At 46.6% G+C, this 49,317-nt stretch carries 37 protein-coding genes (1 of these 37 running past the window's edge); 17 read left to right on the top strand and 20 right to left on the bottom strand.

The genetic code is table 11. The annotated features are described in order from the left end of the window. On the top strand, positions 1-1,272 hold a 1,272-nt coding region (locus BP71_RS21830), incomplete at its 5' end, for a T9SS type A sorting domain-containing protein (protein WP_496383124.1). Between the two features lie 331 nt (positions 1,273-1,603). On the opposite strand, the gene BP71_RS21825 is transcribed toward BP71_RS21830, so the two are convergent. From BP71_RS21825 to BP71_RS21740, 18 genes are all read right to left on the bottom strand, one after another. Next, complete coding sequence (locus BP71_RS21825) at positions 1,604-2,386, bottom strand: WecB/TagA/CpsF family glycosyltransferase (protein WP_496383122.1); 783 nt, start codon at positions 2,384-2,386, stop codon at positions 1,604-1,606. A 114-nt stretch (positions 2,387-2,500) separates the two neighbouring features. Continuing rightward, positions 2,501-3,604 (bottom strand): acyltransferase family protein, encoded by a 1,104-nt coding sequence (locus BP71_RS21820; protein WP_496383120.1) that lies wholly within the window; start codon positions 3,602-3,604, stop codon positions 2,501-2,503. Positions 3,605-3,660: 56 nt separating this feature from the next. After that, positions 3,661-5,502 (bottom strand): right-handed parallel beta-helix repeat-containing protein, encoded by a 1,842-nt coding sequence (locus BP71_RS21815; protein ID WP_496383118.1) that lies wholly within the window; start codon positions 5,500-5,502, stop codon positions 3,661-3,663. A gap of 23 nt (positions 5,503-5,525) precedes the next feature. Next, the gene (locus BP71_RS21810; RefSeq protein ID WP_496383116.1) at positions 5,526-6,692 is read right to left on the bottom strand and encodes a glycosyltransferase family 4 protein; all 1,167 of its coding nucleotides are present in this window, start codon (positions 6,690-6,692) and stop codon (positions 5,526-5,528) included. 91 nt (positions 6,693-6,783) lie between these two features. Next, complete coding sequence (locus BP71_RS21805) at positions 6,784-7,794, bottom strand: EpsG family protein (RefSeq protein ID WP_496383114.1); 1,011 nt, start codon at positions 7,792-7,794, stop codon at positions 6,784-6,786. Between the two features lie 48 nt (positions 7,795-7,842). Next, a complete protein-coding gene (locus BP71_RS21800; protein WP_496383112.1) occupies positions 7,843-8,208 on the bottom strand; it encodes a serine O-acetyltransferase in 366 nt (121 codons plus the stop codon). A 178-nt stretch (positions 8,209-8,386) separates the two neighbouring features. Then, on the bottom strand, positions 8,387-9,292 hold the full coding sequence (locus BP71_RS21795) for a glycosyltransferase (protein WP_496383146.1): 906 nt from the start codon (positions 9,290-9,292) through the stop codon (positions 8,387-8,389). 64 nt (positions 9,293-9,356) lie between these two features. Continuing rightward, on the bottom strand, positions 9,357-9,806 hold the full coding sequence (locus BP71_RS21790) for a serine O-acetyltransferase (RefSeq protein WP_496383110.1): 450 nt from the start codon (positions 9,804-9,806) through the stop codon (positions 9,357-9,359). A gap of 1 nt (position 9,807) precedes the next feature. Next, a complete protein-coding gene (locus BP71_RS21785; RefSeq protein WP_496383108.1) occupies positions 9,808-11,076 on the bottom strand; it encodes an oligosaccharide flippase family protein in 1,269 nt (422 codons plus the stop codon). Positions 11,077-11,100: 24 nt separating this feature from the next. After that, a complete protein-coding gene (locus tag BP71_RS21780) occupies positions 11,101-12,111 on the bottom strand; it encodes an NAD-dependent epimerase/dehydratase family protein (protein WP_496383106.1) in 1,011 nt (336 codons plus the stop codon). Position 12,112: 1 nt separating this feature from the next. Then, on the bottom strand, positions 12,113-13,255 hold the full coding sequence (gmd, locus tag BP71_RS21775; RefSeq protein WP_496383104.1) for a GDP-mannose 4,6-dehydratase: 1,143 nt from the start codon (positions 13,253-13,255) through the stop codon (positions 12,113-12,115). Positions 13,256-13,303: 48 nt separating this feature from the next. Beyond that, positions 13,304-14,245, bottom strand: a complete 942-nt coding sequence (locus BP71_RS21770; RefSeq protein ID WP_496383102.1) for a GDP-L-fucose synthase family protein — start codon at positions 14,243-14,245, stop codon at positions 13,304-13,306. A gap of 169 nt (positions 14,246-14,414) precedes the next feature. Then, positions 14,415-15,740: a UDP-glucose dehydrogenase family protein gene (locus BP71_RS21765; RefSeq protein WP_496383100.1), complete on the bottom strand. Its 1,326-nt coding sequence runs from the start codon at positions 15,738-15,740 to the stop codon at positions 14,415-14,417. Between the two features lie 372 nt (positions 15,741-16,112). Next, complete coding sequence (locus tag BP71_RS21760; RefSeq protein ID WP_496383098.1) at positions 16,113-18,494, bottom strand: GumC family protein; 2,382 nt, start codon at positions 18,492-18,494, stop codon at positions 16,113-16,115. A 37-nt stretch (positions 18,495-18,531) separates the two neighbouring features. Further along, a complete protein-coding gene (locus BP71_RS21755) occupies positions 18,532-19,194 on the bottom strand; it encodes a polysaccharide biosynthesis/export family protein (RefSeq protein ID WP_496383096.1) in 663 nt (220 codons plus the stop codon). A gap of 387 nt (positions 19,195-19,581) precedes the next feature. Beyond that, positions 19,582-20,319 carry a tyrosine-protein phosphatase gene (locus BP71_RS21750; RefSeq protein WP_496383094.1) on the bottom strand — a complete coding sequence of 246 codons (738 nt, stop codon included), beginning with the start codon at positions 20,317-20,319 and terminating at the stop codon, positions 19,582-19,584. A gap of 358 nt (positions 20,320-20,677) precedes the next feature. Next, positions 20,678-22,267 (bottom strand): capsule assembly Wzi family protein, encoded by a 1,590-nt coding sequence (locus BP71_RS21745; RefSeq protein WP_496383092.1) that lies wholly within the window; start codon positions 22,265-22,267, stop codon positions 20,678-20,680. 759 nt (positions 22,268-23,026) lie between these two features. After that, positions 23,027-24,820: an ABC transporter ATP-binding protein gene (locus tag BP71_RS21740; protein ID WP_496383090.1), complete on the bottom strand. Its 1,794-nt coding sequence runs from the start codon at positions 24,818-24,820 to the stop codon at positions 23,027-23,029. Positions 24,821-25,010: 190 nt separating this feature from the next. Between BP71_RS21740 and BP71_RS21735 the strand changes: the two genes are divergently transcribed. Together BP71_RS21735 and BP71_RS21730 are read left to right on the top strand one after the other, a co-directional pair. Further along, a complete protein-coding gene (locus BP71_RS21735) occupies positions 25,011-25,652 on the top strand; it encodes a 3-keto-disaccharide hydrolase (protein ID WP_496383088.1) in 642 nt (213 codons plus the stop codon). Between the two features lie 16 nt (positions 25,653-25,668). Then, entirely contained in the window at positions 25,669-26,145 is a 477-nt protein-coding gene (locus BP71_RS21730; protein ID WP_496383086.1) for a YdeI/OmpD-associated family protein, read from the top strand. 1 nt (position 26,146) lies between these two features. Here the strand turns inward: BP71_RS21730 and BP71_RS21725 are convergent, their stop codons facing one another. Beyond that, on the bottom strand, positions 26,147-27,073 hold the full coding sequence (locus BP71_RS21725; RefSeq protein ID WP_496383084.1) for an AraC family transcriptional regulator: 927 nt from the start codon (positions 27,071-27,073) through the stop codon (positions 26,147-26,149). A 208-nt stretch (positions 27,074-27,281) separates the two neighbouring features. Here BP71_RS21725 and BP71_RS21720 point away from each other — a divergent pair, with 208 nt between their 5' ends. From BP71_RS21720 to BP71_RS21695, 6 genes are all read left to right on the top strand, one after another. After that, entirely contained in the window at positions 27,282-28,835 is a 1,554-nt protein-coding gene (locus tag BP71_RS21720) for an aldehyde dehydrogenase family protein (RefSeq protein WP_496383082.1), read from the top strand. A 7-nt stretch (positions 28,836-28,842) separates the two neighbouring features. Beyond that, a complete protein-coding gene (locus tag BP71_RS21715; protein ID WP_496383080.1) occupies positions 28,843-29,208 on the top strand; it encodes a DUF779 domain-containing protein in 366 nt (121 codons plus the stop codon). Positions 29,209-29,462: 254 nt separating this feature from the next. Beyond that, positions 29,463-30,773 (top strand): DEAD/DEAH box helicase, encoded by a 1,311-nt coding sequence (locus tag BP71_RS21710; protein ID WP_496383145.1) that lies wholly within the window; start codon positions 29,463-29,465, stop codon positions 30,771-30,773. 81 nt (positions 30,774-30,854) lie between these two features. Further along, a complete protein-coding gene (locus BP71_RS21705; RefSeq protein ID WP_496383078.1) occupies positions 30,855-31,577 on the top strand; it encodes a DUF1361 domain-containing protein in 723 nt (240 codons plus the stop codon). A gap of 54 nt (positions 31,578-31,631) precedes the next feature. Next, complete coding sequence (locus tag BP71_RS21700) at positions 31,632-32,363, top strand: class I SAM-dependent methyltransferase (protein WP_496383076.1); 732 nt, start codon at positions 31,632-31,634, stop codon at positions 32,361-32,363. After that, on the top strand, positions 32,364-33,107 hold the full coding sequence (locus BP71_RS21695; RefSeq protein WP_496383074.1) for a pseudouridine synthase: 744 nt from the start codon (positions 32,364-32,366) through the stop codon (positions 33,105-33,107). A gap of 709 nt (positions 33,108-33,816) precedes the next feature. Here the strand turns inward: BP71_RS21695 and BP71_RS21690 are convergent. After that, the gene (locus tag BP71_RS21690; protein ID WP_496383072.1) at positions 33,817-34,536 is read right to left on the bottom strand and encodes a hypothetical protein; all 720 of its coding nucleotides are present in this window, start codon (positions 34,534-34,536) and stop codon (positions 33,817-33,819) included. 1,552 nt (positions 34,537-36,088) lie between these two features. Here BP71_RS21690 and BP71_RS21685 point away from each other — a divergent pair. The 8 genes from BP71_RS21685 to BP71_RS21650 all read left to right on the top strand — a co-directional run. Further along, complete coding sequence (locus BP71_RS21685) at positions 36,089-39,118, top strand: PVC-type heme-binding CxxCH protein (RefSeq protein ID WP_496383070.1); 3,030 nt, start codon at positions 36,089-36,091, stop codon at positions 39,116-39,118. A gap of 45 nt (positions 39,119-39,163) precedes the next feature. Next, a complete protein-coding gene (locus tag BP71_RS21680; protein WP_496383068.1) occupies positions 39,164-40,495 on the top strand; it encodes a neutral/alkaline non-lysosomal ceramidase N-terminal domain-containing protein in 1,332 nt (443 codons plus the stop codon). Between the two features lie 38 nt (positions 40,496-40,533). After that, a complete protein-coding gene (locus BP71_RS21675) occupies positions 40,534-41,784 on the top strand; it encodes a polysaccharide deacetylase family protein (RefSeq protein WP_496383066.1) in 1,251 nt (416 codons plus the stop codon). Positions 41,785-41,955: 171 nt separating this feature from the next. Further along, positions 41,956-42,603 carry an RNA polymerase sigma factor gene (locus BP71_RS21670; RefSeq protein WP_496383064.1) on the top strand — a complete coding sequence of 216 codons (648 nt, stop codon included), beginning with the start codon at positions 41,956-41,958 and terminating at the stop codon, positions 42,601-42,603. A 131-nt stretch (positions 42,604-42,734) separates the two neighbouring features. Beyond that, positions 42,735-43,841: a FecR family protein gene (locus BP71_RS21665; protein ID WP_496383062.1), complete on the top strand. Its 1,107-nt coding sequence runs from the start codon at positions 42,735-42,737 to the stop codon at positions 43,839-43,841. A gap of 206 nt (positions 43,842-44,047) precedes the next feature. Then, on the top strand, positions 44,048-47,434 hold the full coding sequence (locus tag BP71_RS21660; RefSeq protein ID WP_496383060.1) for a TonB-dependent receptor: 3,387 nt from the start codon (positions 44,048-44,050) through the stop codon (positions 47,432-47,434). 19 nt (positions 47,435-47,453) lie between these two features. Next, the gene (locus tag BP71_RS21655) at positions 47,454-49,061 is read left to right on the top strand and encodes a RagB/SusD family nutrient uptake outer membrane protein (RefSeq protein ID WP_496383058.1); all 1,608 of its coding nucleotides are present in this window, start codon (positions 47,454-47,456) and stop codon (positions 49,059-49,061) included. A gap of 35 nt (positions 49,062-49,096) precedes the next feature. Then, a protein-coding gene (locus tag BP71_RS21650) for a PVC-type heme-binding CxxCH protein (protein WP_496383056.1) crosses the window boundary here: on the top strand, positions 49,097-49,317 show its beginning. 3,688 nt of this gene lie beyond the right edge of the window; only the first 221 of its 3,909 coding nucleotides appear in the window; its start codon is at positions 49,097-49,099; its stop codon lies off the right edge, out of view.

Below are 49,317 nucleotides of genomic sequence, written 5' to 3'. Positions count from 1 at the left end.
ACATTTATCCTCCCGGGCTCGCCGCGGACAGTTACCTGTGCCGCACCGGCGATTTATAATGGCAATTTCGAGATAGCAGATTGTAATAAAATTGCGGGCTGGGTAAGTGCAAGCAACTACCCGGATTCGACACTGGTGGTTGAGCTGCTGGAAGGAAGTACTGTTTTAGCGACAGGAACGGCAGGGATTTACCGGGGCGACCTGAGCCAGGGAACCAAGAACTATGGTTTCAATATCCCGCTGCCATTGTCATTGAAGAACGGGCGGGTCCGGCAGTTAAGCGTGCGGGTGAAAGGAAGTACCTATGTGCTCCCGGGATCGCCCCGGAGTATAACTTGTGCAGCTTCTGCGACTTACAATGGCAATTTCGAAGTAGCGGATTGTAACAAAGTTGCCGGTTGGGTAAGTGCCACGAATTATCCTGATTCCACGCTGGTCGTCGAGCTGATGGAGGGGAATACGGTCTTAGCGACAGGAACTGCCGGAAATTATCGCGGCGACCTGACCCAGGGTACTAAAAACTATGGTTTTAATATCCCGTTGCCATCTTCATTGAAGAATGGCCAGGCACACCAACTCAGCGTGCGGGTGAAAGGAAGCACGTATGTGCTTCCGGGCTCTCCCCGGAGTTTGACCTGCGCCGCACCTGCGATCTACAATGGTAATTTCGAGGTAGCGGATTGCAATAAAGTGGCTGGTTGGGTATGGGCAAGCAATTATCCCAATACTTCTTTAACGGTCGAGATCATGGAGGGCACTACTGTGGTGGGTACTACTGTTGCAAATATTTATCGTGGAGATATGAGCATTGGGACGCGGAATTACGGTTTCAGGCTGGTTCTTCCGGAGGTGCTTAAAAATGGCCAGCAGAGACAATTGACTGTGCGAGTCCAGAATAGTACCTATACATTGCCGGGCTCCCCCAAAAGCGTTACCTGCCCATCCTCAGCCAGGACATCGGCTGAGGAGCAAACAAGTCCGGCAAATGTGCGTTCCGTTCCAGATGGTGAACAACTTGACTGGGGTCTTGTCGCTTCGCCTAATCCGACAAACGGACGTATTGCTATCCACTTTGCAATCCCAATGGAACAACAGGCCCTGCTATCAGTTGTCAACTCTGTAGGCCAGATCGTCGCTACACAGAAAATAACTGGCATAGGAAAGAAAGACCACCAAATGATCGATTTGAGGCAGCAAGCGGATGGTGTATATATTATCAAGATGCAGGTAGGGGAGAGGTCAGAGTCCAGGAAAATCGTATTGGTTAAATAGTTGTGTGGGATAAATGGACTTGGTTTGAATCCCATCAGTTTCTGACTAGATTTATTCACTCTTCACGAGAGCCGGGCGCATTTGTCACTCGTTAACTGAGGCCATCCCGGGAAACCGGGTATTCAATGTGATTAGAAGCGCTGAGGCCTACCGAAAGAAAGAGAAGGAATGAGAGTGACTTTTGCCAACCATCGGGTTCATATGCAGACGAATATGGCGGAACTTGATAGTTGGCAAAAGCGACGCATTTTGATAAGCGTCAGACAGCGACTGCCGAGGGGAGGGCTCTCTGTTGTTTGAAAAAGTCTTCCGGAGAAATCCCAATGGAAGATCACGGTACCTTATTGAGTACCTTCACACTGACATATTCTTTTAAGTACAAGCCCATAAATAGCGTATTTGTTACAAAATAGCGCTTCCACAGTCGCCCGGGTTCCTGACACAGTCTGTAAAGCCATTCAAGGCTACTTTTTTGCATCCACATCGGTGCACGCGATTGAATACCCGCGAATACCGGAAATGCCCCACCGAGGCCGATCATTGCCGCATTCACTCTCCCCTTCATTGCAGCCATCCATTTTTCCTGTTTTGGACAACCGAGCGCAACAAATACCAAATTTGCGTTGGAAAGGTTTATTCTGTCAATGATCGCCTGCTCTTCGGCCTCGGTTAATGCCCTGAATGGCGGAGAGTAGCTTCCGGCAATCCTCAAATCCGGATAATCTTTTTCACTTCGATCCACTATGGATTGCAGGACCTCGTCGGTTGAGCCATAGAAGTAGACGCTCTGATTTCTATTTTGGGCGCCTTCCAGTAATGAATGCATAAGATCCATTCCGGCAACGCGTTGCTGCTTGCTATTGTACAACTTATTAATGCCGACAACCAATGGCATCCCGTCGGGAGTAACTACATCCGCGTTGTCAACGATGTTGGCAAAGGCCGGATCGGATTGGGCTTCCACGAGCATGTGCACATTCATTACACAGACGTACGAAGACTGTTTGGCAGCAGCAAGTTTCAATATTTGATCAACAAAAGACAGATATGTTCCTGAGCTGATTCTGCAATTAATGAACTTAACCTTTTCCAGTTTTAAATCTACCACAGTCATATTATTTTGTGTTTTAACCCAGTCGTATAGCAACTTGTAGGTTTATTAATTTTCAATATTCATTTCCGGGTGGGAAACAAATGGAATATGAAAACTCAATTGTTATCAGAGAATTTAGTTCCCCACTTCTGCTGAGTCGACGGCTAGTTTAGTTTTAGGTTCAAATGCCATTTTTAGCCACCGCCTTAACCGGACTTCAATGTACTCATAGGTGAACATGGAAATGAGGTATACAGTGATCACATATATACCCAGTGTTAAAGTAAGAAAGGCGGGAGAGTCTTTCTTTATAACTTTTACTACAATTTCAAATACCACAGCAACGGCAGCGTGGGTCATGTAAATTGAGTAGGACAACGTCCCGATAGACAAAAATAATTTATTGGTTAACCATGAAGACATTGCTCCTTTTTCAAAAGCAAAACAAAGGATTGTAAGTGCATAGAAAACAGGAAGAATGAAGTTGAAATCTTCCGGTAAATACATGGTCGCCAGAAGGCTTACGGACAGTGTCAAAAATTCCCAGATCGTGAACTGTACACTGCCGGGTGAATAGGTGGAAATTTGACAATATAATTCATATGTGAAACAGCCAATAAAGAACCCGAACATGCATCTGAACATACTGTAATTGTTTGTCAATTCGATGTTGAAGCTATCAAATATTAACCTGATAGCAGTAAGCGACAACAGAGATATTCCCAAAAACATGATGGAGCGGAATCGCGAGTTGAGCTTTCTGATGTGCACAATAGAAACGCAAAACGCAATATATGCTACAATCTCCGCGCTAATGCTCCAACTGGGATAATTCCACGACAAAGGCGTAATATTGAATGATTGCAGAAAGAAAATATTGACAACAAATGATGTGACATTGTTCTTCTCAAAAACAGGACTCTTAAATATCCCATAATTATATAATACAAATTTGGCACATTCCATCAGAAGAAAGACGATAAGCATCACAAAATGCAATGGATAAAGTCTCAGAAGTCGATTCTTGATGAAATTTTGTTGTGCGGAGCCCTTCGAAAGATCGAAGTAATTATGATAGATAATGAAGCCGCTGAGCACAAAAAAGAAGTCGACAAAATGAGGTCCTTTCTGAATGAGGGCCAAGTTACCAATAGGGCCAGCTGATTTGTAGTGATATATAGCTACAATAAAGGCGAATAGCCCTCTGAACGAATCGAGAGTTGTAAATCGGTGCTTCATAGTCTTTTCCAGATCGGATATTTTGTTGAGTAACGTGCCTTAATGCTGCAAATGAGCTACTTTATTTTTAGGACTTTTTCGACGGCCTTTTTTGTACTCTCGTTTGACTCCATTTTTTGAAAATGATTGTCCATGAACGATATTTTGGATCGATCAGATTTATTAAATCGATAGTCTTCATTCTGGATATTCTCTACGACATTCTTGATGACTTTGAAACCTGATGAACCTTGGTCAAAGAAGAATCCGTTATTTCCACCAACGGTGTTTTTTTGTCTGTTGATGTTTTTAATGTAGTTATACTGATATATTGATCCACTTTGATTACCTAGAGTGTATATGCCTCCACCATCTGCGAGTGTAGTCAGCACGTTTTCAATGTAGTTATATTCGATGAGGTTATTTTTAGTATAAGTGTCTTCCGAGTTGAAGGACCAACCCACACTTATCCCTGAATAAGGGAGATTTTTGATTTTATTTCCCTTGATTACATTGTTGCTGGCTTGCATAATTCCGATACCCAGGCCCGACGGAAAGAACTTACCACAATCATCTATCGTGCAGTTAATGACGTTGTTTCCTGATGGCGGCCTCGATGCCGGCCAGCTTTTGCGTATTCCGCCAATTGCGTCAATGCCAATAATTATTCCTCCGCCTCCATTGTCAACTATTTTGGAGTTACTGACCGTGTTTTTTGCTGAATAATCTCCGATCCAAATGGCATAATTCCCTAAATGACTGAAAGTGCAGTTTTCAAAAGAACAGCCTCTTGCGGACTCAAGGAGGATCGCAGCCCCACAATCCAAAGCGCCTTGATTTGAAGAGAAGCCAGACTTAAGATCAAGCCAGGGGTACTTAGCTGCGTCTGCCGCTTTGTTCCGGGAGGATATCTTATTTACGCCCCATTTTGGTTCAGAATAGCTAAAGTCGATGTTTGAGAATTTAATATTGTTCACGAATTTTCCATTTTGACCGTCTCCGTTAATGCTTAGAAGCGTATTTATTCTCGATGCAACGAAATTCAGGGAATTTGGATTCTCATTTGGATTTGCGTAGTAAAGAAGCTCACCGCTATCGTAGTCGAGGAGCCATTCACCGGGAGTGTCCAGATAGTCTTTCGAGTTCTCAACCCTGAACCTCACTTTTGAACCAAAAAAACCGACAGGATAGGTGGCAGGATTATGGAAATTAACGATATGTTTGTCCTTGTCGATGCTTCGAATTGTGTGCCAGGATGCCTCCCAGCTATTATAAACAATAACTTCTCCGGAGAGATCTTTGAGCGAATCAAGTGAGTTATTGCTGTATTCAAAACCACAAAATACCTCTATGGAATCGGCGGAAATCCTGGGAAGGGAAGGGAAATCCCAGGGTTTGTATCTGGATTTGTATAGCGAATTAGCGGAGCTGAACAGCGTATCCGATGTCGCCCGCTGAAGTCTTTTGCCATTGACGAACAGCGCACGAAACACGTCAGTGGCCCTGTTAAAGGATGCTATTTTCAACTTCCAGATATTATTTTTTTCAGTTTTTGCCCAATTGCCCTTAAGTATCTTTCCTCCGCTTATGGTTACTTTTTCTCCTTTATATGCGGAATATTCGATAGACAGCAGTGAATCAGGTTGATCCGCTGTGAACAAGAGCGGTTTGGAAAGCTCATATGTCCCCTGCCGGATGATTACTTTGACATTTCGACCTGCACGCCTTTTTTCACCAACAACCTGCTGAAGTTTATCAAAGTCGTTGAAAGGACGTTCGAAAGAACCATCGCCTGAACCGGAAGAAGTCTTAGCCAAATAATATACATCAGTTTGCTGTCCGAATACAGTCAGGCCCTGCGCAGTCAGACAAGCGACAAAGCCAAGAATCAGTATTATCGATTTACGTATATGGCTCATAAATATGTAGTTAGTGGTGTGTACTAATCAAGCACAGCATTATTCGTCAGCGACTCATAGATTGTTACAAGCTGGGCCTCATTTCTGGATCTGGAATATTTTTGGCAAAAGGTTTGATAGGCATTTTCTCCAAACTTTTCCTTATCTCTTTCATCCATTTTTGCCCAATACCTCACAGCTTGTGAAAGGGCATTCGAATCACCTACATTAAAGTGGAGGCCATTAAACCCATTTTCAATGATCGTTTGCATTGCGCCGATGTTTGACGCGATAACCGGCGTACCCAGGGAGAATGCTTCCAATATTGTCATTGGCATCCCCTCGAACCAGGTCGACGGAAAAATCAGTGCTGTGCATTTGCTCATGGCGTCGATGACTGCCGGTTTATCCAACTCACCCAGATATTCGATATTTGGATTCGCATCACAGATCAGTTTGAGCTCCTCTACAAGGTTTCCGCCCCCCGCGATTTTCAATTGTTGGTCGCTTCCAACAAAGGCATCCAATAAAACCTGTACTCCTTTCTCTTCGACAAGCCGTCCGACGAAGAGGAAGTGGCTTTCACGCATTTGTGGTTTCGAAGAGATTTCCTCTACGAAATTTGGTTTTACAATGAGTTGTGAGGGTTCTAATCTTAGATTCGATTTCAGGAATAGGTCTTTTGCGAAGTCGGTCAGCAAGATGTATCGATCGGCCGACCTCCAGGTGCCGGCTTTTTTGTGGATCCAGGTAACGAATGCCAGCCAGAATGTTTGAAAAAACGAATTTCGATATACTTTTAGTTTAATCGCAGTCCATGGAAATGATTCCGACAAACTCTCCGTAAATATTTTTCCCCTGTATTGCAATATCGCCGATGGACATAACAAACGATAATTGTGGAGCGTTACGACCGTTGGAATACCTCTTTTTTTGCAAATCCGTATGACCAACGGGCCGAGCGCATAATGGAAATTGTGTACATGCACAACATCCGGCTTAAATTGATCTATTGCCTCTTTTAGCCTCCGTGCTGCACGAACGTTCCAAACGGAAAGTAAGAACTGTAAAGCCCCCTTTATACCCATTTCGTTAGCAAACGTGAGTGGTAGAACATCGTGATTATCTGCCAGCATTGCCTGTTCAGTAGCAAAGACGGCATCTTCGCCACCTTTTAAACGATACGAAGTATGTACAAATAGGATTTTCAACGGATATTAGTGATTTCTGGGTGCATACAAATGGTTTTACTCAAACCCTATCATAAGTGCAGAGTGGTGCAGCTAAAAATAGTTGCATAACTCAATGAAAGATGCCCGAGATGCCGTTAACTACAAACCGGATATAGAACAACACGAAAAATACAACAACAAATACGATGCGATACTGCAACTTGTATAGCAGATTTGCCGACAGGAAGACATTTGCAAAGATCAGGAGCAGCGAAAGCCGCTGAATGACGCTAATAAAAAAGAATATATTTTGAAAAATTATTCCAACGAAAAATATATTGAAGAAGATAATGACTCTCTGATTCACGACAACCTTTCGGGAGTGAAAAATCAGATAATACATAACTATGAATACTACCTGATCTAAAAGAACTCCGTTTAAAGATACTTCGCTATTAGCAAGCTTATCTATTTCGGAAAAGTAATTTGGTAGATTTGATATGATTACTTTTAAAAACACATCTACTTTTTTCAGATAGGTGAATAAATTACTTATCTGATTCAGTAGAAGAAAAGCGAGCGAGAAAAGCCATATCGCGAGGTATATCATTTTAGATGAGAGCCTCCGACTGAAAAAATACAACGGAAATAAAATTAAAGAAAGCTCGTGAATCGTGAAAAGCAGAGCAATCAGAATAGTGTATGGAATAAGCTTTCTATTTTGAATAAGTGTAATTCCGAAATAGTAAAAGAGTGAAGTTACAATGAACTGCCTTAATATATTCAAACTCAGGCAGTAGAATATTAAACCATATAGTATTATTCCAAATAAGGGATATTTGGTGAATTTAATAATAGCAAGAAAAATAAACACCTGTGTGATCAGAGATACACTGATCAGGAAAAACCGGGGCTCCGTACTAAAATACCGCAGGAAATCAATCATGTAGTTGTATCCAATGTTTCTGTTTTGGATACTGATTCTGGGGTTTATATACCCTTGCACGTAGGTGATCGTATCTGTTCCTACATCGAATGTTCTGAAAGCAGATATCAAGAACAGTACGATAAATACCAGGAACGTATATGCAATATATCTGCGTTGTACAGGGTAATTATCGATGATTGCTTTGGTTTTCATTTAGTATTTTTGTCTTTATATGACATTCATAGTAAAATGTCCCGTGATCTAGGCCTTCTTTGGTATAATCCGAGCCGGATTTCCCACAACTGTGGAATTATCCGGAATATCTTTGACCACAACACTTCCAGCGCCAATTCTGACGTTGTTGCCAATCTTAATATTTCCGATGATGCATACATTGGAGCCAATGTCGACATTGTCTCCGATGATTGGACACGTGGAATAGGTCCCATCTGAAAATTGCTTCGTTCCGATTGTGGTGGAATGTCTGAGTTTACAATTAGAGCCGATCACAGTCCCATCATTCACAACGAGTGCCTGGCCGTGGTATAATGTAAGTGCTCCCTTGATAATTGTCTTATAAGGCAGCTCTACACCAAGGATCCATTCCACAACAACTCTGTATATCACCAGCTGAGGTATTAGAATCACAAACAAAAAGCGGTTTCTGGAAGCAAGATGGGAAAGACGAAATCCGATCATGATTAGGCGCCCCTTAATATTCTGGGGGTTATTTTTCCAGTCTTTAAATAGGTACATATTCTTTTGTAATTAGAAAATTATGCCACCGGGGTTGTCAATAGCTCCGCTAAATCTCATGCGACCTGAAATACGATCTTTTGATACATGATAAATATAAGTCCTTTAATTTGAACAAGTCCCCATTCAGAATCGGAACCAGTATGCTGTTTTTCAGGCGAATATTGGAATAGTAGGAAGAGATCAGATACTTTTTTTCCAGCTCGTTGACCCCAAGTTTTTTGATTTTGGATAACAGTCTCTCCTCGTTAACGGATAATTCGTGTGATTTAAGCACCGTCTTGAAATATCGGTAAGCGATACCGTATCCAAGTGCCCGTTGCTCCTTGCTCTTGCTTGTCGATATCTGCTGACCTGACTGGCGATATTTGAGTAGAGGCTCGGAGATATTGGCTAAATTCCCGAACATCGCAAGCCTGCTGAAAAGATCGTAATCCTGCGAATATCTCACCCCCTCGTTATAGGTAATGGAATTCGCAATGAGTACTTCTTTTCTCATGAAGACTGTCGGATGTGCGATACAATTCCGCATAAGAAGCAAGCTTCTTATTTCATCATTGCTGGTAGGTTCCTTTACTAATTGCTGCAGACCGGAATCGTTAAACTTTATCATCCAGCTTCCACATACAACACAATCAGGGTTACTCTCCATGAATTCATATTGCGTTTGGAACCGGTGAGGTTCAGAGATGTCGTCTGCGTCCATCCTGGCAATGTATTTTCCCTTTGCATGACGAAGCCCAATATTGAGGGACTTGGTGAGTCCTATATTGACCTGGTTCTTTAGAATTGATACCCTTGGATCTTTGGCGCTATATTTATCAAGTACGGTGGCAATGCCTTTATTCTCCGGGTTATCATTAATGATAATAAATTCGAAATCTGTGAATGTTTGATCTAGTACGGAGTCAATAGCTTTGCATAACCATTCCAAGGGCTCATTATAAACACTCATTATAACGGACACATTTGTTGTTTTTTCCATTATGATATTTAATTTGTCGATTGGTTATGCAGCGTTAAACGTTGAACTGTTTAATAACTTTGGCAGGGTTACCTGCTACGACACTGTTGCGGGGGATGTCTGTAAATACGACTGAGCCGGCGCCAATTATTGAGTTTGCACCAATTGTAACATCCCCGAAAATCACTGAGTTTGCAAATATCGTTACGTTGTCTTCAATGGTAGGGTAGGGAGCAACCATGAAATTCTTCGTTTCCTTCGTTCCAACGGTAACATTCTGATAAATTACGCAGTTTTTACCGAGCCGGACTTTCATCCCCAGTACTATACCTACCGGGTGAGGGAATGAAGTGTTCTGATGCTTCAGGTATTTGATGCCAATCGTTAAATGATTGCACAAATAAACTTTTATCGTCCGGTAGTAGATCAGGCTGTGATAAACATCGATGAATGCGTTAAACACTAATTTTATAGCCTTGATAGCTGCCATGTCTTTAAACTTCATGCTATAATAGTTTTCTTTTCAAACAGGCCTGATATCTGAGAACCGATTCAAACAGGAACGAGAGCAGATATATATAAGCAAAAATGACGAGATCGTGTGTCTTGTATACACTGGCGTATATGACTATCAACAGGAGATACACCAGTGCAGAATAAGCCATGCTGCTGAGTATCGGCCTGTCATAACCATACACCAGGAGACAGTTCCTGCCAAGCAGAGCGCCGACGATGTACACGGGGAGGTTGGCAGCCATGATTCTGGTTAACTGAACCGCAGCGATCATATCATTGCCTCCCAGCGTTTTGACGATAAAGGGGGCAAAGGCCTGGACGGCAACCATAAGAATGATGGAGATTGCCAGCGATATGCCAATGATCTTTTTCAGGAAAACGGTATCCTTCAGACGGCTCATTCTGGGGAACACGGCCTGACTGATCAGATCCAGAAAGGTAATTCCAAGGTTGATGATCTTCATGGCCAGGTCGAAGTAGACCACTTCATTCAAAGTGAAAAAGTGCTTTACGACAATGACGCTAAAATTGGTTTTGAAGATATTAGCACCGTACGACAGGGCCATAATGTAGGCTTTCCTGATGTATTCCATGAGGGTCGAAAAGGGTTGGAATCTGAACCCAACCCCGGATCTCCTCAGAATAAGCAGAGCGATAACACAAGAGATCATGGAGCCAACCCCATTGATGATCGGTATCAGCAAATAATCATTATCTGAGCGGACCAGCAGAAAGATAAACACCAGGAAGAACATTCTGCTGGCCAGGGTGAGCAGCGTAATGTACTTCATTTTTTCGGTGCCCTGGAAATACCAAAGCGGAAACAAGAACTCGTTGAGACACATCCACAGCGTCAGGTAAAAAAGATTTGCATACGCCTGCAAATCTCCGGACAATTTCAGGACACAAAACATGATGATCCATGAGAAAAGAAAAAGGAGTCCTTTTACCGTAAAAACACTGCTTGCGATCTCCGTTATTTTCTCCGGACTGTCTCTGTGGACACTGATATCTTTGGTAGCTGTGATGTTAAAGCCGAAGTTAACGAAGACAACAAGATAGCTTACGATGGCTTGTGAATAGATCACCATACCATATGCTTCCTTTCCCAATACGCGTATCAGGTAGGGATAGGTTAGTAAGGGAAGTGCCAGGTTGAAAATCTGCAACAAAGAAAGATACCCGAAATTAGCAATGAGAACGTAATAGGGTTGAATTCTTGGTTTGACGGCCTGGATTCCTGTTTTCAGAAAATTCATAAGCTAATTCCGCTACAAGTTCATTTAAGAATGGAAGTAATTCTTAAACCATTCGGCGAATTGTTGTAAACCTAATTTTAGAGTTACATTAGGCTTGTAATGCGTAATTTGTTCAAGCTTTTCCTGATCCGCCCAGGTTTTCGGAACATCTCCCGGCTGCATTGGCATGAAGTTCTTCAGGGCGGGCTTGCCCAGGCCTTTTTCCAGCTCGGTGATGAATTCCATCAGGTCAACAGGGGATCCGTTTCCGATGTTTAAGACCCTATACTGGGGTTGTTCGGTAAAAGGCGTAAGCGAGGTTTTTACGATCCCATTGACGATATCATCGACATAGGTGAAGTCCCGCTGCATCTCGCCGTTGTTGAACACTTTAATCGGCTTACTGTCAGATATTGCCTTCGCAAATAGCATGGGAGCCATATCCGGGCGCCCCCAGGGGCCATACACAGTAAAGAACCGCAGACAGGTTATCGGAATGTTGTACAGATGACTATATGAATGTGCCATCAGTTCATTGCTTTTCTTGGTGGCAGCATACAAACTGACCGGTGAGTCCACCTTGTCTTCCTCTGAAAAAGGGATCTTGGCATTAGCACCATATACCGAGGAAGAGGACGCATGTACCAGATGCTTGACAGGGAAATATCTGCATGCCTCAAGTATGTAATGGAATCCTACAATATTGGACTGAACATAAACATCCGGGTTTTCGATGGAGTATCGGACCCCCGCCTGTGCCGCCAGGTTGATTACAATGTCGAACAACTCTGATTGAAACAGGCTGAAAAGCTGCTGTTTATCCTCGAGGTTCATTCTGACGAAGCGATAGGCAGGATAAGTGGCACTCTGCGTAAGTTGATACCACTTGATTTCGTCCTGATGAATACCTGCTTCTTTTAGCCTCGCGTATTTGAGCTGGGGGGAATAGTAGTCATTGATGTTGTCGAGACCGACAACATCAAATCCATTTTGCAATAGTTGCTGGACCGTGTGGAATCCAATAAACCCGGCACTGCCTGTGACTAAAACTTTCATATTATTCAAAGTAGTTCAAAACGCCAAAGCCTTCTTTTAAAAGTAACTGATCTTTTTGAAAGAGCCTCAGATCCGAGCTCGCCATATCTTCGATAAGCGTTTCCAACGTGTGCTTTGGCTTCCAGCCCAGTTTTTCCTGTGATTTTGTAGGATCACCGATCAGAAGTTCCACTTCCGTCGGACGGTAGTAGCGTGGGTCAATTTTTAACACTACAGTCCCTGTCTTCAAATGCTCTCCTTCTGCGATTCCCAACTCAGCAAGCCTTTTTGAGTCGATTGACGCAATGGTGCCAACTTCATTTTCCTCGGATCCTGTAAAAGCAAGTTCCACACCAAGAAAAGCAAAAGTCATCCGGATGAATTCGCGAACCCTGGTAGTAACGCCGGTGGCGATAACGAAATCTTCCGACACTTCCTGTTGGAGGATTAGATACATCGCTTCGACATAGTCTTTTGCATGTCCCCAGTCACGTTGCGCATCTATGTTCCCCATGTACAGGCAGTCCTGCAAGCCAAGTACAATCTTAGCGGCGGCACGGGTTATTTTCCTGGTAACGAAAGTTTCGCCGCGCAATGGCGATTCGTGGTTGAATAGTATGCCATTGGATGCGAACATGCCATACGCCTCACGATAGTTGACAGTAATCCAGTAGGCGTACAACTTGGCAACAGCATAAGGAGACCTCGGATAGAAGGGAGTGGTTTCCGATTGAGGCACAGCTTGCACCAAACCATACAGTTCTGAGGTAGATGCCTGATATATTTTGGTCTTTTTTGTCAAACCTAGAAGCCGCACGGCCTCAAGAATACGCAGCGTTCCGATTCCGTCGGCATTAGCAGTGTATTCCGGCATCTCAAAGCTAACCTGAACATGACTCATTGCAGCAAGATTGTAAATTTCATCGGGCTGCACTTCCTGGATAATCCTGGTTAGGTTCATAGAATCCGTCAGGTCTCCGTAGTGAAGAATGAATCTGGGATTAGTAACGTGCGGATCTTCATACAAATGGTCAATACGATCTGTATTGAACAGCGAGCTCCTGCGTTTTACACCATGGACTGTGTAGTTTTTACTAAGCAACAGTTCGGTTAGATATGCGCCGTCTTGTCCGGTTACACCTGTAATTAATGCTACTTTTGACATATTAAGTTAGTTGTTTTGTTAAAAGCCATGAAAACCTGTGATCAGGTCTCAGGCGGCATAAATTTCTTGGTTTTTCAGAAAGTCCTGGTATGCTGACAAAATACCTTCCGGGAGCTCCACTGTATGCTTCCATCCAAGGTTATGTAGCTTTGATACATCCATGAGTTTTCTCGGAGTGCCGTCAGGTTTGGAATTATCCCAGCGAATGTCGCCCCGATACCCGATCGTCTTTGCGATCAGTTCGGTTAAATCCTTGATAGACAAATCTTCGCCGGTTCCGATATTGACGAGCTCACGTTCGTTATAATGTTTCATCAAATAGATACAGGCATCCGCCAGATCATCCGCAAATAGAAATTCCCGTTTTGGAGAGCCAGTGCCCCAAGCCTCAACAAATGGCTTTTCGTTTACTTTTGCCTCATGAAATTTCCGTATCAATGCGGGTAGTACATGCGAGTTTTGTAAGTCGTAATTGTCACCATAGCCGTAAAGGTTGGTGGGCATTACGCTTATGAAATTGCTTCCGTACTGATCGCGGTATGCTTCACACAGTTTTATCCCGGCGATCTTAGCGATCGCGTAGGGCTCATTGGTTTCTTCCAGCAGTCCTGTTAACAGATATTCTTCTTTGAGCGGCTGAGGCGCAAATTTCGGATAAATGCAGGAAGAACCAAGGAACATTAATTTTGTAACACCGTGCAAATGGGATTGATGAATGATATTCGCCTCAATCATCAGGTTTTCGTAGAGAAACTCTGCCCTGAAGGTATTATTGGCTACAATACCACCGACCTTCGCGGCGGCAAGAAACACGTAGTCAGGTTTTTCTTCGCGGTAAAAAGCTGCAACCCCGACGGGGTCGCGCAAATCGAGCTCTGAGGAGGTTCGGGTGACTAGGTTCCGGTATCCCTGGGCCGTTAGGGCTCTTAAAATTGCTGAACCTACCATTCCCCGGTGTCCGGCTATATATATTTTTGTATCCTTATTCATACTTCGAGGTTTGTGGTGAGATCATCGCTGTACTCAGACTCATCATACCCGGGGCCTGTCAAATGGCCCTTGTATTCTCTGCACTATTGAATTCGTCCGCCACTTTATCAGCATACGGGATGAATCGATTTGGCGATGTGGTATTGCTTTGAGATTTGATGGTCAGAAATTATTCAGCTAATACCTGTACATTTTGCGCTTCCCTGCCAATGCTGTAATAGGTGAAACCCAAATCACGCATTTGATCAAGCTCGTACAGGTTCCGGCCGTCAAAGATCACTTTGTTTTTTAGCAGTTTACTCATTTTCGCAAAATCCGGGGTACGGAATTGCGGCCATTCTGTAAAAATCATCAAAGCGTCGGCATCATCCAATGCAGCATATGCGGTGTGGCAGTAGGTAGGTTCCGGAATTAGTCGTTTCACGTTTTCCATCGCTTCCGGGTCATACGCGGTCACGTTCGCTCCTTCTGCCAGTAGCGCTTTAATATTTTCAAGAGCCGGCGCTTCCCGGATGTCGTCTGTATAAGGTTTGAAAGCCAGCCCCCAGACCGCGATTGTCTTGCCTCTCAGGTCTCCCTCGAAGTAGTCTTTCACAATCGGTAACAATCTCTTTTTCTGGGCGTCATTTACGTCCATGACAGATTTCAAAGTCCGGAAGTCATAACCATAGTCGGAGGAGGTTTTGGCCAGGGCCTGTACATCTTTTGGGAAACAGCTGCCTCCGTAGCCGATGCCTGCGAAGAGAAAGCGTTTGCCGATTCGGCTGTCGGTGCCTATGCCGCGACGAATGTCGTCAACGTTGGCACCAACTCTTTCACATAAATTGGCAATTTCGTTCATGAAGGTGATCTTCATTGCCAGGAACGAGTTTGCCGCGTATTTAGTCATCTCGGCAGAGCGTTCGTCCATAAAAATGACGGGGTTTCCCTGCCGAACCAGCGGCGCGTAAAGAGATTCCATTACTTTTTTGGCCTGTTCCGAGGTGGTACCGATTACAACCCGGTCGGGCTTCATGAAATCTTCAACAGCCACACCCTCTCTCAGGAATTCAGGATTGGATACGACGTCGAAGTCTACGGTGGCATTTTTCGCTATGGCAGCCCTTACGCGTTCTGCAGTTCCTACGGGAACCGTACTCTTATCGACGATAACGGCGTAGTTTTTTAGAAGTGGGCCCAAATCCTTTGCCACACCCAGAATGTATTTAAGATCAGCCGATCCATCTTCGCCGGGAGGAGTCGGAAGCGCCAGAAATATTACCTGGGCGCCTTCTATACCCTCGGTCAGATCGGTTGTGAATTTTAACCGGTCCTCAGCGATATTACGATCAAACAGAACATCGAGGCCGGGCTCGTATATAGGAATTTCGCCGTTTTTAAGACGGGCTACTTTATTTTCGTCAATATCTACACAAGTGACCTGATTGCCCGTTTCAGCGAAACAGGTACCCGTAACAAGGCCTACATAGCCCGTACCAACTACTGCAATTTTCATAAATTGAAAAAAGAAAATGATTGAAGAAATACCCGGAAGAGAACGCTATGGCCTGGAAGCGATTTGGCTATTTTCAGGCGTTGCACGGAAGGCAGAACGAAGTAATTCGTTGCCCGATAGAATCATCGGACTTTGGTGATTTGACATCATATTTTATTTAACGTTGAGTTTGACCTGGATAAATATGTATTATATACTCATCTCAGTATAAATATAGTGCAATTTTTGCATTTTAAAAATTTTCAGTCAAAAACATTAAATTAATGCAAATATCGCTTAATAGTATCATATTCAAGATGCCGGACTTTCTTAAAAACAGAAGAATAATTATAAAGGCTACATGTATTTTCATGTAGCCTTTATAATTATTGATTATCCCCGGCCCACCAGCTTCTTAAGCTTGCTGGCTACATTTTGTCCTGAGGTTTCAGACTCTTCGGCATAATAGCCATATCCGTAACCACCGTATCCATATCCGTATCCGTAACCGGCACCATAATTGACACCATTGAAAATAATGGAGAAGTTGGCAAACCGTTTTGCCTTTTGCAACTCGCCGATACGTTTCAGGTGATCGAGAATCGTATAGTTGAAACGAACGATATACAATGTAGCATCAACGTGTTCTGCGATTAAGGCTGAATCCGTAACAAGCCCGTATGGCGGAGAATCTATGAGTATATAGTCATAAACCTCTCTTAGTTCTTTAATCAGAAGCGGCAACTTTCCGTTGCTTAGCAATTCAGATGGATTGGGTGGAATAGGACCACTTGCCAATACATCAAATTTAGGATGGACACCCGTAGACTGAATGAAATCTTCGAAATGCCCCTGGCCAATAAGGCAATTGGATGCCCCGACTTTATTGGGAACTCCCAAACGTTCATGCAGCGTCGGTTTCCTGAGATCCAATCCGATCAGCAGGACTCTTTTATCCGAATATGCCAAGCTGGCTGCCAGATTTATGCTGACAAAGCTCTTGCCTTCGCCACCGATGGAGGACGTAAACATGATCACCCTGCATTTGCCGTCGCCAAGGTACTGTAAATTGGTCCTCAGAGCGCGGAACTGCTCGGCAACAGCACTTCTGCTGGTCATCTTGATGATCGACTCATCACCTGGCACACCGTTGATTACGTTTTTCATCTGACCAATTTCGCCCAGAATCGACGAATGAGTAGTTTTTTCTATCTCTTCCCTTGACTGAACCGTATTTTTCAGTAGAAACAACAGGTTGATCAGTCCGAGAGGGAGGATGATACCCAGCGCGCCTGCTATTCCCCAAACCATTGCCTTTTTAGGCTTAATCGGCTTGAAGGTGGCAATAGGGGCGTCGATCAGGCGGCTATCTGTAACGGTAGATGCATACGCCAATGCGGTCTCTTCTCTTTTCTGGAGCAGGTACAAATACAGCTCCTCCTTAATAGATTGCTGACGCTTGATTCCAACAAACTCTCTTTCCTTCTTGGGGATGGATCTTAGACCAGCTGAAAAACGTGTGTTGATAGACTCAAGATTCCGTTTTGTGACGGCCATCCCGCGTTTAAGGTTCTGAACGTTTTCCTTGATCGATTGCCTGGTTCCTGCCAATTGTGTGTTAATAGTCTGTAACAACGGGTTGTTGGGAGACGTTGTTCTGGCGTACTTTTCGCGTTGCAATTCGAGTTCATTGAACTTTGTGAGCAGCGATACGAGTACGGGGTCGTCTATCATGTATGTTGCGGGCGCTACGGCGCCTTCACCAGCATTGGAAATGTAGTTATCTACACTTTCAAGGATACTGATTTTAGTGTTGACCTCATTGAGCTTGGAATCATTCTCCTTGATATTTTCCAGGAAAAGTTGTGATTCCGCGCTGATGTCTGTAATTCCCTGATTCGTCTTGTAAGACTCCACGTCCTTTTCAACATCACCAAGCTCTCCGGTGATTAACCCGAGCCGGTTTTCAATGAATTTGAGCGTGTTGCTCGCCTCGCTGTTTTTGTCATTCAGAGAGGATTGTATATAAACGTCCAATAATTTGTTAAGCACATCTTTGGACCGCTGAACATTGACATCCTCGTAGCTGATTTCCAGTACCGTACTTTTTACATTCGGTTGCTGCACTGAAATCCTGTTTAAAATCCGTTCGGCAAGGCTCTTCACCTCGGTAAAGTGAATAGTAATGTCCTTTACATCGGAAGGGGCTCCTCTTTTCAATACAAACGCACCCCAATTGTTGCGGAAACGCTGATTGAATGAAAATAACTTGTCTTCATCGTTGAACCTGAAATGAGTACTGTCTTCAATATGAATGACGAGAGGCTCCTCGTAGCCATATTCAGTAATGATCTCAGGTGTAATGATAATCGGGCTTTCATTATAGAGATCTACCGTGCGCAAACCCTCTTTGGTAGTGTAGCTGACGTCTAGGCTTAGTTCTTTAACGACCTGCTCAATAAGTGTCTGGGATTTGAAAACTTCCATTTCATTTTCCACAGTCTTATTTCCCCCGAATTGGGAACTCATTTCGGTAAGTATGTCCCCCTGTGAACCAGTTAAGCTTTTTTCTTCCTTAATAAGAATACTGGTCTTGGCACTATAGGTCGGTTGGGTAATCTGTAAATAGAAAAATGCAACGGTTAGCATCAAAAACAGAAATATTGGGAAAAGGTACCAATATCTGATCAGTCGCCGGATATAATCGTTGAGGTCAAAGTCCTGGCTTTTCTCTTCGCCTGCCGAAGGTAAGCCGTTAAAATTCCTGTCTTCCATATGTTGAGTATATAATTGCTTTTTTTCTGCTTGTAACTTACTTGGTAAGGTTGAGAATCAGAATTCCCAATGTGCTTATCCCACCAACGATACTTACAATTAGAGGGACCGTTCTTACGCGACTGTCCGTATCCAGCATCTTTGCTTTAACGGGCTCTACGTAAATGACATCGTTCTTATGCAGATAATAGTAAGGCGAATTAAAAATTTCCCGTGAAGTCAGGTCGACGCGGGCATATTCCCGCTTTCCGTTCTCTTCACGGATGATCATGACATTGCTCCTGTTTCCATAAATGGTCAAATCGCCCGCAAGGCTCATTACTTCGGGCAGCGTGATCTTCTCATCGGGAATTACATAAACTCCTGGCAGCTTAACTTCCCCCATTACTGAAACTTTGAAGTTCAAGTTACGCACGATGACGGAAGGCTCTTTTAGAAATGCCTGCAATCTGGTTCTGATGGTATCGGCAGCGTCTGTTGTCCTGAGGCCGCCCACCCGAAGCTTGCCAATAAGCGGGATTTCAATGTTGCCGTCGGTGTCTACCAGATAGCCAAGCGGCTGCACACGAGGACCACCTACATTGGAGTAGTTGGTGCTAGCGGTAGTGAAAAGGTTCGGGGTATTAAAAACTTCGTTAGCCTCAGCGTTTAAGCTTCCAACTATAATGGAGAGAATATCACTGGGCTGAATTTTGGGCACATATTGCTGGGTAATTTCCTGTGAAGAGTAGCGAACTGAATCTCCTTGGAAATATACAATCGACTTTGGGGAGACACAAGATGTAATCCCTCCGATTATCGCTAGGAGAGAAAGAGCCGTGGAGAGTATTAATCTTAAAGTTCTGCTGTTTGAATTGGCCATAAATAATAACGTTGAGTAATTTTTCTAGTTTTAATTTATTGAAAATGAATATATTGTTAAATTGAAATAGATTTTTTCAGATTATTTTCAGGACACTTTAGCGATGTTTGTAACTGTTTGCGAACGACATAGCGGCAAGCGGGTCTAATGCTGATTCTAGGTAATGTGCAAATTATGTCCGTAGCTAAAATTAACACAAATATAGAATAAATTCAATTCTCGCCCTCACTTACCGATAAGTTTTTCATTTTGAAACGAATATTTGGACAACCATTGATGCCTGTTACTCTTGCGGATCATATCCAGGTGCTGAATTTTATGGGCGTCGGTGCCCAGAAAAGTCACTAAATTATTCTTGAGTAGCCATTCCGCTATTTTACTGATGTTTTCGCCATAATAGCCTGTAAGAGATAACACATTGATCTGCAACTCGCAACCGGCATCCGCCAGTTTTTTGTAAATGGATGGATCTGAGTGAAAATAGGTATACCGTTCGGGGTGAGCGAGTATCGGTTGATACCCTTTTGAAATGATACTGAACAGGTTTTCCGATGTATTCATCAGAGGGGTTGAATAGGGAAGTTCGACCAATAGGCGGTTTCCCGGTAATGTGAGTAGTTCCTGTCCGGAAGAAACTAACTCATTGAAATGTTCGTCAATGAAATATTCTGCGGCAGCAGCTATCTGAATGGTTAATCCCGCATCGAGGGCCGCTTTTTGCACATCCTTTAATCCCGACAAAATTATATCAGGAGTGTTCCTGTAGCAATCCCACATTACGTGCGGGGTTGTCACAATATGCGTGTAGCCGAAGGATTGCATTTTGGCAGCCATTTCAACCGCTTCCTCAACAGTTTGCACACCATCATCTATCCCTGGGATGAGGTGCGAATGAATGTCTATGCCGATGTGCGCCAAATCTACATTCTTGGTACTTTTTTTTCCAAACAACCAATCAAGCATAGTAACTTAAATAGTGAGGCACTTGTTTCTAAAATGAGTTAAAGTAAATGGTTCCTATCACAAACCGTCAATTGGACAAATTTAAGGTAAAAAAGCAACAGGTTGGTTAGGATAATAAGAATTCCGCCACCTTATCGGATGTACATTTTACACACCTGTTGCTCTCGTCGCGCTATCGTCCGATGCCTCCTGCACGTTCGTGAGGCCTAGTTTTTTCGCGGTATTCTTTGCATTATAGGTTTTTCGGGTAAGAACAAGCTTCAACTTTAATTCCAGGTACATTTGCTACCTGCCCCCAATGGTGGGTGCATTGTATGCGCATTTTGTATTTTTGCAAGAACTAATTTGACAGATGCCATTACCACGTTTTTGAAATTTTCAGCGATAACCCGGAAGAATTGTACAGCATGGTGCCCTGATCGACAGCAAGGGTCAGCGCAATATCCATGTTGTGCTTTAGTCCACGGTTTACCATAACGTATCCCGAGAACTGGCGCTCTTCTCCGAAATACGGTGGCTTGGATGGAATTCTGATATTGTTGAGAGAGTGTCCCCAGGGGCTGGTGCCGTAGGTTCCATAATTGAAAGAATAGTTTAACTTCAGTAGGAAATTCCATTCGGCAATAGCATATTCCGATCCTATCTGAATGGCTTTCAGTCGGTTATTGACAAAATATTCCCGGGGCTGCGCCGGTAACTCTTTCCGGGCGTAAGCGGTGCTGGTGATAAGAGGATTTCCGATGTTCTCGCCTTTATAAGACCACCCCCGTTCATAGATGTAGTTGTTATAATAATCTTCATCTCCGGAAGGAGTTATTTTCGCATCAATTTCTCCACCCTGGCTCTTTGTGGCGATATATTCGATAAGAAATTTCTTCCAGCGGATTTTTGATTCTGAGGAAGCAAAGTCTTTGTTGGCAATACTCAGCCCGAACAGCCCGTCTTTGACATTGTTGAGATGATAAAGACCTCCTACCTCAAAGAAAAACTGGTGATAAGCCAAAAAATTGAGTTTGCCGGCGTTTACTTCGATGGCCTGGTCGATAGATCCCAGGTGGTTGCCCACTTTTGACCTCGGCAAACCGTTGGTTTCCCCCCCGTAGCTCTCTCCAAAGATCACGCGCTTATAGGTTTCCCACGACGACAATTTATATTTCGGGCCATTGATCTGTTTTTCATTTCCCCAAAAAACCTGATGGTTAAAACCCGCCAGGAGCTTAACTTTCCAGTTGGGTCTTCCAAACCTTGCATAAACTGACTTCTGATGAAAATAGGTCTTTGTCATACCATAGGTCGTGCCGTTACGCGTTCCAACTTCCCCGAGCCAGCCATGTGCGTAATTGCCTTTAACCGCAATAACGTCCCATAAGAAGGGGACAGTCCAAAATTCAGGGATCGACAGTTCGACCTTGGGTACTCCAAGGCTGTTACCGGATATGGAAAATGAGCCGGATGACAGCGTAGAGTCAACCAACCCCATCATGTCACGGCTACGGCCGGCTTTTAACTGAAAGATTCCGAGACGACCTTTTACATACGCTTCAATTAAGATTACCTCCGCATCTTTTCCCAGATTGACCCGGGATTCGACCGCTGCTCCCCAATCTGTCAGCCTTTTTCGTGTATCAGGAGAATACTCACGTGCAAACCTGCCCACAAGACCCAGGGAAGCGCCTCGTATCGGAATGTTCCCGTATTGATTGGAACGCATCCATAGGGGAACCTGGTCGTTGGTGGTTCCTGTCGCAATGGCGGCTAGCCCGTAATGAATATTTGATGCCGGATTTTTTGTCAGCGTATCTGGTTTGGTCGATGCATCCAGTGTATCAGCGGAAGTGAATTTCTCAGGCTTTGGTAACTCGCGGTGCGTCGCGCTGGCATGTACAATTGAAATTGGACCAGTGACAAGCAAAAATGCAGCCGTGGTCGATCGGAGGGTTTTAAACATTTTATTAAACGTATTAATATGGTGGCGTTGAGTAACATACATTCAACAGTGGGTCTGCGCTTGCCGACACCGGACATTGCAATGGCGTACGAATGTTTTGAAAAAGCTATGTCGAAGATAGAGCATTCCCGAAGTTTTTGCCAACTGGTCGTGTTTAAAATGATCGTACCAGCAACCAGCTATCACAAACTTTTAAATGATCCGGCATTTTTTTTCATCCTTTACGAATCCTGAAAAACAGGGCTGATTTGTTTCAAATAAACAAACACGGACGTGTTTGCGGGATCTCTGTCGCACGATGTATACGCAGATTCCAACCCGCAAGGCGTGCAACCGGTGTAAAAGGGGATGACTGTTTTGTTTCTAAATTCAACAGACAGCTGGTATACATCTAATATTTCCGACTTTGGATCGAGGCTGCTGCTGGGTTCGATTCAAAGGAAAAATACCACTTTCCAGAGTGGTTAAGTTGCCTCTGACGTCGGCTATTAGCTACTTTGGGCCCGGTGAGAGGTTTAAAACTTTGCTATGGATTGGATACCAGAACCCATTGGGTAATTTTTCTACGACTTTTTAAAGCAGGAAATTCTACACTTGTGCTTCAGTACCTCCCTCGTTGGTGTGGAATCCGGTATCGAGCCCATCGTCAGCCGGAATAATGGGGATCTGCGTAGCTGGTTCCAGATCTGGTTGCTGTGCTCAGGACAGTCAGCGCCACATAACTCCTGTGAGGCCAACCAATCAGATTTATTTCACCATTTATCTCATGTCGATGCCCCCTTGACGGGTGGCCAATGCTTCCTGATGTCGCCAAAGATCCTGGAACACCGCACTGCTATGATAAAGGTTATCAAAGGTCCCCTCATCAATTAGTCGTCCGTCGCGCAGAATGTAGATATAATCGAATTTGGTAAGCAAATGCAACCGGTGCAACGTGGAGACCACCGCCTTGCTACGGAACTCAGCAAACATCTTATCGTAGATCTGCGATTCAGTTTTAGGGTCGATGCTGCTGGTAGGTTCATCGAGCAGCACAATGTCGGAGCTGCGCGCAGCCAGAATCCCGCGGGCAAGCGCCAGTCGTTGCTTTTGCCCGCCCGAGAGGTTAACACCCTTTTCCTGTATGCTGGACTCGAGGCTTTTGGGCAGTTTCTCCACCACCTCAGAAAAATGTGCAATGCGGCAGACCTCCATAATGTCGGATTCCTCGAAAGGCAGTCCCAGCGTAATGTTATAGGCAATGGTATTTTCGAAGATCTCGGGATCCTGAGGGAACAGCGTGACCTGATCTGCGAGCATCTCAATGCTGGCTCCAAGTTGCCCGTCAATTTTGACCTGCGCATCTTTTTCGGGCTGGTATAACCCGCGCAGCAATGCGAGCAAGGTACTTTTGCCGCTTCCGCTTTCGCCTATGAATGCGATACGCTGTTTACGGCGGAGCCGGATATTCAGGCCATGCAGGCTGTGGGCCACTTTCTCGGAATCATAAACCTCGCCGTGAGAGAAATTGAGATTCTCGATGCTGATTTCCTGCCAGTTCTCAGGCAATGCCCCGGCAACGTCCAAGCGATGATGCTGACGGTAAGCATCGCCGATTACCCTGGCGGTCTGCACTTCTGTATTGTACCGGATGATCTCGGTATACTGCCAGGCAATATCCTGGAAGACGCTTGTGAACTGGTTGACATAACTCAACAGCGTAACCAGGCCTCCAACCAGAAAGACCTCACCCGGGGTATAGTGCTGATACACGTAGCCTATTGTGACAACAATGTAGATAACGGCGATAAAAATGCTGGCCACAAACCACTTCCATTCGTTAATCAGCACCGATCGTTTAAATGGTGGGAACACATCCCCGACTTTACTCATCAGGCTGATCTTCATCCTTTTTTCCAGCCGGAGGGTAATTACCGTAATGATATTGGAGAGGCTGTCGAACAATGTAGAGGAGACAATATGCTCCTTTTCATTGGATTCGTCGAGCGCTTTGATGAAGGGTTTGTCGAACCTGAAAATTACCCAGACATTGATCATCCCAATCAATACGCCCACGGCACCGAATAGGGGAGAGAACCAGAGTATTGCAATAAAAGAGAATACGAACTTGGCGAATGCATGGAGGAACATGAAACCGTTCTGAAAAAAATCTTTCAGTGCTTCATACGCTTTCCTGATTCGGTTGATGGTCGCGCCGCTGTGGTGGTCTTGGTGCCAGCGGATGGGCAAATGGAGTGCCTGATGGTACATTTCGTCCAGGAAATTCCTGCTGAGATCAAACGCAAGCTTACGCTCCATCACACGTGCGGGCCCGTGAAACGCCCATTCGGCCAGGATCAGGCCCAGATATGCACCGGCATAGATCCACACATTGCGCAATGTACCTTCGGCATCCTGCTGAATCGACTGGATGAACCAGCCATAGAGCAACGGGTGGGCTGCCAGTACGATATTGGCCATGACGAACATACCGTACACCAGCAAATAGCGCTTGCGTTGCTGGCGTGCGTACCGCCAGGCGGTGGCCAGAAGGGATAAATAGGGATTCTGCATTGGGGTTTATAAACATTGGCGGGGAACTGTGGACTACCCCGGCACCATACAACCGCAAAAGTGCAGCGAAGGTTGCCCGCCGGCAGGTAAACTTTGTGTAAAGAATCAGTAGTTTTCGTCCATTTGCGGTTTAATTACACGTTAATGAATTTTTTGCAGACCACCTTTTGAACATTCAAACCGGAATTTTATGAGAAGATTAATGCATGTTTTTTGCAGCGCTATTTTGCTGAGCATTGCACTGGGTATTTCCGCTCACGCGCAGGACGGGTGGATCACACTTTTTAACGGAAAGAACTTCGATGGCTGGAAGGTCGGTGCGAATGCAAGCTCCTTCTCGATCGAGGACGGTAATATTAAGGTGGCCGGGCCGCGGGCTCACCTGTTCTATGAAGGTCCTGTCAAAAACCATATGTTCAAGAACTTCGAGTTCAAAGCCACGGTGAAAACGACGCCGGGTTCCAATTCCGGTATTTTCATTCACACCACTTACCAGGAAGACGGCTGGCCTTCGCTAGGTTATGAAGTGCAGGTAAACCAGTCGCACACCGATTATAAGCGTACCGGTAGCCTTTATAATGTAGTGGATGTGAAAGAAACTTATGTGAAAGACAATGAATGGTATACCGAGTACATCAAAGTGGAAGGCAAACACATTACCATCAAGATCAATGATAAAGTGGTGGTGGATTATGAAGAAGCTGACGTGGACAAGCGTGAAGGGGAAATGAAGGCCAGGTTTCTGAAAGCCGGTACATTTGCATTGCAGGCGCACGATCCCAGGAGCGTGGTATATTATAAAGATATTCAGGTGAGACCTTTGACAGAATAAACTTTTCTTACTTCCGATGGAAGACGAAATTCATTTTGAATCATTCCTGGAACGCCTCCCCAAAAAGGGAGGCGAATTTTATATGATGGTACCCGACGATGTGGCTGCGCAGTTTGTGGAGGGGCGTAAGCCGGCCCGTGTGCGGTGTGTGCTCAATGGGCATGTCAACTTCCAATGCGCGATCCGGCCGAAAGGCGGCGGAGGTTTTTATATTAATGTCGGTACGCCGCTGCGGCAGGAAGGCAAGCTTGTACTGGGGCAAAAGCTGCATGCGGCCATCCGAAAGGACGATAGCGAATACGGCCGCGATATGCCGGAGGAGTTGCAGGAATTGCTGATGCAGGATGAAGAAGCGAACAGGCTGTTCGAGAGTGCCAAACCTGTGAATCAGCGGGCCATTATCTATTATGTAGCCGGCGCCAAATCCATTCAGGTCCGCATCGACCGCGCCATTGTGATGGTCGACCGGCTTAAACAGGGGCGCATTCACTAATTTACTCCTCCCGGCTTGCAACACTTCGGTACTGGCTCGGCGATATTCCCTCCGATTTGCGGAACTGCCGTCCGAAGTAGTTCAAATCGGAAAATCCAAGCTGATAGCAGATGTCGGAAATACTTTCTCTGGTTTGCGACAAAAGTTGCTTCGCTTTTTTGATCTTTTCCTTCAATATGAAATCCAGTGGGCTGATGCTGAACTCGCGTTTGAATGCGCGGTAAAACGACGCGCGGCTCATACAGGCTTTCTCGCTCAGGTCTTCTACCTGGATCTTTTCGTTGATATTGGCCTTAATGTAATTGACCACAAACGCGAGTGGACTGTCCTCGTGCAGGTAGGAAGCTTCGTCTGTGGCCGCGAGATGTTGCGTTTGAATAATGTGTACGATGAGTTCCTGCAACGTGAGGTCGGCGAGAATGTCTTTGCCCAATGCCGTTCCTGAACAAATTTTAATGAGTTTGTTAAGTGTTTGCGCGAGTTCGATATTATTAAGAAAATGGTATTGATTGTGTTGCAATGACCAGAACTGCTGCTTGCCTTCACGCGGATAGGTTTCGCTGAGCCTGTCGACGATCTGCTGGATCTTCGGCTGATCGATCGCCAGCGCAATGCATTGGGTAGGGTTCTCACGGGCCGCCTCGGGGAAATCGATCTTCATGGTCACGTTCGCCGGTACCAGCACCGTTTCGCCGGGCAGGTAATCGAAACCCGGCTGATCGAACAAATGCATGACCTTCTTGCCGCGCAGCATGCTCGTCACCACAAAATCCGAAAAAGTAAGTGGCACCAATGCGGATGGCTGCAAAGTTTCGAACAGGTTCAGCTCGCAATTTTCCAGCGTAAATGCCCTGCGGTTTTCCACCAGCGTTTTCAGGGATTTTTCCCCCGAAACTGCCACCTGATTCAATCTGTAACCTCCCGCCATCACTGCAATTGTTTAAACAAACCGATTTCAACAAATCCTTCCTCCCTTCTTCCTTTCCTCCTTCCTCCCTCCCTTTTTATCCTTTAAATATAACTCTTTTTCGAAAAAATGAGATAATTATCCTACCACTTGACACGATCGTGCCAATGATTAACGCCCCGACTGGGTAGGTTTGTATCATCAATCATTTCAAAAATAACCTTTAATCATGGATACGATCACCGAGAACCCTGGAGTTGAGAGTAAGACGTACAGCAATGAGAATCTGGCCAAGCGGCCTGATTTTAAGGAAAAATATGAAAACTATATCAATGGCCAGTTCGTCGCGCCAGCCAGGGGAGAGTATTTTGACAATATTTCACCCATCGACGGTCAGGTGTTCACGAAAGCTGCACGTTCGACGAAGGAAGATGTGGAAGTGGCGCTTGACGCTGCTCATGCGGCATTCCCGGCCTGGAGCAAAACCTCGGCTACCAATCGCAGCAACCTTCTGCTGAAAATCGCGCAAGTGATCGAAGATAATCTGGAATATCTGGCCGTTGTCGAAACCATTGATAATGGCAAGGCCATCCGCGAAACCCGCGCCGCCGATTTGCCGCTCTGCGTAGACCATTTTCGTTATTTTGCCGGTGTGATCCGTGCCGAGGAAGGCAGTGTTTCGGAGCACGACGAAAACACCGTGTGCATTAACCTGCATGAGCCGTTGGGTGTTGTGGCCCAGATCATCCCCTGGAATTTTCCGCTTTTGATGGCTACCTGGAAAATAGCACCGGCGTTGGCGGCAGGTAACTGCGTGGTGGTAAAACCCGCAGAGCAAACGCCTACTTCTATTATGGTGCTCATGGAACTGATCGGCGGTATTCTGCCTCCCGGCGTGCTCAATATCGTCACCGGCTTCGGTGTGGAAGCAGGTAAGCCGCTGGCATCATCGCCACGTGTGGCTAAGGTCGCTTTTACTGGTGAAACCACTACCGGCCGGCTCATAATGCAATATGCCTCCGATAATCTGGTGCCCGTTACCATGGAATTGGGAGGTAAATCGCCGAATATCTTCTTCCCTTCGGTCATGGATGAGGACGATGCGTTTCTCGATAAAGCCATCGAGGGCGCCGTGCTTTTTGCATTGAACCAGGGGGAGGTTTGTACCTGCCCGTCGCGGATGCTGGTGCATGAGCGCATTTATGATAAGTTTATGGAGAGGGTAATCCAGCGCACAAAAGCCATAAAAATGGGCCACCCGCTGGACGGAACTACGATGATGGGGGCACAGGCTTCGAATGATCAGTACGAAAAGATATTGTCCTATCTTAAAATTGGAAAGGAGGAAGGTGCCGAAGTGCTGACAGGGGGTGCTGCGCAGACTTTCGAAAATGGAATTTCAGGCGGTTACTATATTCAACCCACGATTTTTAAAGGGCATAATAAAATGCGTGTATTCCAGGAGGAGATATTCGGCCCCGTAGTGTGTGTAACGACTTTCAAAACCACCGAGGAAGCTATTGCCATTGCCAACGATACCCTCTATGGATTGGGCGCGGGCGTGTGGACGCGCGACGCGCATGAGCTTTACCAGGTACCGCGGGCGATTCAGGCGGGTAGGGTGTGGGTCAATAATTACCACGCCTACCCCGCCCACGCTCCCTTCGGAGGCTACAAAAAATCAGGTTTTGGGCGTGAAAACCACAAAATGATGCTGGGTTATTACCGCCAGACGAAAAATATGCTGATTTCGTACGATAAGAACAAGCTTGGGTTTTTCTGAGAATGCTATGACAAACAGAGTGCTGATAACACCCGAAGCCGAGGCTGTGGTGGCCCGGCTTCGGGAAGCGAACGGGGAGCTGATGTTTCATCAGAGTGGCGGTTGTTGTGATGGCTCGCAGCCTATGTGTTTTCCCAAAGGAGAGTTCCGGGTATCGGATAGTGATGTGCTGTTGGGGGAAATCGCTGGCTGTGGGTTTTACATGAGCCGCGACCAGTTTGAATACTGGCAGCACACGCAGCTGATCATAGATGTAGTGCCCGGCCGGGGTGCAAGTTTCTCTCTGGAGATTCCGCTGGGGGTGCGTTTTATCACTCGTTCAAGGCTCTATTCACCCGAAGAGGCGGGCGATCTCACCGACGTCAACGTTTAAAAATCGCATTAGTTTTGGAAGGTGTGGAACTGCCGTGTAGTTAATCTTTTACACGTCGGTTTCGCACCTTTCTTGTCATTTTAGGACTTATTGGTTATATTTGTTCAAATCGAGCGGTTTGCTGACTGGGAAATTTAAAGTCAGCTATATCTATAACACATCTGTAAATCAACGTATTTACGGATCTTAAAAGCTGAATTTTGAATTTCAACGAATTTGAACTCCACGAAGACGTACTGAGCGCCGTGGATTCCATGAGCTACCAGCAGGCAACACCTATCCAGGAGCAAGCTATTCCCCACATTCTCAACGGCAAGGATTTGCTGGCCTGCGCGCAGACGGGTACCGGTAAAACTGCCGCATACCTGATTCCCATACTGGACAAAGTGGCGCATGAGGCCAATACGCACACCGGTGCGTTGATCCTCGTGCCGACGAGGGAGCTTGCCGTGCAGATCGACCAGCAAATCCAGGGTCTGGGCTATTTCGTCGGAGCAACGAGCATCGCTGTTTACGGCGGAAACAAGGGCCCGGAATGGGATCAGCAGAAAAAAGCACTGACACAAGGCGCAGATATTATTATAGCGACTCCCGGCAGGCTGATCGCCCATTTACAACTGGGTTATGTCAATTTTGGCGACCTGCGGCACCTGGTGCTCGATGAGGCCGACCGTATGCTGGATATGGGCTTTTTGGGCGATATCCTGAAAATTATGAGCTTTCTGCCTGCGAAGCGGCAGACACTGATGTTTTCGGCCACTATGCCTCCCAAAATCGGCGAGCTGGCCAAACGTATTTTGCATAACCCTGAGGAGATCAGGCTGGCGGTATCCCGTCCGGCGGAAAGGATCGATCAGCAGTTTTACCTGGCCAGGGATGAGCAAAAACTGCAATTGCTGATCCATTTGCTGAAAGAAGTGGAGAATATCAGCATGGTGTTGTTTACATCCCGCAAATCCGCTGTCGAGCCGATCGTGCGTTCGTTGCGAAAGCTGGGATTGGGTGCACACGGCATTTCGTCTGATTCTGAGCAGGCTGAACGCGAAATCGTATTGCGTGATTTCAAAAACCGGCAATTTCCGATACTGGTAGCGACCGATGTGTTGTCGCGCGGCATAGATATTGATAACCTAAGCCATGTCGTTAATTACGATGTCCCTCGTGACCCGGAAGATTATGTACACCGTATCGGTCGTACGGCACGTGCGGAGTCGAAAGGGACCGCGATTACCTTTATCAACGAGCACGATCAGAAATACGTGATGAAGATCGAAAGGCTCTTTGAAAAAGAAGTTGAGAAGAAATCAATTACCCAGGAACTCGGATTAGGTGAGGCGCCGCTGTTTGAGCCGCAACGAATGCGGTCGGGACGGCGTAATAAAAATACCAAAAGGGCTTCCACGGGAACATCGGGTGCGAGAAAACCACATCGCGAACCCAGGCCCCAGCCTCAGGATGGAGTTCAGGCGGAGGCCAAGCCGGAAGAAAGCAAGGCAAAGCGCCGGAACAAGAGACGGAGGCCAAAGAAAGAACAGCCTACATCTGTAAACCCTACAGAGGCGTAACCTCACATCAGAGTTGGTCAGACGTGATGAGCATTCATTTGTCTTGCTTTACCGTCATGAAGAAACTTAAATTGCGTACTATTGGACCGTTTGATAGATTGGATAAGGAATTATAAATTCAGCGTATCCGACCCTCCGATCATTACGATGGAGGGTTTGTTTTCGTTGTTGCTGCTCATGCTTTTGAGCTTTCTCGCAGTATTTTTCCACCTTGTCCGCATCCTTTTTAATGCACCCGTCGATTTTTCTCTCGACTGGAATCTCTTTCTGAGCTGGATACCGCTGATCATCGCTTTTCTGGCGGATAATCTCACCAAAAGATTCGGGCATATCCCAGTCGTTCTGACTCTTCTGAGCGTAGCCTGGCTCGCGTTTTTCCCCAATGCGCCGTATATGATCACGGATCTGGCACATCTCACGGTTGATTACCAGCGTGACCTGACCTGGCACGACACGATCATGCTTTTCTCCTACGCAGAGGTGAGCCTGTTCAACGGGCTGGTTTCGCTGTATTGGATTCACCGCTCCTGGCGCAAGGTGTTTGATCGAAAGCCTGCCAATACGTTATTGCTGATCAGCCTGCCGCTGGCGGGTTTCGGGGTGTATCTGGGACGTGTCCGGAGAATGAACAGCTGGGATATTATCCATGAGCCGGAGGCGATCATCAATAATCTGATACAAAGCCTGCTCGACCGCACTGCCTGGGTTTTCGCGATGGAGATCGGTATGCTGCTCGGGATATTGTATCTCGTATTGTGGGGAGTGATCCGTTTCCGGATCAGACATTCCAGAAAGAATCATTAGAGAGTTTGGCAGAAAATAGCTTTTTGCTGTGCCATCATATTTCTGTGTCAAAACATGCAACTATCAGATCAGATAAAGAAATCTTATTCCAACCAGTACGATGAAGGACTTGTTGAGTGGCGGAATACGGGTGCCAAATTTAAGGCTTTAAATATCGTCGAACTGGCCCGGAACATTAGTTTCCGCAATGTGCTGGAGGTCGGGGCAGGGGAGGGAAGTATTCTGAACTGGCTCTCACAATGGAATTTTTGCAAGGACATGTCCTGTATTGAAATATCGGAGAGTGGGATCGAGCTCATCAAGTCCAAAAATATTCCAAATCTGAATGATGTGCGGCTTTTTGACGGATATAAGATCCCTTATCCGGACAATAGCTTCGATCTCGTGATCTGTTCCCATGTACTCGAACATGTGGAGTATGAAAGGTTGCTGCTGCGGGAGATCAAGCGGGTTTCGAAATACCAGATATTTGAGGTACCTATTGACTTCTCTTTTTATGCCGACCGCAAACTGGAGCATTTCCTTTCGTATGGTCATATCAATATCTATACGCCGGCCCTGTTCAGATTCCTGTTGCGATCGGAACAATTCCGGGTTGAAAAGGACATATGCCATCTGTACGACGATGCGGTGTTGAAAATGACTTTCAGAAATAACGCAAAAGGATATTACCTCACCAAACTGAAGCATTTCCTGCTCCGGTCGTTTCCCTACCTTCGTGGGATCAAGCCCAGCTCGTATGCGGTACTCACATCGAAGGCGGACAAAGAACTTTCTATTTTTTAAGTGACAGAAACTCCGATCCAGCTAGACATCATTTACCGGGACGACGTACTCATCGCAGTCAATAAACCGAATGGCTTGCTGGTACATCGCTCACCTATCGCCAGCGACGCCGATGTATTCGCTGTGCAGTTACTGCGCGACCAGCTGGGGCAAAAGGTGTATCCAGTGCACCGGCTCGACCGTAAGACTTCGGGGGTATTGTTATTCGCCTTGAACGAAGAAATGAACAGCGAAATGCAGCGCAGGTTCATGAATGGGGAAATCATTAAGACCTATCACGCCATTGTACGCGGCTACACACCCGATGCGGGCGAGATCGACTACCCGTTGAAAAGGGACGACGGCGTAATCCAGCACGCATTGACACGATATGAAACCTTGCAGAGAACCGAGGTCCCATTCGCGGTCGGTAAGCATCCTACTTCACGTTATTCACTCGTTAAACTGACCCCTGAGACGGGACGAATGCACCAGCTTCGCAAGCACATGGCGCATATTCTTCATCCGATCATCGGTGACCGCCCGCATGGGTGCAATAAACAGAACCGGTTTTTTAAAGAGCAGTTAAACATGATGCAGATGATGCTGCACGCGGAGTCCCTCCAATTCAGACATCCGGCACGCGGGATACTGGTTACGATACAGGCACCCTATCAGCCGGAGTTTGCCAGAATGTTAAATCTACTTCGATTAGAGGGGCATGGTGAGGGGCGGTCAGGAGAAAATGATATTGCCCGCAAATAAAGCGATTGAATATGCAGCTAAAAATATAGCCGAGGCAAACGCCCCGGCCTATTGCATATACTCAACGTATTAAAAAATGTAATCACGAAATTAACATAAATTCTATATTGAAATTGTAATTTATGCTAAAATTTAAGAATAATCCTTCGTATAAACACGGTGCACCTCTTTAACTTTTCTACATTCATGTAGGTGGATTATCTACAAATGACGGAGTTTTGCCGGGACCACGAAGCATACCCGCCCGAAAAAGTTTGGGACCGATCCAGGTTGTGATGGGCATATTTTCCTGAACAAATCCGCCGGGGCATGGAACCGGGCAGTTCGGTGTCCAGGGATTATCTCTGAGCAAATGAGCATAATCAAATTGCGAGCTTCTGATGTGCAAGAGGCAGTTTTTGCGAAGTATCATGGGGAAACAAGACAAGATCACCCGGTGATCCTGTCTTGTCAATATGCATCCCAGCGCCTATTTGCCAGATCGGTGAACGACCAAGGCTCAGTGGTGTCATGATACCGGAATTGAGAATTTCGGTAAAAAGAGGGATGTTAACGTTGAGTAAATATCACCTGCACGGACGGGCCACGGTGTGAGCCGTCTCTTCATAGTATATAAAATAGATTATAGTAAAATTCTACTATAAAATTCGAACCAAACCACTACTAATTTTACAGGTGCTTCAAATTAGTGCAGTACGGACTCGTTTGCCTATCGGAGCGGCACAACGGGATCTTTGCGCCGCTTGGGCGTCGATTTGCGCCCGGACCGATCGGCAGCTGCCCTCCTTCTGGCCGTTTCCCTTTTTAGAAACCCCGGCTTTTTGGCAAGATCGACAAGATCCAGATACCGCTTAAGATTAAACCTTGACATGATCATTTTGCGATAGTATTTCAACTCGATTAATGAAATGTCCAGATTATTGGCAATGGTTCTCAAAGGTTCATCCCTGGAGAGCCCATCCAGGATTGCGCGCTCGATACTCGACAGATCATCTGCCGACGGCCAGCCTCCATACATTCCGGTCAATAACAAATTCTGAACATCCTCAGATAGAAACAAGTTACCTTTCTGAACCTGCCCGATGGCGTCCAGTAACTCCTGAAATGAACAGGTTTTGGTTAGAAAAGCTTTTGCTCCCTGGCACATATAATTTCTGATCAGCCCCTGATCGGTCATAGAAGTGAGGATAATTAATTTAGCATTGTTTTGATAAAGATGGAAAACCGAATCCAGGGCATGCCAGTCATATTTCCCCTTAAAACAAAGTTCGGTAATGACGATATCGGGAGCATCGTTCATGACACCGGTCATGAAAGTTTCGACCGAACTATAATTACCCACAAATTGAATATCGGGGAGGGAGTTAAGCAGCATCATTTTTAATGCTTCGGTAAAGATCTGTTGACTGTCGATCAATGCTATTTTCATTTTTTGGAGGAGGTTGGGAATAAGTTGATGTAAAACACTATTCAGGAAATAGTACGGAGATTCAGGAGAAAAGGCAGCAAGCGCACACGCTATTTGAATTGATTTTTAGAAAATCAAAGTGTAGTCTAATTTTTGTTGGGCTAGTTAAATAATTCTACAATTGCGCGTCACGACATGCGAATTGGCAAAAGCCTTTAACTATTTGGATTCGGAAACTGCAATATTTACCCGCCAGGCGCAGGTTTACTCGAAGTGCAACCACAAGGCAAAATGGGGCAGAGGAGAAAATGATCAACATTTTCCGGCTAACCGATGCCAAAAGAGAGTTACAGGAGAGCCAACTATGTTGCCAGGGGCGACTCTCGGATCAGTAGAAGGACATGACCATGAAGGTCAATGAAGAGGCTGTTTGATAGTAACATGATATAAAGGTTAACGTTGAGTAAAATATCAGTTTAATGCGGCGCCAAAATAAATGTCTTACCGTTGGCACTATGATCTTGCTTCCACCGCGCCTTCATCGTGATGGAACGCTCGGTAGAAAATCAGATTTGATCAATGAAAAAACTTGCCGGGTTTGCATTTTCCCTGCAATTATTGATCAAACCAACTATTATTTATCCTAAGTTGTGGTGTGTGAAATCGTACCCGTTTGCCAATCCGGTCTTGCGACGAATGACCCGTTTTGGTGCTGGAATTTTGGTTTTCTAATCAAACTGCCAAAACCAGCAAGCATTTAATAAATGAAATGTATTAAACAAAGTGAATTTTGACAAGGGGCCAAACTTAATTATTTGAACAAATGCTAACATTTGTTCAAATAATTATATTGCTTAGGTAAGCATTGTCGCAAAGCCAAAAAATGGTTAGCTTTTAAGTTTGACTCAAAACCATTAAAATCGCAGAAATGCGAAATTTTAGACCGCTTTTTGGCGTGATAATCCCTGAACTGTTCTGAAAGATAACTTCGCGATCAGCAAAGACAATAGCTGGGTGCTTCAAATAAATAGCGTAATGCTGTGGCTGCTAAATCTTCTCGATCAATCAAGGATAATGAGGCCAAATACCAATAGGAGGTTTTGTTAGCTTACAACTTTAAGGCATATACGTCAATGGCTTTTATCAGTCGACGTGGGTATCTTTATGGATGCCAGAGTCTTTCGGATTTTCAATGAGAGAACGGTAACAACCAATTTGTTTCCCGTTATGGCAAAACCATAGTAGCCCGCATCATGTACAATTCAGTATTTGAATTGTACCAACTGACCTAAAACGCTGGCAGAAAGTAACCGGAGATCGCTACTTTTTTACAATGATCGGGATAGTGTTGGCCCAACTTCGTAGCAGTCAAGATCCGGCATAAAAGCAGAGACAAAGTCAATGCTCGTCGCCGTCTTCAAAAACACATTCGGGGTGAGGGCAGGCGTTTGGGTTCCCTGAAATTGATGGTGACCAATACGCATTCAGGCAGGAAGCCTGCGTGAACCGTGAACTGCTGCTTTTTTTCAAAGATTGGATCAATAATGACGTCTTTTTTGTCCCGATGTACTCAATGAATTTCTTTACTACTCCTAAACTCTTTACCGGATCGCTCATGTGTTGCCTGTTGGTAGCTATGAGCAATAACCTGAAAACCAAATCTTCCCACGAGGTGCCTCCGGACCAGGCGCTGGCCACATTTCAGTTAGCCGAAGGTTTTCAGATCGAAATGATTGCCAGCGAACCGCTGATCGCCGACCCTGTGGCTATGGAGATTGACGAATATGGCCGGATGTACGTGGTGGAAATGCATGGCTATCCGCTCGACAAAAGCGGCTCGGGCAAAATCAAGCTGCTGAGCGACGCGGACGGCGATGGTAAAATGGATGATAGCAAGGTTTTTGCCGAAGGGCTCATGCTTCCTACCGGTGTCATGAGATGGAAAAAGGGAATTATTGTGACCGACGCTCCAAATGTATTGTACCTAGAAGATACCGACAATGATGGCAAAGCGGATCTAAAGGATACGCTGATCACCGGTTTTGCTTTATCCAACCCTCAGCATAACCTGAACAATCCCATTCTGGGACTTGACAACTGGATTTACCTGGGTCATGAACCCGCTGTATCTACGCAGACTTTCAAAAGTGAATTTGGCGACAGGGGAGGTGATGTATATTATCCGGGGAAAAAAGACAGTCCGCGTCTCCCCGACAACGCCCGCGGGCGTAGCGTCAGGATGCGACCGGATAGAGTCGGCCTGGAAATACTGTCGGCCAATACACAGTTCGGTCATTCGTTTGATGCCTGGGGACATTATATGCTCGTCAGCAATGCCAATCACCTGATTCATCAGGTCATATCAGCGGCATATCTCAACAGGAATCCAAGCCTGCTGGTTTCCAATGCCACTCAATCCGTTTCAGATCACGGGCCAGCCGCAGAGGTCTTCCCGATTACACAAAACCCGCAAAATCAGCTGCTGACAGACGTGGGCGTATTTACTTCCGCCTGTGGGACGACGGTGTACCAGGGAGGGATTTTTCCGGCAGTTTTCGATAGTATAGCCTTCGTGGCCGAGCCGGTCAGCAACATCATACACGCGGATGTACTTCGTGAAAATGGTGCCACGTTTACGGGCAGCCGCGTTTATCAGAATAAAGAATTCCTTGCGTCGACGGATGCGTGGTTCAGGCCGGTCAATATGTATACAGGGCCCGACGGTGCGCTGTACGTGGTGGATTATTACCGGCAAATCATCGAGCATCCTGAATGGATGGCGGAGGATGCGGTGAAATCCGGCGCATTGTATAATGGTATCGACAAAGGCAGGCTGTACCGGATTACGCCAAAAGGGACCAAACCCTATTCGCTGTCAAAAGAGCTGAAATCGGCGGACCTGAGTAATGCGCAACTGCTGAAAAGACTGGCTGCCCCGAACATCTGGTGGCGCCGCAACGCCCAACGTTTGCTGATCGACCGCAATGCATCCGGCGAGGCGGCTGCACTTGAACATATGGTTGTTTCGGGGAAAGACCCTGTCGGCAGACTGCACGCGCTGTGGACATTGGAAGGACTTGGCCTGTTGAAACCATCGGTTATCATCAGCGCATTAAAAGACCAGGTTGCCGGGGTGCGGGAAAATGCCGTGAAATTGTCCGAAACTTTTGCCGGTGACGCCGGAATACGAAATGCACTTTATGCATTGCAGGACGACGGAAATGCCAAAGTCCGTTTTCAATTGCTTTGTACCCTGGGTTCAATTGATACGCGAGAGTCAGCCCAGGCCAGGGAGAAGTTGTTGTTCCGGGACATAAAAGATCCATGGATGCAGATCGCTGCGCTTTCCGCTGCTCCTTCGGCCAAGAGTAATTTATTAAATGCGGTTCTGGATCGATTTGAAAAAAGCCAACCCGCCTATTCAGCACTGGTGGAGAGGTTGAGCAATATGACCGGCGCCGGGGGAACTTCGGAAGAGATCCGGTCGGCAGTTAAAAAGTCCTTGCAGCCAGAAAGCGGTACTCATTCCGGCTGGCAGGCTGCTTTATTGCGGGGGCTTGCTCAGGGATTAAAAAATAACAAGGAAGCTTGGGCAGCACTCAAAGCTGACCAGAATCTTTTAGTCAATGCCGCGCTGAACAACGGCTCTGTGGCAATACGTCAGGGCAGCATCCAATTGTTGCGCATTACGGGCCTGCCCGCGACACCTTCCAGCAAAACTGCTATGGAGAAGTCGGCCCGGGTAGCACTCAATAAAAAATCTCCCCCGGGAAGCAGAATTGCCGCCATTCATTTTCTGGCATTGGATAACCCGAAAAAACATACGGAGCTCCTGAAACAACTCATCTCCGCTACGGAGCCCACCGCTGTGCAGCTTGCAGCACTCCATACGCTGGCTTCCATTCCCGATGTAACGGTTAGTGAGTTTGTTGTGGTACAATGGCCGTCTCTCACCCCGGATGTGCGGAATGCTGCTATCAATACTTTTATGGGTAATGATGCCCGGGTGACACTGCTGCTGGATGCCATTGAAAAAAAGATCATCGACCCTTCCAGCATCGGCTGGCCACGCAGCGTGGGATTGATGGCCCAGGGAAATGCAGCACTGAAAAGCCGTTCCCGCGCATTGCTCACAAAAAAAGACGACGGCCGGCAAGAGATCATCAAAAAATATACCCCGGCGTTATCGATGGCAGGAAGCGCAGACAAAGGGAAACGGGTGTTTAGCAACAACTGTTCGGCCTGTCACCAGATCGGCGGCACAGCCGGTACGCCTTACGGCCCCGATCTGGGCACGATCCGTAACCGGCGACCAGAGTCAATTATGGGCGATATTCTCAATCCCAATCAATCGATCGCCGACGGCTATGATATCTGGTCAGTGGAAATGAAATCAGGAGAGGCCATCCAGGGGCTGATCGCCACAGAAACACCATCAGCATTGACCATCCGGAATTATGGCGGACAAGAGACAGTTATTGCCCGGCAGAACATCAAATCGCTTAAAGCGCTGGGGATGTCGGTAATGCCGGCGGGACTTGAAAGCCAGATCACCCCCGAGGATATGGCCGACCTGCTGGTCTTTCTGAAACAAGGTAAATAGGGGCTTTTCTTTACAAAATGGCGTATTCCTAAACCCAAAATCATCATGAATTACCAACACAAAAATTTTTTGGAGACATTACATTGCAACCTGATGGCGCTCTTCCTGCTATGCCAGATCTTCGGCGCAGATGTATGCGCGGGAGTTTTTCGGGCGGCAGTTGTAAAAGTTGACATCACACCCGATAATCCGCAGATGCTGCTGGGTTACCAGGCCAGGCAATCCACGGGCGTGCATGATAAGATTTATCACCGCATTATCGCCCTCGACGATGGCACGACGCAATTTTTCATCGTTTCTTCCGACATCTGCCTCGTATCTCCATCCGAATACGACAAAGTTGCCGCCCGCCTTTTAAAAGAGCAGAAGGTGAGTCCTGTTAACCTTTGGTGGACTTTTACCCACACACATTCCGCGCCCGAAGTCGGCGCTCCCGGCTTGCCCGTCATCTTTCTCGGAGAAAGATATAAGCACGAATACGACAAGACTTATACGGCTATGGTGGAACAAAAGCTGATCGACGGCATTGCGGAAGCCCGTAAAAACCTTGCGCCCGCAAAACTGGGAATTGGCTGGGGCTTTGCCCAGGCGAATATCAATCGTCGGGCACGCTTTTCCGACGGGAACACCACACTGGGCATGAACCCCGATGGCCCTGTCGACCGCCGGATCGGATTGCTCCGCCTTGAAAAAGCAGACGGTAGCCCGATGGCTCTGATCGCCAACTACGCCATGCACGGTACGGTTATGGGCGGCGCCAATTTAGAAATCAGCGGGGATGCGCCGGGGGTGGTGTCAGAATATGTGGAAAGCAAAACCGGTGTGCCGCTGTTGTATATCAATGGGGCAGCAGGGAACATCGCGCCGATTTACAGTGTATATCCGAGTCCCGGTGCCGGGCATCTTGCTCAGTTTCAGGTGCTCCTGGGCGACAAGATTCTCGACGCGAATAAGGCACTTACTGCAACCACTTCCGATATTAAGCTAAGGTCTTCCGCGATTACCGTGGAAACACCCAGGAAAGCGGGGCTAGGCTGGCCGGACGAACTCGCCGCCTTTACGCGCACCAACAAAGCCGGTGTTAATCTGGTCAAACTCCCGGTGCGCTTTCTGAAGATCAATGAAGAGCTGGCTATATGGGGAGCTCCGCTGGAATTGTTCTGCGAAATTTCGAACGAGATCCGCGACCGTTCCCCTTTCCCGCACACGTTTTATTTTGGATACACCAATGGCTGGCTCGGCTATCTGCTCACGGAGGAGGAGCTTAAATATGGTGGATATGAGCCGACTGTTTCTCCTTACTCGCCTTCCGCGGCAAAAGATCTTACCGATAGCGTGATCGACTATTTACAGGGCGAAATGAAAAATCCCCGATAACATTGAATGCATTAATCCCTATTCAAATAATGTTCAAAATGGCGCCGAGACTTTCCAAAAGCTTCTTACTTCTGTTTCTTGCAGGAATACTATTTATTCGCACCGAACCCGGGCTGGCGCAAAAAACTGCATTTGCCTGGCCGGAAGGTAAAAAAATCGCCATCAGTCTTTCCTTTGACGATGCGAGAGGAAGCCAGGCCACTACCGGAATTCCCGTCCTGAATGAATACAATGTCAAAGGCACGTTCTACGTGGTTCCATCCGCAGTGAAGGGGCAGCTGGAAAACTGGAAAAAGGCCGTTGCGGCAGGTCAGGAAATTGCTAATCATTCAATAAATCATCCCTGTACCGGAAATTTTCCCTGGTCGCGCGCCAAGGCGTTGGAAGACTATACCCAGGAAACCATGTATGCCGAGCTGGCAGAAGCCAATACGCAGATCTTCAATTTATTGGGTGTGAAGTGCGAGGCTTTTGCTTATCCTTGCGGTAACACATTTGTGGGTAGGGGGACCAATACCAAAAGCTATGTACCCGTGGTGGCGGACCTTTTCGCGACCGGGCGTGGCTGGCGCAACGAAGGTCCCAACGCTCCCGAATTCTGCGATATGGCGCAACTGACAGGTATGGAGATGGACGGAAAGGACTTTGAAGAGATTCTCCCGATGATCGAACAGGCGAGGGCCAATGGCCAGTGGCTTATACTTGCAGGGCATGAAATGGGTGAAAACGGTCCGCAAACCACCCGTATCTCCATGCTCAGAAAGCTTATCCAATATGCGCAAGATCCAAAGAACGGAATCTGGATCGCGCCGGTAAGTGCGGTCGCGAGATATGTTCTGACCGCCAGAAGCGGGAAAACTCCCGCTCCGGAGCATGGCGCAATGGTTCACCCAGACGAAAAAGGAAACATATCCCTGCATGCCCAGGCAGGAGTAGGGACCGGGCCGGGAATTAAATACATGCCCGAATGGAAAGCCTTCGGATGGTTTGCCGGGGAAGATAAGGTGACCTGGGATTTGGAAGTACCTCAAAAGGGAAATTACGAAGTCTTACTGGAATGGTCCGTTTCCGATGAAGAGGCGGGGAAACCATTTTTGTTCGAAGTGGATGGCAAGAAAATCACGGGGAATGTTGGGAAAAGCGGGTCCTGGGAGATTTTTAAGGAAAAGAGAATAGGCGAAATATACCTTACACCGGGCAAACACAAAATCGTATTTAGGGCTGCGACGCCTTTCAAAAACGGCGCATTACTGGATTTAAGAGAGATAAAACTGGTACCCAAAAAATAAGGTCAGTGTATCCGGCTCGTTGATGCACAATTCGGTTGCGAGGTATCTCTCTACCGGTAGCCACAACGCGTGAACCCAAACGCCGCCCGCATGCAGGACGGTACAGGATAACTTCCTTAAATAATAATAAGAATATTGAAAGTAAAAATATCATAATTCAATGGTGCTCAAATGAGGAAATCCACACCAGTTCCCGAGGATGAGCCGCATTTGGGCGATCTGTGGAACCGTTTTCGCCAGAACGATGAGCATGCTTTTGACGAGCTCGCCAGGCGCCGCTACCGGCTCCTGTTTAATTATGCTACAAAATTTACGAAAGACACTGAGCTGATCAAGGATTGCATTCAGGACCTGTTTCTGGAATTATGGTATCGCAGAACTCGCCTTACCGACACTTCGTACGTCACCGTGTACCTCATATGCGCATTGCGTAATAATCTTTTGCGGAAGCTGAAAGTGAATATGCGCCTCGACGATTCCGCTGATATTGCTGCCAGCTGTGAAGGTTTTACAGACAACCTGACCGTGGAAACGATGCTGATCAGCTCCGAATCCATGTCGCAGAAAGAACGCGAGATCCGTAACGCGATCAATCGCCTGCCCAGACGTCAGCAGGAGGTGGTTTTCCTGAAATTTTATGAAGGTTTGTCTAACGACGAGATCGCCAAAGTGATGGAGATCGAGCGACAGACCGTATCCAACTTCATTTACCGGGCGATCAGCCAGCTGAAAAACGATCTGCCTTCATTTTCGAAGATCATTCCTCAATTAATTTTCCTGTTTGGCTGTAATGCTTTTTCTGGTATATTGAACTCATAGTCAACGTTTTGAAAGGTGTTATTCCTTCTTGATCTTTTTTAATTAAAATTATTTCTAAAATTTTTATCATAAAAAGAGTATCCGCTTTCAAGGGCTTACTATTTCATTATATAGTCCAATGAAAACGGAAAATGCAGGATTACGCACGATACGATATCAAAGATTTCCTGGCCGACGAGGCTTTTTGCAGGTGGGTGCTGCATCAAAAACCCGCCGATAATGCTTTTTGGGAAAACTGGATCCGCAATAATCCGGATCGGGCCGGCATTGTCGCTAACGCAAAAGAGCTGATCTCCGAAATTCATTATGCACAGGACTATCTGAGCGAGGATGAATTGCAACATGAATTGCAACGCCTGTCCTCGGCAAGGAAATCTGCAACGGAAGAATTGCAGTATGCCGAACCGGCCAATGGCTGGCTTGGGCGCTTTTCGGTCGCATTAGGGGTCTTAACCTGCCTTGCCGTCGCGTTTTATTTTTACGAACAGCTGCCAGTCAGGACAGGTGAGCCGCAGGTCAGCCACGAGTTGTTACAGGAAGGGAAAAATGAGCGATGGATCGAGGTGGTTAATAATGAAACCGGTACAAAATCCATAGCATTGCCTGATGGCAGTTCGGTACGACTTTCGCCCGAAAGCAAGATCCGGTATCCGGCCACTTTTGTGAAAAAGGAGCGCGAGGTTTTGTTGAACGGAGAAGCATTCTTTGAAGTTACCAAAAACCCGGAAAGTCCATTCAAGGTCTACACCAGCGATATCGTCACCACCGTTCTGGGCACCAGTTTCACGGTAAAAGCATTTGATCAGGACAAAGATGTGCGGGTTGTAGTCAAAACGGGGAGAGTCACCGTTTCTGCCAATACTGCACAAAACAAAACGCAGGAACCTGAGAAGAACGAGCTCGTATTATTGCCAAACCAGCAGGTCGTTTATCATCGCGACGACCAGAAAATGAAGCGGTCCCTGATCGAAAATCCTTCGCAGGTCGGCCCGGCAGACGTCACCAGCCAGAACCTTATTTTTGAAAACGCCCCGGTTGCAAAGGTTTTCGAATCACTCCAGAAACGATACGAAGTACAGATCATTTACGACGCCGACCTGATGGCCGGGTGCCAGCTCACCGCAGAACTGGGCCAGGAGTCATTGTTTGAAAAACTCGGCATGATATGCAAGGCTATACAAGCACGCTATGAACTGATTGACGGGCAAATTGTCATTCACGGAAGCTCGTGCAGGTAAACATGACACTATCCTAAACCCTAAAAAAACATTCATGAGCCAGCCCAGCCGTCCGCCCTGACGTAAAAACAAACAAGCCGAAGATGCTGTAACATCCCCGGCCTGTCTTTTCCCCTTTCTTAATTCCCATTAATAATCCGGTTCGCTAAAACCGGAACAGGGGATGTTTGTACCTCATTTTTCCAAAAAAGCATACATACAAATCTATGAAAATTAGTACGAAACCGATCAGGATTTTACTCAAAATCATGCGCATGTCAATTTATCAGCTGATCCTGTCTGTCCTGTGTACCTCATTGGTTGTGGCCAATGACAGCCGGGCGCAGGAATTACTGAACCGTCGGATTTCACTGGATCTGGATGATCAGAAAATGAGTGTGGTGCTCCGGCAGATCAGCCGTCAGGCAGCCGTGCGATTCATGTACAGTCCGCAGGTGATCCCTGTTGAGAATAAGGTGACTTTGCATGTTCGCAATGAGCCGCTTAATACGGTTCTCGAATCGCTATTCAAGCCGCTGAATATCGGCTACGAAGTCTCGGGAAACCAGCTTGTGCTGAGCATCATTTCTAATTTGAAACCATTGAGCCCTCAGCAAACGGAAGAGCAAAAGCCGGTGGACAAGACCATAAAAGGATCCGTGAAAGATGAAAAAGGTACGCCGTTGCCCGGTGTGAGCATTGTGATAAAAGGAACGCAGCGCGGCTCATTGAGCGATACCGAAGGGAATTTCGAAGTAAGCATCCCCGACGGTGAGCATACGGTCATATTCTCCTATGTAGGTTACCTAAGCCAGGAGGTCGCGGTGGGCAACCGGAGTACGATGGAAATTGTAATGAAGGACGATTTGAAAGCATTACAGGAAGTGGTGGTCGTCGGGTACGGAACGCAGAAAAAGGTAAACCTGACCGGCTCGGTTGCTTCGGTGGAAGGCGAAGAACTTTTGAAAACGCCCGCTACCAACATCACCAATTCGCTGGTTGGAAGGCTTCCGGGTTTGATTGCAGTGAATGGGAACGGAAAGCCCGGTGCGGGTTCGTCCATTTCCATCCGGGGGGCCAGCACATTTGGCGACAACAGCGCATTGATCGTCGTCGACGGCATTATCCGGACATTTGACCAGATTGATCCCAATGAAGTGGAGAGTATTTCTATATTAAAAGACGCTTCGGCAACCGCGGTTTACGGTTCACGAGCGGCCAATGGCGTGATATTGGTAACGACCAAGCGGGGCGCAACCGGCAAGCCGACATTCAACTATAACGGTTTTGCGGGCTTCCAGCAGCCTACCCAATATCCCCGGGTGTTGAGTGCCTATGAATATGCAGTCACTAAAAACAAGGCGGTACAGAATCTCGGCAAGCCGATCCAATACTCGGATCAGCAGTTGGAGGACATACGCACGGGTGTGCTTCCCGAATATGACTGGTATGGTAATACTTTGAAAAAACGGTCTTTTCAAACGCAACAGAATCTGAGCGTGAGTGGCGGCTCGGATGCCATTCGTTATTTTCTTTCGCTGGGCTACCTGGATCAGGACGGGATGTACGACCGCATTAATTTTCAGCGCTATTCCATCCGGACCAATGTGGATGCGAAAGTCAATAAGAACTTGACCATTTCCGCTGACATTGACGCAAGCGCCAGAAATACCAACCAAAGTGCTTATGCACCGGAATTCATTTTTGACGACATTGTGGCTGCCTATCCGCTGGATAAGGCTTACAATCCCGACGGCACCATTTTCTACACCCGCGAGCAGCACCCGGTTGAGGAGATCAAAACGGGTTATAACCGCATGCGCAACAACATTCTGCAGGCCACATTGACGGTGAAGCACGAATTACCTTTTGTAAAAGGCCTGTCCGTTTTGGGGCGCGCATCTTTTGGCCGGGAATATGCCAATAACAAGCATTACAATGTGCCCATTTTCATGAACCGCCAGGACGCCGATGGCAACACACTGGAAATTTATCCCTACGGCGGCTGGAATGGCAAAACGGCATTAACGCAATCATTCAACGAATACAATACGACCACACTGAATGCTTCGCTGAACTATTCCCGAAATTTTGGAGCGCATGAATTCGGCGGCTTGCTCCTGTTCGAACAACTCGATGCGAAAGGCAATAACTTTTACGGTTTCCGCACCAATTTTCCGGCACAGGGATTGGACGAGTTTTTCTATGGTGGGGAAAGTCAGAAAGATGCCAACGGCGGCTCGTTCACCGACGGTCGGCGCGGTGCCATTGCCCGGGTAAATTACACTTTTCAGCAGCGTTACCTGTTTGAAGCATCATTCAGAAGAGATGGCTCTGTGGCTTTCCCGGCTTCCAAGAAATATGGCTTTTTCCCGGCGGTCTCTGCCGGATGGCGGATTATTGAAGAGCCATTCCTCAAAAACAGCACTGCGCTGTCATTCCTCGATAACCTCAAACTGCGTGCTTCCTATGGCGTCGTGGGCAACGACCGCAATGTGTACACGGGCTACTTGCTAAGAAACCCCACATTCCAGTATTCGCAGGTATACAACCCGTCTGGCACCATTGTATCGGGCACGGAAGGCCTTTCCAGCATTGCGCCGGGCATTTTGCCCAATCCGAATGTGACCTGGGAAACGGCTTCGGTTTCGGATGTAGGCCTGGAAGGCTCGCTTTGGAAAGGGAAGTTCCAGTTTGAAATCGACCTTTTTTACAAAAGAACTTCCAACATTCTCCGTACGCGTATCCGCTCCATCCCGGGGACACTGGGCGCGCAGTTGCCCGCAGAAAACTACGCCAAAGTGGACAACAAAGGCATCGAGTTCATGCTGAGCCATCAGAACAGTTTTCAGGCTTTGAAATATTTTGTAAAACTGAACGGGAGTTTCTCGCAAAGCAAAGTGATCACCCTGGACGAACCCGCCAACACACCGGATTACCTGCTGCAAACCGGCCGTCCGCTGGGCTTTATTACAGGTTATAAAGCGCTGGGCTTTTTCCAGACAGACGAAGAAGTGGCGGCTTACCTGCCGCAGTTTAACGGAGGACAAAAAGCGGGTGATGTGAAATATGCAGACATTAACGGCGATCAGAAAGTGGATGCTAATGATCTGACTATTATATCAATGGACAACAATGTGCCCAAAGTGATCGGCGGATTGTCCTTCGGAGGGTCGCTCAAAGGATTTGATCTGAATGTACTTTTTCAGGCGGCCGGACGCGTGCGACAGGTGCTTTACGGTGCCGCGCGGGACTTTTTCCAGGGTGGATCGCGCAACACTTATGTAGACTTGCTGGATCACTGGTCGCCGGAAAATCCGGACGCCTTGTATCCAAGGCCGTGGGAAGGACCTAATCCCAATAACTCACTGACATCCAGTCTCTATCTCCGGAATGCAAGCTATATCCGGTTAAGGTCTATCGACTTTGGGTACACGCTGCCTTCGGATCTGGTTAAGAAAATCGGTGTCCGCAATGTGCGGGTTTATTTCTCGGGAGCCAATCTTTTTGTGTGGTCAAAAATGAAAATGTTCGATCCTGAGATCGAGAATACCACCGGTACCTACTATCCGCAGCAACGCACGCTGAACCTCGGCCTGAACCTTACTTTTTAATCAGTTAATGTTTACTGTCATGACAAAAATATTTGCCAAAACACTGCTGGTTGTAATGATCCTTATGACCACGGCATGCAATGATGAATTCCTCGAACGCCAGGCAACCGATTCGATCCCCGAGGAAAACATCTTCCAGGATCCGGCGCTGATCCAGCTTTTTGTAAACAATATGTATCTGGACGTGCCTTCATTTGAGCGCAACCTGTATGATAACATTACCGACGAATCGCGCTGTTATTGGGGCGGCGGGCCGCGGAATGTGGTTCAGGGCCAATGGTTTCCGGACAATAATCCCATGGAATACTGGGCTTACGGGCCTGTCAGAAAGACGAATATGTTTCTGGATAAAATTGATGAAGCGGATATAGCGGAGGAGCAAAAAGCAAATTTCAAAGGACAGGTAAAATTCCTGCGTGCGATGCTCTATTTCAATATGATCAAGCGCTATGGCGGCGTGCCAATCATCACTGAACCACAAGGACTTGACGATGATCTTTTTGTGGCCAGACAATCGACCGACGAGAGTTTTGATTTTGTCATCAAAGAACTGGAAGAAGCCGTTACACTTCTCCCGGAAACGCACGGGAGCCGTGCCGTGGATGTCGGAAAAGCCAATAAGCATTCGGCCAAAGCCTTTTTGGGCCGCGTGCTGACTTATTGGGCGAGCGCGCTATACAATCCGGCGGGCGATGTGGCGCGCTGGCAAAAAGCGGCACAGGTAAATAAGGAAGTAATGGATGGCGGCAATTACAAGCTGCACGGCAACTTCCGGAACATTATGCTCGATAAAAACAATGAGGAAGAGATTTTCAGCGTGCAGTTTCAGAAACCATTCCGCGAACATGGCTGGGATTCTTGGGGCCAACCCGATTCGCAATCCAAACAGGATGCCGTCAACCGCAGCCCGGTGCAGGAGTTTGTCGATGCATTTGAAATGAAAAACGGAAAAGCCATCAATGAAGCAGGCTCAGGTTACGATCCGGCCAATCCTTACAAAAACCGCGACCCGAGATTTGATGCGACCGTCCTTTATAATGGTGCCACGTTTTTCGGCGCCACCATTTATATGTACGAAGGCGCGCCCATCGACGGAATTAACCTGCCTTATGCGACTATTACCGGTTACCTGATCAGAAAAGGCATGAATGAAGCCAATAAGGACTATTACGGGGCGGCAGGCAGCGACCAGAACTGGACGGAGCTGCGTTACGCCGAGGTGCTTTTGAATTATGCCGAAGCAAAAAATGAAGCATTAACCGCGCCGGACGCATCCGTGTATGCAGCCATTGAAGCTGTTCGCCAGCGGGCTGGTTTGGCTCCGTACCAACTTCCGACAGGGCTTTCCAAGGTGCAAATGCGCGAAAGAATCCGGCACGAGCGGTTTATTGAACTGAGTTTTGAAGGCAAGCGCTATTGGGATTTGAGACGCTGGAAAATCGCTGCGCAAGTGCTGAATGGCAAGCAGTTTAATGCCATGTACATTACCAAAAACGCGAACTATACTTACAAGCCCAAACCGGTGGACGGCATTCCTTATGTTTTTCAGGACAAAATGTATTTCATGCCCATTCCGCAGCGCGAAATCGAGAAAAACCCAAACCTGAAACAAAATACAGGCTGGTAACGCAAACCGCCTTTTACTGACTTAGCTCATTTCCTATGAAGTCCAAATTTCATTATTTCCTTCTGGCCATCGTTTTTTTGCCATTCGCATTTGTAAAATCAGTCAGCGGGCAAGCGCCTAATCCGGGCTTTGCACCCCAGAATGGCGACCACATCATCCTGCTCGGCAACACCTTTGCAGACCGGATGCGGCACTATGGCTATTTCGAAACGTTACTTCAGAAAAACTTCCCGGGTAAGCAGCTTACCATGCGAAA

It is taken from the genome of Dyadobacter ginsengisoli DSM 21015 (genome assembly GCF_059568735.1).
This window is presented reverse-complemented; position numbering and strand designations above follow the sequence as displayed.

Coding starts and splice junctions, on each gene's coding strand:
- BP71_RS21780 (WP_496383106.1), bottom strand. CDS start 12,111: ATGAAAGTTTTAGTCACAGGCAGTGCCGGGTTTATTGGATTCCACACG.
- BP71_RS21785 (WP_496383108.1), bottom strand. CDS start 11,076: ATGAATTTTCTGAAAACAGGAATCCAGGCCGTCAAACCAAGAATTCAA.
- BP71_RS21760 (WP_496383098.1), bottom strand. CDS start 18,494: ATGGAAGACAGGAATTTTAACGGCTTACCTTCGGCAGGCGAAGAGAAA.
- BP71_RS21815 (WP_496383118.1), bottom strand. CDS start 5,502: ATGAGCCATATACGTAAATCGATAATACTGATTCTTGGCTTTGTCGCT.
- BP71_RS21805 (WP_496383114.1), bottom strand. CDS start 7,794: ATGAAAACCAAAGCAATCATCGATAATTACCCTGTACAACGCAGATAT.
- BP71_RS21740 (WP_496383090.1), bottom strand. CDS start 24,820: ATGCAGAATCCCTATTTATCCCTTCTGGCCACCGCCTGGCGGTACGCA.
- BP71_RS21655 (WP_496383058.1), top strand. CDS start 47,454: ATGACAAAAATATTTGCCAAAACACTGCTGGTTGTAATGATCCTTATG.
- BP71_RS21720 (WP_496383082.1), top strand. CDS start 27,282: ATGGATACGATCACCGAGAACCCTGGAGTTGAGAGTAAGACGTACAGC.
- BP71_RS21735 (WP_496383088.1), top strand. CDS start 25,011: ATGAGAAGATTAATGCATGTTTTTTGCAGCGCTATTTTGCTGAGCATT.
- BP71_RS21765 (WP_496383100.1), bottom strand. CDS start 15,740: ATGAAAATTGCAGTAGTTGGTACGGGCTATGTAGGCCTTGTTACGGGT.
- BP71_RS21710 (WP_496383145.1), top strand. CDS start 29,463: ATGAGCTACCAGCAGGCAACACCTATCCAGGAGCAAGCTATTCCCCAC.
- BP71_RS21730 (WP_496383086.1), top strand. CDS start 25,669: ATGGAAGACGAAATTCATTTTGAATCATTCCTGGAACGCCTCCCCAAA.
- BP71_RS21675 (WP_496383066.1), top strand. CDS start 40,534: ATGGCGCCGAGACTTTCCAAAAGCTTCTTACTTCTGTTTCTTGCAGGA.
- BP71_RS21745 (WP_496383092.1), bottom strand. CDS start 22,267: ATGTTTAAAACCCTCCGATCGACCACGGCTGCATTTTTGCTTGTCACT.
- BP71_RS21660 (WP_496383060.1), top strand. CDS start 44,048: ATGAAAATTAGTACGAAACCGATCAGGATTTTACTCAAAATCATGCGC.
- BP71_RS21670 (WP_496383064.1), top strand. CDS start 41,956: ATGAGGAAATCCACACCAGTTCCCGAGGATGAGCCGCATTTGGGCGAT.
- BP71_RS21700 (WP_496383076.1), top strand. CDS start 31,632: ATGCAACTATCAGATCAGATAAAGAAATCTTATTCCAACCAGTACGAT.
- BP71_RS21825 (WP_496383122.1), bottom strand. CDS start 2,386: ATGACTGTGGTAGATTTAAAACTGGAAAAGGTTAAGTTCATTAATTGC.
- BP71_RS21790 (WP_496383110.1), bottom strand. CDS start 9,806: ATGAAGTTTAAAGACATGGCAGCTATCAAGGCTATAAAATTAGTGTTT.
- BP71_RS21665 (WP_496383062.1), top strand. CDS start 42,735: ATGCAGGATTACGCACGATACGATATCAAAGATTTCCTGGCCGACGAG.
- BP71_RS21820 (WP_496383120.1), bottom strand. CDS start 3,604: ATGAAGCACCGATTTACAACTCTCGATTCGTTCAGAGGGCTATTCGCC.
- BP71_RS21685 (WP_496383070.1), top strand. CDS start 36,089: ATGAATTTCTTTACTACTCCTAAACTCTTTACCGGATCGCTCATGTGT.
- BP71_RS21715 (WP_496383080.1), top strand. CDS start 28,843: ATGACAAACAGAGTGCTGATAACACCCGAAGCCGAGGCTGTGGTGGCC.
- BP71_RS21725 (WP_496383084.1), bottom strand. CDS start 27,073: ATGGCGGGAGGTTACAGATTGAATCAGGTGGCAGTTTCGGGGGAAAAA.
- BP71_RS21795 (WP_496383146.1), bottom strand. CDS start 9,292: ATGAGTGTTTATAATGAGCCCTTGGAATGGTTATGCAAAGCTATTGAC.
- BP71_RS21690 (WP_496383072.1), bottom strand. CDS start 34,536: ATGAAAATAGCATTGATCGACAGTCAACAGATCTTTACCGAAGCATTA.
- BP71_RS21680 (WP_496383068.1), top strand. CDS start 39,164: ATGAATTACCAACACAAAAATTTTTTGGAGACATTACATTGCAACCTG.
- BP71_RS21750 (WP_496383094.1), bottom strand. CDS start 20,319: ATGCTTGATTGGTTGTTTGGAAAAAAAAGTACCAAGAATGTAGATTTG.
- BP71_RS21770 (WP_496383102.1), bottom strand. CDS start 14,245: ATGAATAAGGATACAAAAATATATATAGCCGGACACCGGGGAATGGTA.
- gmd (WP_496383104.1), bottom strand. CDS start 13,255: ATGTCAAAAGTAGCATTAATTACAGGTGTAACCGGACAAGACGGCGCA.